Source organism: Arthrobacter sp. B0427-1-12 (assembly GCF_059092905.1).
Genome location: NZ_JBNHIC010000005.1, coordinates 55,890 through 111,003, shown reverse-complemented (window position 1 = coordinate 111,003; position 55,114 = coordinate 55,890). Strand labels below are relative to the sequence as shown.

General features: G+C 65.3%; 64 protein-coding genes (2 of these 64 only partly in view). 6 read left to right on the top strand and 58 right to left on the bottom strand.

What is annotated here, in order from left to right:
- The 7 genes from mgrA to glmS form a co-directional block, all read right to left on the bottom strand.
- A protein-coding gene (gene mgrA, locus AC5RWU_RS05930; protein ID WP_494030162.1) for an L-glyceraldehyde 3-phosphate reductase crosses the window boundary here: on the bottom strand, positions 1-579 show its 5' portion. Its footprint begins 483 nt before the window's first position; only the first 579 of its 1,062 coding nucleotides appear in the window; its start codon is at positions 577-579; its stop codon lies off the left edge, out of view.
- Between the two features lie 13 nt (positions 580-592).
- Positions 593-2,443 (bottom strand): malto-oligosyltrehalose trehalohydrolase, encoded by a 1,851-nt coding sequence (gene treZ / locus AC5RWU_RS05925; RefSeq protein ID WP_494030161.1) that lies wholly within the window; start codon positions 2,441-2,443, stop codon positions 593-595.
- Complete coding sequence (treY, locus tag AC5RWU_RS05920; protein WP_494030160.1) at positions 2,440-4,812, bottom strand: malto-oligosyltrehalose synthase; 2,373 nt, start codon at positions 4,810-4,812, stop codon at positions 2,440-2,442. The genes treZ and treY overlap by 4 nt, the downstream gene beginning before the upstream one ends.
- 65 nt (positions 4,813-4,877) lie before the next feature.
- Complete coding sequence (gene glgX, locus AC5RWU_RS05915) at positions 4,878-7,073, bottom strand: glycogen debranching protein GlgX (RefSeq protein ID WP_494030159.1); 2,196 nt, start codon at positions 7,071-7,073, stop codon at positions 4,878-4,880.
- A 66-nt stretch (positions 7,074-7,139) separates the two neighbouring features.
- Entirely contained in the window at positions 7,140-8,777 is a 1,638-nt protein-coding gene (locus tag AC5RWU_RS05910) for an NAD(P)H-hydrate epimerase (protein ID WP_494030158.1), read from the bottom strand.
- Positions 8,778-8,786: 9 nt separating this feature from the next.
- Positions 8,787-9,137 carry a holo-ACP synthase gene (locus tag AC5RWU_RS05905; protein ID WP_494030157.1) on the bottom strand — a complete coding sequence of 117 codons (351 nt, stop codon included), beginning with the start codon at positions 9,135-9,137 and terminating at the stop codon, positions 8,787-8,789.
- 20 nt (positions 9,138-9,157) lie between these two features.
- Positions 9,158-11,059: a glutamine--fructose-6-phosphate transaminase (isomerizing) gene (gene glmS, locus AC5RWU_RS05900; protein ID WP_494030156.1), complete on the bottom strand. Its 1,902-nt coding sequence runs from the start codon at positions 11,057-11,059 to the stop codon at positions 9,158-9,160.
- A 126-nt stretch (positions 11,060-11,185) separates the two neighbouring features.
- On the opposite strand from glmS, the gene coaA reads away from it, so the two are divergent.
- From coaA to mscL, 3 genes are all read left to right on the top strand, one after another.
- Positions 11,186-12,142: a type I pantothenate kinase gene (gene coaA / locus AC5RWU_RS05895; RefSeq protein ID WP_494030198.1), complete on the top strand. Its 957-nt coding sequence runs from the start codon at positions 11,186-11,188 to the stop codon at positions 12,140-12,142.
- A 91-nt stretch (positions 12,143-12,233) separates the two neighbouring features.
- On the top strand, positions 12,234-13,070 hold the full coding sequence (locus tag AC5RWU_RS05890; RefSeq protein WP_494030155.1) for a M15 family metallopeptidase: 837 nt from the start codon (positions 12,234-12,236) through the stop codon (positions 13,068-13,070).
- A 106-nt stretch (positions 13,071-13,176) separates the two neighbouring features.
- The gene (gene mscL / locus AC5RWU_RS05885; protein ID WP_494036935.1) at positions 13,177-13,524 is read left to right on the top strand and encodes a large conductance mechanosensitive channel protein MscL; all 348 of its coding nucleotides are present in this window, start codon (positions 13,177-13,179) and stop codon (positions 13,522-13,524) included.
- A gap of 82 nt (positions 13,525-13,606) precedes the next feature.
- Here the strand turns inward: mscL and glmM are convergent, their stop codons facing one another.
- The 11 genes from glmM to AC5RWU_RS05830 form a co-directional block, all read right to left on the bottom strand.
- Positions 13,607-14,980 carry a phosphoglucosamine mutase gene (gene glmM, locus AC5RWU_RS05880; protein ID WP_494030153.1) on the bottom strand — a complete coding sequence of 458 codons (1,374 nt, stop codon included), beginning with the start codon at positions 14,978-14,980 and terminating at the stop codon, positions 13,607-13,609.
- Between the two features lie 135 nt (positions 14,981-15,115).
- Positions 15,116-15,613: a 30S ribosomal protein S9 gene (rpsI, locus tag AC5RWU_RS05875; RefSeq protein ID WP_494030152.1), complete on the bottom strand. Its 498-nt coding sequence runs from the start codon at positions 15,611-15,613 to the stop codon at positions 15,116-15,118.
- A 37-nt stretch (positions 15,614-15,650) separates the two neighbouring features.
- On the bottom strand, positions 15,651-16,094 hold the full coding sequence (rplM, locus tag AC5RWU_RS05870) for a 50S ribosomal protein L13 (RefSeq protein ID WP_494030151.1): 444 nt from the start codon (positions 16,092-16,094) through the stop codon (positions 15,651-15,653).
- Between the two features lie 526 nt (positions 16,095-16,620).
- Positions 16,621-17,649, bottom strand: a complete 1,029-nt coding sequence (locus AC5RWU_RS05865; protein ID WP_494030150.1) for a tRNA pseudouridine synthase A — start codon at positions 17,647-17,649, stop codon at positions 16,621-16,623.
- A 75-nt stretch (positions 17,650-17,724) separates the two neighbouring features.
- The gene (gene rplQ / locus AC5RWU_RS05860; protein WP_494030149.1) at positions 17,725-18,336 is read right to left on the bottom strand and encodes a 50S ribosomal protein L17; all 612 of its coding nucleotides are present in this window, start codon (positions 18,334-18,336) and stop codon (positions 17,725-17,727) included.
- Positions 18,337-18,395: 59 nt separating this feature from the next.
- On the bottom strand, positions 18,396-19,406 hold the full coding sequence (locus tag AC5RWU_RS05855) for a DNA-directed RNA polymerase subunit alpha (protein WP_494030148.1): 1,011 nt from the start codon (positions 19,404-19,406) through the stop codon (positions 18,396-18,398).
- Between the two features lie 191 nt (positions 19,407-19,597).
- Entirely contained in the window at positions 19,598-19,999 is a 402-nt protein-coding gene (gene rpsK, locus AC5RWU_RS05850; RefSeq protein WP_021472435.1) for a 30S ribosomal protein S11, read from the bottom strand.
- Between the two features lie 75 nt (positions 20,000-20,074).
- On the bottom strand, positions 20,075-20,452 hold the full coding sequence (gene rpsM, locus AC5RWU_RS05845; RefSeq protein WP_005267759.1) for a 30S ribosomal protein S13: 378 nt from the start codon (positions 20,450-20,452) through the stop codon (positions 20,075-20,077).
- A gap of 176 nt (positions 20,453-20,628) precedes the next feature.
- Entirely contained in the window at positions 20,629-20,742 is a 114-nt protein-coding gene (gene rpmJ, locus AC5RWU_RS05840) for a 50S ribosomal protein L36 (RefSeq protein ID WP_012397712.1), read from the bottom strand.
- 81 nt (positions 20,743-20,823) lie between these two features.
- On the bottom strand, positions 20,824-21,045 hold the full coding sequence (gene infA, locus AC5RWU_RS05835; RefSeq protein ID WP_494030147.1) for a translation initiation factor IF-1: 222 nt from the start codon (positions 21,043-21,045) through the stop codon (positions 20,824-20,826).
- 178 nt (positions 21,046-21,223) lie between these two features.
- Positions 21,224-22,210 (bottom strand): P1 family peptidase, encoded by a 987-nt coding sequence (locus AC5RWU_RS05830; protein WP_494030146.1) that lies wholly within the window; start codon positions 22,208-22,210, stop codon positions 21,224-21,226.
- A 198-nt stretch (positions 22,211-22,408) separates the two neighbouring features.
- Between AC5RWU_RS05830 and AC5RWU_RS05825 the strand changes: the two genes are divergently transcribed.
- The 3 genes from AC5RWU_RS05825 to AC5RWU_RS05815 all read left to right on the top strand — a co-directional run bounded on the left by AC5RWU_RS05825 (position 22,409) and on the right by AC5RWU_RS05815 (position 25,771).
- The gene (locus tag AC5RWU_RS05825) at positions 22,409-23,428 is read left to right on the top strand and encodes a carbohydrate ABC transporter permease (RefSeq protein WP_494030145.1); all 1,020 of its coding nucleotides are present in this window, start codon (positions 22,409-22,411) and stop codon (positions 23,426-23,428) included.
- The gene (locus tag AC5RWU_RS05820; RefSeq protein ID WP_494030144.1) at positions 23,425-24,294 is read left to right on the top strand and encodes a carbohydrate ABC transporter permease; all 870 of its coding nucleotides are present in this window, start codon (positions 23,425-23,427) and stop codon (positions 24,292-24,294) included. Before AC5RWU_RS05825 ends, AC5RWU_RS05820 begins: the two co-directional genes overlap by 4 nt.
- A 64-nt stretch (positions 24,295-24,358) precedes the next feature.
- Positions 24,359-25,771, top strand: coding sequence for an ABC transporter substrate-binding protein (locus tag AC5RWU_RS05815; RefSeq protein ID WP_494030143.1), 1,413 nt, complete (start codon positions 24,359-24,361; stop codon positions 25,769-25,771).
- 89 nt (positions 25,772-25,860) lie between these two features.
- On the opposite strand, the gene map is transcribed toward AC5RWU_RS05815, so the two are convergent.
- From map to AC5RWU_RS05615, 40 genes are all read right to left on the bottom strand, one after another.
- Positions 25,861-26,694 (bottom strand): type I methionyl aminopeptidase, encoded by an 834-nt coding sequence (gene map / locus AC5RWU_RS05810; RefSeq protein ID WP_494030142.1) that lies wholly within the window; start codon positions 26,692-26,694, stop codon positions 25,861-25,863.
- Positions 26,695-26,808: 114 nt separating this feature from the next.
- Positions 26,809-27,387 carry an adenylate kinase gene (locus tag AC5RWU_RS05805; protein WP_494030141.1) on the bottom strand — a complete coding sequence of 193 codons (579 nt, stop codon included), beginning with the start codon at positions 27,385-27,387 and terminating at the stop codon, positions 26,809-26,811.
- On the bottom strand, positions 27,384-28,700 hold the full coding sequence (gene secY, locus AC5RWU_RS05800; RefSeq protein WP_494030140.1) for a preprotein translocase subunit SecY: 1,317 nt from the start codon (positions 28,698-28,700) through the stop codon (positions 27,384-27,386). The genes AC5RWU_RS05805 and secY overlap by 4 nt, the downstream gene beginning before the upstream one ends.
- Before the next feature lie 258 nt (positions 28,701-28,958).
- Positions 28,959-29,420 (bottom strand): 50S ribosomal protein L15, encoded by a 462-nt coding sequence (gene rplO / locus AC5RWU_RS05795; RefSeq protein WP_494030139.1) that lies wholly within the window; start codon positions 29,418-29,420, stop codon positions 28,959-28,961.
- 2 nt (positions 29,421-29,422) lie between these two features.
- A complete protein-coding gene (rpmD, locus tag AC5RWU_RS05790; protein WP_494030138.1) occupies positions 29,423-29,626 on the bottom strand; it encodes a 50S ribosomal protein L30 in 204 nt (67 codons plus the stop codon).
- Positions 29,626-30,303, bottom strand: a complete 678-nt coding sequence (gene rpsE, locus AC5RWU_RS05785; protein ID WP_494030137.1) for a 30S ribosomal protein S5 — start codon at positions 30,301-30,303, stop codon at positions 29,626-29,628. The genes rpmD and rpsE overlap by 1 nt, the downstream gene beginning before the upstream one ends.
- Before the next feature lie 29 nt (positions 30,304-30,332).
- Complete coding sequence (gene rplR / locus AC5RWU_RS05780; RefSeq protein WP_494030136.1) at positions 30,333-30,716, bottom strand: 50S ribosomal protein L18; 384 nt, start codon at positions 30,714-30,716, stop codon at positions 30,333-30,335.
- 2 nt (positions 30,717-30,718) lie between these two features.
- Positions 30,719-31,255 carry a 50S ribosomal protein L6 gene (rplF, locus tag AC5RWU_RS05775; RefSeq protein WP_494030135.1) on the bottom strand — a complete coding sequence of 179 codons (537 nt, stop codon included), beginning with the start codon at positions 31,253-31,255 and terminating at the stop codon, positions 30,719-30,721.
- An 18-nt stretch (positions 31,256-31,273) separates the two neighbouring features.
- On the bottom strand, positions 31,274-31,672 hold the full coding sequence (gene rpsH / locus AC5RWU_RS05770) for a 30S ribosomal protein S8 (RefSeq protein WP_494030134.1): 399 nt from the start codon (positions 31,670-31,672) through the stop codon (positions 31,274-31,276).
- A gap of 82 nt (positions 31,673-31,754) precedes the next feature.
- Positions 31,755-32,324: a 50S ribosomal protein L5 gene (gene rplE, locus AC5RWU_RS05765; RefSeq protein ID WP_494030133.1), complete on the bottom strand. Its 570-nt coding sequence runs from the start codon at positions 32,322-32,324 to the stop codon at positions 31,755-31,757.
- Positions 32,324-32,683, bottom strand: coding sequence for a 50S ribosomal protein L24 (rplX, locus tag AC5RWU_RS05760; RefSeq protein WP_494030132.1), 360 nt, complete (start codon positions 32,681-32,683; stop codon positions 32,324-32,326). Before rplX ends, rplE begins: the two co-directional genes overlap by 1 nt.
- A gap of 3 nt (positions 32,684-32,686) precedes the next feature.
- Positions 32,687-33,055 (bottom strand): 50S ribosomal protein L14, encoded by a 369-nt coding sequence (gene rplN, locus AC5RWU_RS05755; protein WP_494030131.1) that lies wholly within the window; start codon positions 33,053-33,055, stop codon positions 32,687-32,689.
- Positions 33,056-33,441: 386 nt separating this feature from the next.
- Positions 33,442-33,741 (bottom strand): 30S ribosomal protein S17, encoded by a 300-nt coding sequence (gene rpsQ, locus AC5RWU_RS05750; protein ID WP_494030130.1) that lies wholly within the window; start codon positions 33,739-33,741, stop codon positions 33,442-33,444.
- The gene (rpmC, locus tag AC5RWU_RS05745) at positions 33,738-34,070 is read right to left on the bottom strand and encodes a 50S ribosomal protein L29 (RefSeq protein WP_494030129.1); all 333 of its coding nucleotides are present in this window, start codon (positions 34,068-34,070) and stop codon (positions 33,738-33,740) included. The genes rpsQ and rpmC overlap by 4 nt, the downstream gene beginning before the upstream one ends.
- 2 nt (positions 34,071-34,072) lie before the next feature.
- A complete protein-coding gene (gene rplP / locus AC5RWU_RS05740; protein ID WP_494030128.1) occupies positions 34,073-34,489 on the bottom strand; it encodes a 50S ribosomal protein L16 in 417 nt (138 codons plus the stop codon).
- On the bottom strand, positions 34,490-35,329 hold the full coding sequence (rpsC, locus tag AC5RWU_RS05735; protein ID WP_494030127.1) for a 30S ribosomal protein S3: 840 nt from the start codon (positions 35,327-35,329) through the stop codon (positions 34,490-34,492). It abuts the gene before it with no gap.
- Positions 35,330-35,698 (bottom strand): 50S ribosomal protein L22, encoded by a 369-nt coding sequence (rplV, locus tag AC5RWU_RS05730; protein ID WP_494030126.1) that lies wholly within the window; start codon positions 35,696-35,698, stop codon positions 35,330-35,332.
- A gap of 40 nt (positions 35,699-35,738) precedes the next feature.
- A complete protein-coding gene (gene rpsS / locus AC5RWU_RS05725; protein WP_296365801.1) occupies positions 35,739-36,020 on the bottom strand; it encodes a 30S ribosomal protein S19 in 282 nt (93 codons plus the stop codon).
- Between the two features lie 12 nt (positions 36,021-36,032).
- Positions 36,033-36,872, bottom strand: coding sequence for a 50S ribosomal protein L2 (gene rplB, locus AC5RWU_RS05720; RefSeq protein ID WP_494030125.1), 840 nt, complete (start codon positions 36,870-36,872; stop codon positions 36,033-36,035).
- A gap of 31 nt (positions 36,873-36,903) precedes the next feature.
- Positions 36,904-37,209, bottom strand: coding sequence for a 50S ribosomal protein L23 (gene rplW, locus AC5RWU_RS05715; protein ID WP_494030124.1), 306 nt, complete (start codon positions 37,207-37,209; stop codon positions 36,904-36,906).
- Positions 37,206-37,823: a 50S ribosomal protein L4 gene (rplD, locus tag AC5RWU_RS05710; RefSeq protein WP_494030123.1), complete on the bottom strand. Its 618-nt coding sequence runs from the start codon at positions 37,821-37,823 to the stop codon at positions 37,206-37,208. Before rplD ends, rplW begins: the two co-directional genes overlap by 4 nt.
- Positions 37,824-37,827: 4 nt before the next feature.
- A complete protein-coding gene (gene rplC / locus AC5RWU_RS05705; protein ID WP_494030122.1) occupies positions 37,828-38,484 on the bottom strand; it encodes a 50S ribosomal protein L3 in 657 nt (218 codons plus the stop codon).
- A gap of 16 nt (positions 38,485-38,500) precedes the next feature.
- The gene (gene rpsJ / locus AC5RWU_RS05700) at positions 38,501-38,809 is read right to left on the bottom strand and encodes a 30S ribosomal protein S10 (protein ID WP_003803825.1); all 309 of its coding nucleotides are present in this window, start codon (positions 38,807-38,809) and stop codon (positions 38,501-38,503) included.
- Positions 38,810-39,182: 373 nt separating this feature from the next.
- A complete protein-coding gene (locus AC5RWU_RS05695; protein WP_494030121.1) occupies positions 39,183-39,314 on the bottom strand; it encodes a hypothetical protein in 132 nt (43 codons plus the stop codon).
- Positions 39,315-39,392: 78 nt separating this feature from the next.
- Positions 39,393-40,583: an elongation factor Tu gene (gene tuf, locus AC5RWU_RS05690; protein ID WP_494030120.1), complete on the bottom strand. Its 1,191-nt coding sequence runs from the start codon at positions 40,581-40,583 to the stop codon at positions 39,393-39,395.
- Positions 40,584-40,826: 243 nt separating this feature from the next.
- Positions 40,827-42,929 (bottom strand): elongation factor G, encoded by a 2,103-nt coding sequence (gene fusA / locus AC5RWU_RS05685; protein ID WP_494030119.1) that lies wholly within the window; start codon positions 42,927-42,929, stop codon positions 40,827-40,829.
- 80 nt (positions 42,930-43,009) lie between these two features.
- Positions 43,010-43,480: a 30S ribosomal protein S7 gene (gene rpsG, locus AC5RWU_RS05680; RefSeq protein WP_494030118.1), complete on the bottom strand. Its 471-nt coding sequence runs from the start codon at positions 43,478-43,480 to the stop codon at positions 43,010-43,012.
- Positions 43,480-43,854: a 30S ribosomal protein S12 gene (rpsL, locus tag AC5RWU_RS05675; RefSeq protein WP_494030117.1), complete on the bottom strand. Its 375-nt coding sequence runs from the start codon at positions 43,852-43,854 to the stop codon at positions 43,480-43,482. Before rpsL ends, rpsG begins: the two co-directional genes overlap by 1 nt.
- Positions 43,855-44,187: 333 nt before the next feature.
- Complete coding sequence (locus AC5RWU_RS05670; RefSeq protein ID WP_494030116.1) at positions 44,188-45,030, bottom strand: IclR family transcriptional regulator domain-containing protein; 843 nt, start codon at positions 45,028-45,030, stop codon at positions 44,188-44,190.
- Positions 45,031-45,065: 35 nt separating this feature from the next.
- On the bottom strand, positions 45,066-45,713 hold the full coding sequence (locus tag AC5RWU_RS05665) for a 3-oxoacid CoA-transferase subunit B (RefSeq protein ID WP_494030115.1): 648 nt from the start codon (positions 45,711-45,713) through the stop codon (positions 45,066-45,068).
- Positions 45,710-46,408, bottom strand: coding sequence for a 3-oxoacid CoA-transferase subunit A (locus AC5RWU_RS05660; protein WP_494030114.1), 699 nt, complete (start codon positions 46,406-46,408; stop codon positions 45,710-45,712). The genes AC5RWU_RS05665 and AC5RWU_RS05660 overlap by 4 nt, the downstream gene beginning before the upstream one ends.
- 28 nt (positions 46,409-46,436) lie before the next feature.
- Positions 46,437-47,642: a thiolase family protein gene (locus AC5RWU_RS05655; RefSeq protein WP_494030113.1), complete on the bottom strand. Its 1,206-nt coding sequence runs from the start codon at positions 47,640-47,642 to the stop codon at positions 46,437-46,439.
- Positions 47,643-47,755: 113 nt separating this feature from the next.
- A complete protein-coding gene (gene pcaC, locus AC5RWU_RS05650) occupies positions 47,756-48,148 on the bottom strand; it encodes a 4-carboxymuconolactone decarboxylase (RefSeq protein ID WP_494030197.1) in 393 nt (130 codons plus the stop codon).
- Between the two features lie 81 nt (positions 48,149-48,229).
- Positions 48,230-49,093 carry an alpha/beta fold hydrolase gene (locus AC5RWU_RS05645; protein ID WP_494030112.1) on the bottom strand — a complete coding sequence of 288 codons (864 nt, stop codon included), beginning with the start codon at positions 49,091-49,093 and terminating at the stop codon, positions 48,230-48,232.
- Positions 49,090-50,496 carry a lyase family protein gene (locus tag AC5RWU_RS05640; protein ID WP_494030111.1) on the bottom strand — a complete coding sequence of 469 codons (1,407 nt, stop codon included), beginning with the start codon at positions 50,494-50,496 and terminating at the stop codon, positions 49,090-49,092. Before AC5RWU_RS05640 ends, AC5RWU_RS05645 begins: the two co-directional genes overlap by 4 nt.
- An 8-nt stretch (positions 50,497-50,504) precedes the next feature.
- The gene (gene pcaG, locus AC5RWU_RS05635; RefSeq protein WP_494030110.1) at positions 50,505-51,077 is read right to left on the bottom strand and encodes a protocatechuate 3,4-dioxygenase subunit alpha; all 573 of its coding nucleotides are present in this window, start codon (positions 51,075-51,077) and stop codon (positions 50,505-50,507) included.
- Positions 51,077-51,895, bottom strand: a complete 819-nt coding sequence (gene pcaH, locus AC5RWU_RS05630) for a protocatechuate 3,4-dioxygenase subunit beta (RefSeq protein WP_494030109.1) — start codon at positions 51,893-51,895, stop codon at positions 51,077-51,079. Before pcaH ends, pcaG begins: the two co-directional genes overlap by 1 nt.
- 150 nt (positions 51,896-52,045) lie before the next feature.
- Positions 52,046-52,807, bottom strand: a complete 762-nt coding sequence (locus AC5RWU_RS05625) for an IclR family transcriptional regulator (RefSeq protein WP_494030108.1) — start codon at positions 52,805-52,807, stop codon at positions 52,046-52,048.
- Positions 52,808-52,852: 45 nt separating this feature from the next.
- Complete coding sequence (locus tag AC5RWU_RS05620; protein ID WP_494030107.1) at positions 52,853-54,754, bottom strand: bifunctional sugar phosphate isomerase/epimerase/4-hydroxyphenylpyruvate dioxygenase family protein; 1,902 nt, start codon at positions 54,752-54,754, stop codon at positions 52,853-52,855.
- 54 nt (positions 54,755-54,808) lie between these two features.
- Positions 54,809-55,114: the 3' portion of a shikimate dehydrogenase gene (locus AC5RWU_RS05615; protein ID WP_494030106.1), read on the bottom strand. The gene runs 561 nt beyond the window's last position; 306 of the gene's 867 nt are visible here — the last part of the coding sequence; the start codon falls outside the window, past its right edge; it ends in the stop codon at positions 54,809-54,811.

Here is a 55,114-nt window from a genome sequence, read left to right as displayed (position 1 = left end):
CTGGTGGATCAACAGCGGTGTGCCCATCCCGCGCAGGATCTTCGCCGCCTCCGCGGTCTTCTCCGCCGAGTAGGAAGAGATGCCGGCGTACAGGGCACGGCCGGACCGGACGGCGGCGTCGAGGGCGCCCATCGTTTCCTCCAGCGGGGTGTCCGGATCCGGACGGTGGCTGTAGAAGATATCGACGTAGTCCAGGCCCATCCGCCTCAGCGATTGGTCCAGGCTCGCCAGCAGGTACTTGCGGCTGCCGCCGAAGCCGTAGGGTCCGGGCCACATGTCCCAACCGGCTTTGCTGGAAATGACCAGTTCGTCCCGGTACGGGCCGAAGTCCTCACGCAACAGGCGCCCGAAGTTCGTTTCGGCGCTGCCGTACGGCGGCCCGTAGTTATTGGCCAGATCAAAATGCGTGACACCCAGGTCGAAGGCGCGGCGCAGGATGGCCCGCTGCGTCTGAAGCGGTTTGTCGTCACCGAAATTGTGCCAAAGGCCCAGCGAGACCGCCGGCAGCTGCAGTCCGCTGCGTCCCAGCCGCCGGTACGGCATGGTGCCGTAGCGGTCGCCGGCAGCAAAATAGGTCATCGGCTCGGCCTTCCTAGTCCTGAAAGGTGCGGTCCTTCGGCCGCCCGCCGTCCCGGAGCACCGTTGCCGGGCCATCTTCCGGTTGCAGGCGTACCACGGCGGCACTGGCCCCGGGCAGCACCACGGCACCGTCTGTGACGGTGATGCCGCTCTCGGTGGCCAGCAGGATGTCCGCTTCGCCGGGGTCGCCGAGGGCTTCCAGCGGGACCAGGCTGGAACCGTCGTCGAAATTCACGGCCACAGCCACCTGTCCCCGGTACAGCACCAGCCAGCCGTCGTCCTCGCTGTATTCGACCGCGGTGGTGCTGAACCGCGGATCCGTCAGCTCCGGCGTGCTCCGGCGCAGGGCGATCAGATCCTTGTACAGCTGCAGCAGCGGATTGTCGCCCTCGGCCTCGGACCAGTCGAGCTTGGAGTCCAGGAACGTCCCAATCTCCTGCGGATTCGGCACCAGCGCCGGATCCCAGCCCATCCGCTCGAATTCCTTCAGCCGCCCCTCGGCGGTCGCCTTGCCCAACTCCGGTTCCGGGTGGGAGGTGAAAAACTGCCACGGGGTCGTGGCGCCGTATTCCTCACCCATGAACAGCATGGGGGTGAACGGACTGGTCAGGTTCAGCACCGCCGCCAGGGCCAGCTTGCTCTGATCCAGCGTGGCGCTCAGCCGGTCCCCGGCGGCACGGTTGCCGATCTGGTCATGGTTCTGGGTGCAGACCACCAGCCTCCAAGTGGGCGTACGCTCCAGGTCGATAGGGCGGCCGTGCTTCCGGCCGCGGAAGGTGGACAGGGTGCCGTCGTGGAAGAACCCGCCGGAAAGCACCTTGGCCAGGGCACCCACGGAGTCGAAGTCCTCGTAGTAGCCGGCGGTTTCACCGGTGAGGTTCACATGCACCGCATGATGGAAATCGTCGCTCCACTGCGCAGACAGTCCGTAGCCGTTGGCTTCGCGCGGCGTGATGAGTCCGGGATTGTTCAGGTCCGATTCGGCGACCAGGAACAGCGGCTTGCCCAGGCGTGCGCCCAGCGCGTCCACCTCGGCGGACAGTTCCTCAAGCAGGTGCACGGCACGGCTGTCCGCGAGCGCGTGCACAGCATCCAGCCGCAGCCCGTCAACGTGGTAGTCCCGCAGCCACATCAGGGCATTGCCGATGATGTAGTCCCGGACCGTGTCCGAGCCGGCAGCGTCCAGGTTGACGGCGTCGCCCCAGCTGGTCCGGCCAGCTGTCAGGTAGGGCCCGAACCGCTGGAGGTAGTTGCCGCTGGGCCCCAGATGGTTGTAGACGACGTCCTGGATCACGCCGATCCCGTGCGCGTGCGCGGCATCGACGAACCGCTGGTAGGAGGCCGGGCCGCCGTAGTCCTCCTGCACGGTGTACCAGAGCACGCCGTCGTAGCCCCAGTTGTGCGTACCGTTAAAGCCGTTGACCGGCAGCAACTCCACAAAGTCGATGCCCAGCTCCGCCAGGTAGGGCAGCTTTTCGACGGCGGCATCCAGGGTCCCGGCGTCGGTGAAGGTTCCGATGTGGAGTTCGTAGATGACGCCGCCGGCCAGCGGCCGCCCTTTCCAGGCCCGGTCCTGCCACGGGTGCGCGGCGGGGTCGAAGGTGCGCGAGAGCTGGTGCACGCCGTTGGGCTGACGCCGGGACCGCGGGTCCGGGACGGGATGGTCGTCGCCGTCGATCAGGTAGCCGTAGTCCACCTCACCGGCGAGTTGCTCCCTCAGGCCCTCGGGCAGGGCCGCGTTACGGCAGCTCCACCAGCCGCCCGCGGCCTGCTGCATCGGCACCTTGAGGCCGTTGGCCAGCAGGATAGTTTCCTTCGCCTCCGGTGCCCAGACATCAAACCGTTCCAGTGCCTCGCCGGTCATGCCGTATGCCCCTTCCCCGTTGTCGTCGATGCTTCCCTTGCCTGGTCCGGGTCGTCCGCGCCCTCCCGGACCAGGAGCGCCACCGGATAGATCTCCAGAATGTCGGTCACCGGCAGGCCGCCCCTTGCCTGGCCGGCGTCGTTCCCGGCAACCCAGGTCCGCCCGGTCAGTTCGTCGCGATAGCTGCCCGCCGGCAGCAGCACCGCGGTGTCCTCCCAGCCCCCGCGTTGTGCCAGGCCGTAGGGCAGCCGGGTGGCCAGACTGACGGCACCGCCCCGGTCGAACGCGAAGAGATGTTCCGCTGCCGGGCCTTCCGCCTGGACGGGCTCGTACCTGGTGAAGAGCCTGGGCCGGTCCCGCCTCAGCCGCAGGGCCCGCGCGGTAACCAGCAGCTTTGCCTGTCCGTCGGCGCCCGGCTCGGGCTGCTCCCCGCCGTCAATCCGTTCCAGTGCCGCTTCCCGGGCGGCGAAGTCCACGCGCCGGCGGTTGTCCGGGTCTACCAACGAATGGTCCCAAAACTCCGTGCCCTGGTAGACATCCGGAACGCCGGGCATGGTGAGCTGGAGCAGTTTGGCGGAGAGTGAGTTGGACCAGCCGGCGGCCTGGATCAGTGCCGTGAAGTCGTCCAGGACGCGCCGCAGCTGCGGGTGGTCGTAGGCGGCGTCCACGGCCGCGTGCATGGTGCGCTCGAAGTCCTCGTCCGGATTGGTCCAGGTGGTGCTGCTGGCCGCCTCGCGCGCCGCTTTCTCGGCGTAGGCATGGGCCCGTTCCCGTTCCAGTGGCCAGGCCCCTACCAGTGCCTGCCACATCAGGGCGGAGAACGGAACATCGTCCAGCGGTGCCAGTGAACGCAGCTGGCCGAAAGTGCCGGCCCACTCCGAGGCGGCCTCGGAGAGCACATGGATGCGCGCCCTGGTGTCTTCGCTGCGTTTGGTGTCATGGGTGGTCAGCGTGGTCATGGACAGCGGCAGCTGCAGCTGCCGCTCCGCCAGCTTGGCGTGCAGCTGCCCGGGGGTCAGCGAGAAGAAGGAGGGGTCAGCTCCCACCTCATTCAGTGAGGTCAGCCGGGCATAGCGGTAGAACGCGGTGTCTTCCACGCCCTTGGCCATGACCATGCCGGAGGTCTGCTGGAACCTGACGGACAGTTCGGTCCCGGTTGCCCGCAGCAGCGGCTTCAGCACGTCGAGGGCCGGGGCCAGGTCGGGGCGGTTCTCCGCTGCCGCCCGGACCGCTTCCTCCAGGTATTCGGCCCCGTCCGGCAGGTAGCTGCGGTACACCGGGAAGCAGGCCAGCAGTTCAGCCACCGCATCCGCAGCCGCCGCGGTCTCCAGCCCCGCGGATGGCGGCACCAGCCGGACCAGGCGCTGGACCTCCGAGTGCAGCATGCCGTCGGCGATCGCCCGCTTGGTACCGTGGATCATCGCGTAGTAGTCCGGCGCTTCCGCCAGTTCCTCCAGGACCTGCTGCCCGGCGGGGTCGACGAACAGCCGGTCAAGGTCCGCGAGCGCGTCGTAGCCGGTGGTTCCGGCGCAGGCCCACCTTCCCGGCAGCCGCTCCCCCGGTTCCAGGATCTTCTCCACCAGCACGTAGGCACCACCGGTAAGGTCGCGCAGGCGGTCCAGGTAATCCTTGGGATCGGCCAGGCCGTCCGGGTGGTCGACCCGCAGCCCGTCGACCAACCCTTCGTCGAACCAGCGGCGGATTTCCGCGTGCGATTCATCGAAGACCCACGGCACCTCCACCCGGACCCCGGCCAAGGTGTTGACGCCGAAGAAACGCCGGTAGTTCAGCTCGGCATCCGCGCGCCTCCAGTGCACCAGCTCGTAGTGCTGGCGGTCGTGGACCTGGCGCGGGGAGGCAGCGTCGTCGTACGTTCCTGCCGCCAGCGGGAAGCGGTGGTCGTAGTAGCGCAGTTCCCCGTCCTCGATCCGCAGCTGCTCAAGTTCGTCCTGGCCATCGCCAAGGACCGGCAGCCGGAGCCTGCCCCCAGCCGCCGCCCAGTCGACGTCGAATGCCTCCGCGTACCGGGAGCCGGGGCCGTCCTTCAGCAGCGACCACCACCACGGGTTGTCGGCTGGAGTGGCAACTCCCTGATGGTTCGGGACGATGTCCACCAGCACGCCCAGGCCGGCCTCATGGGCGGCGTACGCCAGCGCCTTGAGCCCCTCCGGCCCGCCGCGCGAAGCATCCACGCGGGACGGATCAGTCACGTCGTACCCGTGGTCGGAGCCCTTTTCCGCCTGGAGGATCGGGGACAGGTAGACCCAGTCCGCGCCCAGCCGGCGGAGGTATCCCACGAGTCCCGCGGCGTCTGCCAGCGTCAACGACTCTCTGATCTGCAATCTGTAGGTTGACGCTGGCTTCCTCATCGATTCCCTCTCCGCCGGCGACTGGTTGGGCGCCGGACTATGCTGAACTTCCTGCCGGATGCCGGCTACTTGGTTTCCTGCACAACCTTGTCATGCGGTGTCTTTGCCAGTGCCGCCAGGGACGCCGCCACGGAGTGGTCCGGTTCCTCCTCCGGCTCGCTGTAGGCCCGCAGCACCACCAGGGACTTGGCACTGACCGTGATCCGGCCGTCGGCTTTGAGGATCTCGCTGTCTGCCCGCTCCCCGGCGGTGTCGATCATGTGCTCCCACTGGTCGGCATACTCCTGCGGCGGCAGCACGAATGTGACGTCCTCGTTGTTGGAGTTGAAGTAGAGCAGGAAGTTCACGTCGGTGATCGGCCGGCCGCGGCTGTCCACGCCGCGGATGCCGTCGCCGTTGTAGAACACGCCGATCGCCCGGGCCAGCTCCGCATCCCAGTCCTCGGGCAGCATGACCGACCCGTCCAGGTTCAGCCAGACGATGTCCGGCAGCCGTTCGCCTTCCCCGCGGCGGACCGGGCGGCCGTTGAAGAAGCCGCTGCGCCGGAAGGTCGGGTGCTCGGAGCGGAGCTTGCACACGGCCGCGGTGAACTCCACCAGCGGTTGGTCGGCCTCATCCCAGTGCACCCAGGTCAGCTCCGAGTCCTGGCAGTAGGTGTTGTTGTTGCCCTGCTGGGTGCGCCCCATCTCGTCGCCGTGCAGCAGCATCGGCACGCCCTGGGAGAGCATCAGGGTGGCAATGAAGTTGCGCTGCTGCCGGGCCCGCAGCCCCAGGACCGTCGGGTCTGCCGACGGGCCTTCCTCGCCGCAGTTCCAGGAACGGTTGTGGGATTCACCGTCGTTGTTGTCCTCGCCGTTGGCCTCGTTGTGCTTCTCGTTGTAGGACACCAGATCCCGCAGCGTGAAGCCGTCATGGGCCGTGACAAAGTTGATCGACGCGAACGGACGCCGGCCGGAATGCTCGTACAGATCCGCCGACCCGGTCAGCCGGGAGGCGAACTCACCCAGCGTGGACGGCTCGCCCCGCCAGAAATCCCGGACCGTGTCCCGGTACTTGCCGTTCCATTCTGCCCACAGCGGCGGGAAGTTGCCCACCTGGTAGCCGCCCGGACCGACGTCCCACGGCTCGGCGATCAGCTTGACCTGCGAGACCACCGGATCCTGCTGGATCAGTTCAAAGAAGGTGGACAGCTTGTCCACATCGTAGAACTCCCGGGCCAGGGTGGAGGCCAGGTCGAAGCGGAAGCCGTCCACGTGCATTTCGGTGACCCAGTAGCGCAGCGAATCCATCATCAGCTGCATGGAGTGCGGACTGCGGACGTTGATCGAGTTCCCGGTACCCGTGTAGTCCATGTAGTACTGCTTGTCATCCTCGACCAGGCGGTAATAGGCCTGGTTGTCGATCCCGCGGAAGGACAGGGTCGGGCCCAGATGGTTTCCCTCGGCCGTGTGGTTGTAGACCACATCCAGGATGACTTCGATGCCGGCGGCATGCAGCGTCCTGACCATGGCCTTGAACTCCTGCACCTGCTGCCCCGTGTCGCCGGTGGCGCTGTAGGAGTTCTGGGGTGCGAAGAAGCCGATGCTGTTGTAGCCCCAGTAGTTGGACAGGCCCTTCTCCAGCAGCGTGTTGTCCTGGACGAACTGGTGCACCGGCATCAGTTCGATCGCCGTCACCCCGAGCTTCTGCAGGTGCTCGATGACCCCCGGATGGGCGACGCCGGCATAGGTTCCGCGCTGCTCGTCCGGGACTTCCGGGTGCAGCGCGGTCAGGCCCTTGACGTGGGCCTCGTAGATCACGGTCCGGTACAGCGGAGTACGCGGCAGGTTGTCCCCCTGCCAGTCGAAGAACGGATTGATGACCACGCCCATCATCATGTGCGGGGCGGAATCAGCCTCATTGAAGGAGTCCGGTTCGCCGAGGTTGTAGGAGAACAACGACGGATCCCAGTCGATCTCCCCGCTGACGGCCTTGGCGTACGGATCCAGCAGCAGCTTGTTCCGGTTGCAGCGGTGGCCCTGGGACGGGTCGTAAGGCCCGTCGATCCGGTAGCCGTACTTCTGTCCCGGCAGCACCTGGGGAAGGTAGCAGTGCCAGACATAGCCGTCGACGGCTTTCAGCTGAACCTGGGATTCGTGTCCGTCGTCGTCAAAAAGACAGAGGGTCACCGCTTCGGCTACCTCGCTGAAAATGGCGAAATTCGTGCCATTGCCGTCGTAGGTCGCCCCCAGCGGGTAGGGATTACCGGGCCAAACTTCCATATTCACTTCCTGGACTCGGTGAAACGTAAGATCGTGGACAGGGCGGGTACCGTACAGACTACAAGGTTACTGACTATGGCCCGTTGCCCCCGTCATATTGCAGAGTTGCGCGACGGCGGCGGGCACGTGCCGCAGGAGACTCACCGCGCTGAGCGGGCCGCCTCCGCCTGCCAGGACGCCGGCGCGCCCGTGGACCGCAGCAGCCATGGCCGCCAGAACTGCCCAACGGTCGTCGCGATGAAAAAGGCCTTGATCGGCCGGATCCGCGGAACCGATCCGGTCCGCAGCCGCAGTCAGTGCGCCGAGGATTCCCGCCAGCACATCGCCGCTGCCGGCGGTGGCCATCCAGGGCGTGCCGTCCTGCTGGCTGAAAACGGCCCCGGCCGGAGAAGCCACCAAGGTCACGGGGCCTTTGAGCAGGATGGTCGCCCCCGTTCGGCGGGCCGTCTCCCGCACCCAATACAGCGGCGCGGCCTCGATGTCGGCACGTTCGATCGCCTCGCCCGGTTCGTCCTCCAGATGGTGCCGCCCGCCGTTGGCCAGCCGGGACAATAGGGCGGCCAGTTCCCCGGCGTGCGGGGTGAGGATGTGGTGCGGCGCCAATCGCGGGGCGTCCGGCAGCGCGGCGAAGGCACCGGCATCCGCCACCATCGGCAGGCCGCTGTCCAGGGCGTCCCGCATGCGGTCCAGTTGGCCGTCGTCGCCCACGGCGCCGGGACCGATCAGCCAGGCCTGGACCCTGGAGGCGGCAACGGAGGCCTGGCTGCACACTGCCTCTGGTGTCCGGATCAGGACCAGACGGGCCACCTCTTCGGGTCCCAGGTAGCGGATCATGCCGGTTCCCGCCGCCGCAGCCGCCTCTACCGCCAGCAAGGCGGCGCCGGGATACTTGGCCGACCCGGCGACGATGCCGACGACCCCGCGGCTGTACTTGTGGTCCGCATGCCGCGGAACCGGCCACAGCCGGGCGAGGTCCGGTGCTTCCAGCCGGTGGACCGTCGGCGTTCCGCACTGTCCCAGTCCGATGTCCACGGTCTGGACCCGTCCTGCAGCCGCCGCTCCGGGATCGGCCAGCACTCCTGTTTTGGCCGCGCCGAAGGTCACGGTGAGATCGGCACGCAGTACCGGTCCGGCGGTCCGGCCGGAATCCGCGTCCACGCCACTGGGCAGATCGCAGGCCACCACCAGCGGATGGTCCTGCCGCGCACTGTCCAGTGCCTTGTCCCGCGCACTGTCCAGGGTCCGGACCAGGGTGGCCGCCGGTTCCCGCAAGCCCCCGGATGCACCGGTGCCCAGGATGCCATCAATAACGACGTCGGCCTCCGCACAGAGCAGGGCCAGCCCGCCCGCGTTGGCGGCTGCAAGGAGGTGTTCCCGGCCGCCGGTCCGCCGGAACGCGGCGAGGGCACCCGGGTGGGCCCGCGCGGAGCCGTCCGGCCCCGGAGAGGTGAGGATGGCCGTCGTACGTGCTCCCCGACGGGCCAGCAAGGCGCCCGCGTACAGCGCGTCTCCCCCGTTGTTTCCGCTGCCGGCCAACACCACCACCCGCGAGCCATAGACTTTGCCGCGCCGCTGCCGCAGGCCGGCTGCCACAGCCTGGTACAGGCCGTAAGCTGCCCGCTGCATGAGGGCAGCGCCCATACCGGCTTCCAGCAGCGGCGCTTCAGCCGCTCGTACCTGGGTTCCCGTATAGGCGCTGATCATGGACCGAGTCTAGCGTTCGGCCACCACCATCGCCGTGGCCAGGTCGCCGTCGTGGCTCATGGACAGGTGCCAATAGGCCACTCCCTTGGCCTCGGCTGCGGCCGCGACCGTGCCGGTCAGCTCGGGGTACGGATCCCCGCCGGCGTCGACGCAGATGCAGCAGTCCTGCCAGTTCATGCCGACCGGCGCCCCGAGGGCCTTGGCGATGGCCTCTTTGGCGGCAAAGCGCGCGGCCAGCGACCGCGTGCCCAGCCCGCGCTCGGCCGGGGTGAACAAGCGGTCGCGAAGGCCGGGCGTGCGCTCGAGCTGGCGCCGGAACCGCGGCACATCGACGACGTCCACGCCAATTCCGACGATCATCGCAGTCCTTTCACCGCCGGTTATTCGACGGTGACGGATTTGGCGAGGTTGCGGGGCTGGTCGACGTCGTAGCCCTTGGCGGTGGCCAGTTCGCAGGCGAAGATCTGCAGCGGCACGGTCGCCAGCAGCGGGGCGAGCAGGGTCGGGGTCTGCGGGATGTAGAAGACGTGGCTGGCCCAGGCGGCCACCGCCGTGTCGCCTTCCTCGGCGATCACGATGGTCTGCGCGCCGCGGGCGCGGATCTCCTGGATGTTGGAGACGACCTTCGCGTGCAGGCTGTCGCGGCCGCGCGGGGACGGGACGACGACGAAGACCGGCTGGCCCTCCTCGATCAGCGCGATCGGCCCGTGCTTGAGCTCGCCGGCGGCAAAGCCCTCGGCGTGGATGTAGGCCAGCTCCTTGAGCTTCAGCGCGCCCTCCATCGCGACCGGGAAGCCGACGTGCCGGCCCAGGAACAGCACGGATTTGGCCCCGGCCATCGCCCGGGCCAGTTCCTTGACGTTCTCGGACTTGTCCAGGACCTGCTGGATCTTCGCCGGGGTTTCGGCCAGGTCGGCCAGCACGTCGGCGATCTCGTCGCGGTACTTGTTGCCGCGCAGCTGCGCCAGGTACAGGCCCAAAAGGTACGCGGCGGTGATCTGCGCCAAAAACGCCTTGGTCGAGGCCACCGCGATCTCCGGGCCCGCGTGGGTGTAGAGCACCGCGTCGGACTCGCGCGGAATGGTCGAGCCGTTGGTGTTGCAGATCGCCACGACCTTCGCGCCCTGCTCGCGGGCGTAGCGCACAGCCATCAGGGTGTCCATGGTCTCCCCGGACTGGGAGATCGCCACCACCAGGGTCTTCTCGTTCACGATCGGGTCCCGGTAGCGGAACTCGTGCGAGAGCTCCACCTCGGTGGGGATCCGGCACCAGTGCTCGATCGCGTACTTGGCCACCTGCCCGGCATAGGCGCTGGTGCCGCAGGCGAGCACGATGATCTTGTCGATCGAGCGCAGGATCGACTCGTCGATCCGCAGCTCGTCCAGCACCAGGTTCCCGGCCGCGTCGGTCCGGCCCAGCAGGGTGTTGCCCACCGCCTCGGGCTGGTCGTTGATTTCCTTCTCCATGAAGGACGGGTAGCCGCCCTTCTCCGCCGCCGCCGCGTCCCAGGACACCTCGAACTCCCTGCCCTGGGCGGGTTCGCCGAAGAAGTCGGTGATCTCCACCGCGTCGGGGGTGATGGTCACGATCTGGTCCTGGCCCAGCTCCACCGCCCGGCGGGTGAAATCGATGAACCCGGACACATCCGAACCCAAAAAATTCTCGCCCTCGCCCAGGCCCACCACCAGCGGCGAGTTCCGCCGCGCGGCCACCACCGTCTCCGGATGGTCCGCGTGCACCGCCAAAAGCGTGAACGCGCCCTCCAGCCGCCGGCACGCCAGCTGCATCGCCACGGCCAGATCCTTCGTGTCCCGGTAGATGCTGCCCAGCAGCGCCGCGGCGACCTCGGTGTCCGTCTCCGAACGGAACACCGTGCCGGCCTGAAGCAGCTCGGCCTTCAGCTCGGCGAAGTTTTCAATAATGCCGTTGTGGATCACGGCCAGCCGGTCACCGTCGGCCAGATGCGGATGCGCGTTCTCATCCGTCGGACCCCCGTGCGTGGCCCAGCGGGTATGCCCGATCCCGGTCACCGCCGCCGGCAGCGGATCCGCCTCCAGCGCCGCCACCAGGTTCACCAGCTTCCCGGACTTCTTCCGCGACTGGACACCGGCACCGGTCACCAGCGCGACCCCGGCCGAGTCATACCCGCGGTACTCCAGCCGCCGCAGCCCCTCCAGCACCACATCCAGGGCACCATGCCCGTCCAGCGCAGCAGCGCCGCTGCCGGACACAACACCAGCAGAGCCGTTCCGGCGGCCCACATAACCTACGATTCCACACATAGGCTCAAGGGTACCGGCTGCAGCCGGGAACAACGTCAGTACACGCTACGCACGCGGGCGTCACGTTTGGGATTGTGGTCCCCAGAAGGCAGAATTCCTTAGGTGACTGAACCAAGCTCCAGGACCCTGCTGCCCAACGGTGGTGAGAGCAATTTCACACCGTTCGTCGAGCTGGACCGGCAGACTTGGTCACGGCTTGCGGCCGAAATCGAAAACCCCCTCAATGAAGAGGACCTTCTGCGGCTCCGGGGCCTGGGGGACCCGCTGGACCTGAACGAAGTCCGCGAGGTCTACCTGCCGCTCTCCCGGCTCCTGAATCTGTACGTTGCCGCTGCAGGCGAGCTGCACGCCGCGACCACCACGTTCCTGCGCGAGGAAACCAGACGCACCCCCTTTGTCATCGGCGTGGCCGGCTCCGTGGCCGTCGGCAAATCAACCATTGCCCGCGTGCTGCGCGAAATGCTGCGCCGCTGGCCGGACACGCCCAATGTGGAACTGATAACCACGGATGGTTTCCTCTTCCCCAACGCGGAGCTGGAGCGCCGCGGCCTGCTGCAGCGCAAAGGCTTCCCGGAGTCCTACGACCGGCGCCGCCTCCTCCGCTTTGTCAGCGAAGTCAAGAGCGGGGCCCAGGAGGTCCGGGCGCCGCGCTATTCGCACCTGACCTACGACATCCTCCCGGGCGAGGAGGTAGTGGTCCGCCATCCCGACGTGTTGATCGTCGAGGGCCTGAATGTACTGGCTCCCGCCCGGCCGCGTGCGGATGGGAGGTCGGGGCTGGCGCTGAGCGACTTTTTCGACTTCTCCATTTATGTGGACGCCAAGACCGCCTACATTGAAGAATGGTACGTACAGCGGTTCCAGTCCCTGCGCTACTCCGCGTTCGCGCAGCCGGAATCTTATTTCCACCGGTATGCGGACCTGACGGACGAGGAGGCACGGATGACGGCCCTTGATATCTGGCGCCGGATCAACGAGCCGAACCTCAAAGAGAACGTCCTGCCCACCCGCGGCCGCGCCCAGCTGGTGCTCACCAAGGACGCGGACCACACCATCCGCCGGATGCTGCTGCGGAAGACCTGACATCAAGACATTGGGGGATCTGTTGGGGGACAGAACAAGAACCGGACTTACGACGGCGGCAGCCCGGCTGGGTGCCACAGCTTTCCTTGCGGTGTCCGCTCTGCTAATGGCCGGCTGCTCGGCCCCGTCGGATCAGCCGGTTCCGGCCGGCATTGCTGCGTCCACGTTGTCCGCACCGTCTCAGGCCAGCCCCTCGCCGTCCGCTCCAGCCCTGCCCGTTGCTCCCGCGACTGCTCCGCTCACCGGCATTCCGCCGGCCGGCGTCCCCTCGGCCAGCGTCCCCTCGGCCAATGCGCCTTCGGCCGACGCCCTCGGAGGGGCCACGGACCGACACTCGGACCCGAACGCCATCGACGTCGTCGTGAACAAAACCCGCGCACTGGACCCGATCGACTACGAGCCGGCCGACCTCGTCGTTCCCAACGTGCCGAGCACCGCCCCCGGCAGCAGCGCGCTGCGCGCCCAGGTGGCCGCCGCCGTCGAAAGCATGTTCACCGCGGCCGCCGCGGACGGCGTGCAACTGGTCGTGGCCAGTGCCTTTCGCTCCTACACTTACCAGGCAGGCACCTACGCCCACTGGGTGGAACAGAACGGCGGAAACATGGCGGATGCGGATACCGCGTCGGCCCGGCCCGGTTTCTCCGAACACCAGACGGGCCTTGCCCTGGATCTTGCCCAGGCGGACGGCGCGTGCACCCTGCTGCCCTGCTTCGCGGAGCAGCCTGCCGGGCAGTGGGCCGCAGCCAATGCCCACCGTTTCGGGTTCATCGTCCGGTATCAGCTCGGCTTCCACGGCATCACCGGCTTCTACGCCGAGCCGTGGCACTTGCGGTATGTCGGCGTCGAGGTTGCCACGGACATGCAGAACCGCGGATTTCACACCCTCGAGGAGTATTTCGGTCTGCCGGCGGCACCTGGTTATCGCTGAAAGTCAACGAATACCCGGCGGAAAAATCGCTGCAAATGCATATGTACCGCTGTAGTCTGCTCCCATGCTAAGTGGATTCAAAGAGTTCATCCTCCGAGGCAACGTCATGGATCTGGCCATCGCGGTGGTCATGGGTACTGCGTTCACCGCAGTCGTCACGGCGCTGGTCGATGGCATCATCATGCCGCTGGTCGCCGCCATCTTCGGGCAGCCGGATATCTCCTCCGTCGGCAACTTCACCCTCAACGGGGCGGAGTTCTCCATCGGATCGGTGCTCCAGGCTGTCCTGAACTTCCTCCTGATTGCCCTCGCCGTCTATTTCGCCCTGGTCCTGCCGATGAAGCACCTGATGGAGCGCTTCAAGAGGCCAGAGGAAGAAGCAGCCGAAGAGGCCAACGAACAGACCGTCCTGCTGACCGAGATCCGCGACGCTCTGCGCGCGCGGCAGCAATGACCCCACGCCCTACCGAAAAAGCGGCCCGCCCCCGGTCATTCCGGGACGGGCCGCTCTTCTGGGTATGCCTCGGGCAGTCCGCTCAGGCGGATTCCTGCTCCAGCTCCGGTACCAGGGCCAGCTGGACCCGCACCGTTTCCGCCAGTTGTTCGGCGATGGCGCGGGCAATGGACATGTCTGTTGCCTCCACCATCACCCGGACCAGCGGCTCGGTGCCGGAAGGCCGCAGCAGCACGCGTCCGTTTTCCCCGAGCGTGGCTTTGGCCTGTTCAACGGCGTCCTGCACTGCCGCATTGATCCCGGCGCTGGCCTTGTCCACGTCCCTGACGTTGATGAGGACCTGCGGAAGCTTGGTCATGACGGCAGCCAGTTCAGCCAGCGGGCGGCCCGCCTTCGCTACCTGCGCAGCCAGCTGCAGGCCGGTCAGCACTCCGTCGCCGGTCGTGGCGTAGTCGGAGAAAATCACGTGGCCGGATTGCTCGCCGCCCAGGCTGTAGTCCGCCGCGCGCATGGCTTCCAGGACGTAGCGGTCCCCCACACCGGTTTCGAGGATGCTGATGCCCGCGTCCTTCAGCGCCAGTTTGAGCCCAAGATTGCTCATGACCGTAGCCACCAGCACGTTGTCCTTCAGCTTGCCGGCGGAGGCCATGGCCAAGGCCATGATCGCCATGATCTGGTCCCCATCGACGATATTTCCCTCATGGTCGACCGCCAGGCAGCGGTCGGCGTCGCCGTCGTGCGCAATGCCCAGGTCCGCGCCGTGCTCGACGACGGCCGTCTGCAGCTGATCCAGGTGCGTTGAACCGACGCCGTCGTTGATGTTGAGGCCGTCCGGATTGGCTCCCATGACGATCACCTCCGCGCCAGCGTCCGCGAACACCTGGGGCGAGCAGCCGCTGGCTGCGCCGTGCGCACAGTCGAGGACGATCCGGAGACCGTCAAGGCGGTGGGGCAGGGTCTGCAGCAAATGCACGATGTAACGGTCCTCGGCGTCCGCGAAACGCTGGATCCGTCCCACATCGCCGCCGGTGGGCCGTGGGCTCGGCTCCGCCATCTCCGCCTCGATCGCGTCTTCCAGCGCGTCGTCCAGCTTCTGCCCGCCGCGCGCCAGGAACTTGATGCCGTTGTCCGGTGCAGGATTGTGGGACGCGGAGATCATTACGCCGAAATCCGCATCGAGGTCCCCCACCAGGTAGGCGGCCGCAGGTGTCGGCAGCACGCCGGCGTCGTACACATCGACACCGCAGCTGGCGAGCCCGGCGCTGACAGCGGCGCCGATGAATTCACCGCTGATGCGCGGATCCCGGGCGATCACCGCTCTGGGGCGCACGCCCTCGGCCACCTGCCGGTGGCCCAGGACCACGGCGGCCGCCTGGGCGAGCTGGAGCGACAGCTCCGCCGTGATCAATCCATTTGCAAGTCCTCGGACGCCATCGGTCCCAAACAATCTAGTCATCGGCATACATCCTAAGTGACGAAAACAGCTGCCCCGACCGCGGGCCGGAGCAGCAGGTTAAACAAAGGACCCGTCCGGCCCACCGAAATGGTGTTCCAGACGGGTCCCAAGGCAACGGTGATTCGAGGAATCGAATCAGCGCTTGGAGTACTGAGGCGCCTTGCGTGCCTTCTTCAGACCGGCCTTCTTACGCTCGATGACGCGGGCGTCACGGGTCAGGAAGCCGGCCTTCTTCAGGGCGGGACGGTTGTTGTCCCGGTCGATCTCGTTCAGCGCGCGGGCGACGCCCAGGCGAAGGGCGCCGGCCTGGCCGGACGGGCCCCCGCCGACGATGCGGGCGATCACGTCGTAGGCACCTTCAAGTTCAAGAATCTTGAAGGGCTCGTTGACTTCCTGCTGGTGCAGCTTGTTCGGGAAGTAGTTGGCCAGTTCGCGGCCGTTGATCGTCCAGTTGCCGGTGCCGGGGACAACGCGCACGCGGGCGATCGCCTGCTTGCGGCGGCCAACGGCGGAGCCGGGCACCGTCAGGGCGGGCCGTTCCTTGACGACGGTCGGAGCGGACTCCGGGGTCTCCGAGGTGTAGCTGGTCAGCCCCTCGGTGTTGTCATTCAGCTCTTCAGTGTTCTGAGCCACGATTCTCCTTGAATACGTTTTCTGTTGGTGGCCAGGACTACTGGGCGACCTGGGTGATTTCGAAGGTCTTCGGCTGCTGGGCAGCGTGCGGGTGCTCTGCGCCCGCGTAGACCTTCAGCTTGGACAGCTGCTGGGCAGCCAGGGAGTTCTTCGGGAGCATGCCCTTGATGGCCTTCTCGACCGCGCGGACCGGGTTCTTCTCCAGCAGCTCTGCGTAGCTGGCGGACTTGAGGCCGCCTGGGTAACCGGAGTGGCGGTAGGCGCGCTTCTGCTCAAGCTTAGCGCCGGTCAGGGCCACCTTGTCGGCGTTGATGATGATGACGAAATCGCCCATGTCCATGTGGGGAGCAAAGGTCGGCTTGTGCTTTCCGCGCAGCAGTGTTGCGGTCTGGCTGGCAAGACGACCCAGGACTACGTCTGTGGCGTCAATGACGTGCCACTGGCGGTTAATGTCGCCGGGCTTCGGGGTGTACGTACGCACGGTTTTTGCCTTTTCTTGTTCTTTGTTGGCGCTACAGGTCACGCCGGTTATCAGTGCGCTACCGGAACTCCAGGTGAGGGCTGAAATGTAACCAGTGGTCCAGAAGTCTCGGCCGTTTCCCCGGACCAGGCGGCTCTGCAACTGAACCATCACGGGGACACAGACGTATCGAGGTAGGACACGCACAACGACTACCTAGACTAGCGCGGATAAGGCTGGCAGGTCAAAACCAGTCGTTGATGCCGATAGTTAACAATGCCGCTTCGCTACTTGTTTCAAGGGGTGGCCAAAACGGGTAGCGCGATGGCTTGAGGCAGCGTGTGGCCGGTGCCACAGTTGTCTTAGTGAAGTTCAGCGGCCTGGCCGGTTCGACCGGCACCGTCGGTTGGGGGGAACCGGAGGGACCGCCGAACTTGACCAGCGGCTCCACAGCTTGAGGCCACCATCCCGGCTGCTCTTGGGGGAGAACAGCCAGTAGTTCGATCGTCGCGGTCCAGTCCACGGGCCCGGCGATCAACTATTTAAGTCACTCCTCGTCCTCGTCCCCGCTGCCGGACCCGGCGTCCGCTTCAGGCAGGGCCTCCCGTCGTGCCCGGGTCTGCTCCGCGCGCAGCAGCAGGCCGGCGTCGTCCGGGTAACGGACTTCCTCCAGGACCAGCGGATGCGCCGGCGCCAGCTTGGACTTCGAGTCCCGCGTCCGGGCCAGCATCCGCTCGCGCAGCCAATCCGGTCCGTGCATACCGCCGCCCACGAGCAGCGAGGCACCAATCAGGGCCCGCACCATATTGTGGCAGAAGGCATCCGCCTGGACCGTGGCTTCGATGATGCCGTCAGCACGCCGGACAAACTCGAACCGCTGCAGCTCGCGCACGGTAGTGGCACCGGCACGCGGCTTGCAGAATGCAAGGAAGTCCTGCATGCCCAGCAGTGCCGGGGCGGCCGCATTCATGCGCTCCACGTCCAAGGGCTCCTTGTGCCACAGCGTGATGTTTCGCAGCAGCGGATCCCACTGGGCGGGTGCGTCCGCGATCCGGTAGCTGTAGCGCCGCCAGAGCGCCGAGAATCGCGCGTCGAATCCCGCCGGCGCCACCGCGGCGCGGTGGACTTCGACGGCGCCGACGACCGCCGGGTCGGAGGTGGCGCCCTGCCGGGCGGGTTGCAGGCTCCGGCTGAGGACATTGCGCAGCACCCCGCGCAGCCGCCGCTGCAGCGCTTCCAACGGCGGCAGGTCCCGTCCACGGCTCAGCGCTTCCCACTCCCCCGCCGCCAGGTCGAAGTGGACCACCTGTCCGCGTGCATGGACGCCGGCATCCGTACGGCCGGCCACCGTCAGGCGTACCTGCCTGCGGATCAGCGTGGCGAGGGCTTCTTCGAGGACCCCTTGGACGGTGGGCAGGCCGGGCTGGACCGCCCAGCCGGCGAAGCGGGCACCGTCATAGGAAAGATCCAGCCGGATCCGCACGGGTTCGGTCCCTGTCGCCGGAGAGGGTGCCGTCTCCGGAGACGGCGGAAGCCCGCCTCCCTGTGCGGGGATGGCGGGCTTCCGTGAGTGCATAGCGATTATGCTACCGGGGTTTCGACAGGCTCAACCACCGGAAGGCTCGGCTCAACCACCGGGCCGAACGGCAGGCTAGGCCAGTCCGTCCTTGTGGGTCTCCTTGGCCTGGTCAGCAGCCTCGGTCGCAGCCTCGGCAGCCTGCTCGTCGGCAGCCTGGGCAGCCTCAGTGTCGGCAGCGGCCGCTTCCTGCACCGGAGCTTCCTCGGCGGACTCGGCAGCCGGAGCCTGCGCAGCCTCGGCTTCGGCCTCGGCAGCCGGAGCAGCCTTCGCAGCGTCCTGCTGGGCAGCGGCGGTAGCCTCGGCCACAACGGCCTGCTTCGGGGAAACCGGTTCCAGGACCAGTTCGATCACGGCCATCGGCGCGTTGTCGCCCTTGCGGGGGCCGATCTTGGTGATGCGGGTGTAGCCGCCGGCGCGGTTCTCCATCGCGGAGGCGATGTCGGTGAACAGCTCATGGACAATGCCCTTGTTGCTGATGACACCGAGCACCCGGCGGCGCGAGGCCAGATCCCCGCGCTTGGCGAAGGTGATCAGGCGCTCGGCGTACGGGCGCAGGCGCTTGGCCTTGGTTTCGGTGGTGGTGATGCGCTTGTGCTCGAAGAGCGAAGCGGCCAGGTTGGCGAGCATCAGGCGCTCGTGGGCCGGACCGCCTCCGAGGCGCGGACCCTTAGTGGGCGTAGGCATGGTTGTTTCTCCTCAAGTGGACCGCTCCGTGCGTCATGGCAGGAGCGGAAGGTGACGTTTTAGAGCTCGTCGTCGCTGTAAGCGGCTTCGTCCTCTTCGATGGCTGCGGCGCGTGCTGCAAGGTCGAATCCTGGAGGGGAATCCTTCAGGGACAGACCAAGTTCGACCAGCTTCGCCTTGACCTCATCGATGGACTTCGCACCGAAGTTGCGGATGTCCATCAGGTCAGCCTCGGAGCGGGCAACGAGTTCACCCACGGAGTGGATGCCCTCACGCTTGAGGCAGTTGTAGGACCGCACGGTCAGTTCGAGATCCTCGATCGGCAGTGCCATGTCGGCAGCCAGTGCGGCGTCCGTCGGGGACGGGCCGATCTCGATGCCTTCCGCGGCGGTGTTCAGTTCGCGGGCCAGACCGAACAGTTCAACCAGGGTGGTACCGGCAGAGGCGACGGCATCGCGCGGTGCGATGGAATCCTTGGTTTCGACGTCGACGATCAGCTTGTCGAAGTCGGTGCGCTGCTCGACGCGGGTAGCCTCCACGCGGAAGGTTACCTTCAGCACCGGCGAGTAGATGGAGTCGACCGGGATACGGCCGATCTCCTGGTCGCCGGACTTGTTCTGGGCCGCGGAAACATAGCCGCGGCCGCGCTCGATGGTCAGCTCGAGTTCGAACTTGCCCTTCGAGTTGAGCGTGGCGATGTGCAGGTCCGGGTTGTGGAATTCCACACCGGCCGGCGGAGCGATGTCCGCGGCGGTAACGTCGCCGGGTCCCTGCTTGCGCAGGTAGGCGACGACCGGCTCGTCGTGCTCGGACGAGACAGCCAGGTTCTTGATGTTCAGGATGATCTCGGTGACATCTTCCTTCACGCCCGGAACCGTGGTGAACTCGTGCAGCACGCCGTCGATCCGGATGCTGGTGACCGCGGCACCGGGAATGGAGGACAGCAGGGTCCGGCGAAGCGAGTTGCCCAGGGTGTAGCCGAAGCCCGGCTCCAGCGGCTCGATGACGAACCGGGAGCGGTTATCGCTAACTACCTCTTCGGTAAGGGTGGGGCGCTGTGCAATAAGCACTGATATTTCCTTTCAGCGAGCATCCGCTATATGACGCAACACGATTGGTGGAAACGGTGTCCACCGTTGTCGGGTCTGACCCGGTGGCGGTGGACAGCTAACGGCTTATTGGCCAACCATATGAACGGTCCGGCTGCCTTGGCCTCTCCCCGATCGGAGGGTCCAAGGCAGCCGGAGGTTCGAGCAGCCAATTAGACGCGACGGCGCTTCGGGGGACGGCAACCGTTGTGGGCGCTGGGGGTGACATCCTGGATGGAGCCAACCTCGAGGCCGGCGGCCTGCAGCGAACGGATCGCCGTCTCACGTCCGGAACCCGGACCCTTGACGAAAACGTCTACCTTGCGCAGTCCGTGCTCCTGGGCGCGCTTGGCAGCGGCCTCGGCAGCCATCTGGGCTGCGAACGGAGTGGACTTGCGGGAGCCCTTGAAGCCAACCTCACCGGCGGATGCCCAGGAGATGACTGCACCAGTCGGGTCCGTGATGGACACGATGGTGTTGTTGAAGGTGCTCTTGATGTGCGCCTGTCCAAGCGCGATATTCTTCTTATCCTTGCGACGCGGCTTACGGACCGCTCCACGAGTCTTCGGGGGCATGTATTTCTCCTACAAAGTTGATTGGTAACTGCCGGGCTTAGACCCAACGGGACCAGGGGAACCCGGTCCCAGGGACTAGCGGCCGGCCTTCTTCTTACCGGCGACGGTGCGCTTCGGGCCCTTGCGGGTACGCGCGTTGGTCTTGGTGCGCTGGCCGCGAACGGGCAGGCCACGGCGGTGGCGGAGGCCTTCGTAGCTGCCGATTTCGACCTTGCGGCGGATGTCGGCTGCCACCTCACGGCGGAGGTCACCTTCAACCTTGTAGTTGCCCTCAATGTAGTCACGCAGCTGCACGAGCTCAGCGTCGGTGAGGTCCTTCACGCGAGTGTCCGGGTTGATACCGGTCTCGGCGATAGTCTGCTCTGCACGGGTCTTACCCACGCCGTAGATGTAAGTAAGGGCGATGATTACCCGCTTTTCGCGGGGAATGTCTACGCCGGCGAGACGAGCCATATTGGCGGTTCTCCTCTTTGGTAATACCGGAGGTCTGAAGCAGTGCGTCCCCGGCGGCCGCTTAGGCTTCCGGGTCCCCGGCCTCCGTACCGGGGGTGTGCAGCCTGCCCTTGCGGACCGGCTGCTGCACTGCCTTTATTGATTTACTACAACGTGGGTAGTTCCCCGAGGGGAGACTAGCCCTGGCGCTGCTTGTGGCGCGGGTTTTCGCAGATCACCATGACCCGCCCATTACGGCGGATCACCTTGCACTTATCGCAGATCTGCTTGACGCTCGGCTGGACCTTCATGGTTTTCCTTTGCGGTTTGCAGTGTTAGCTGTGTAACTACCTGGGCCTGCCGCGGCATGGCGCCGCGGCCGGAGCAAGTCTTTACTTGTAGCGGTAGACGATACGGCCCCTGGTGAGGTCGTAAGGGCTCAGTTCGACCACCACCCGGTCCTCAGGAAGGATCCGAATGTAGTGCTGACGCATCTTTCCTGAGATGTGGGCAAGCACCATGTGACCGTTGGTCAACTCAACGCGGAACATCGCGTTGGGCAGAGCCTCGGTTACAGTGCCTTCGATCTCGATGACCCCGTCTTTCTTGGCCATATCCTCCGCTAACTTTTTTGTCCTCCGCGGGACGGAGTACAGATTCGTGGGTTACGCTTGCCTGTGCCGGTTCAGAACGCTGAACGGACGTGTCTGCTGACAAATTTGTTGGCACACAGGTCCGCAGAGCACAGACAACCAACAATCAACTTTACGTTAACGCGTGGCTTAAGTGAAATTAGCCGAGCGGGTATGCAGGCAGCGTTACCGCCGGGGTGGCAACTGCCGCCGCGGACCTGACCCCATCGAGAATGGCCAGGCGGACCGCCTCCGCCGCCAGGGTCTGCAGCCGGGCCAAGGCACCGGTGCGTCCGCCCGGACCGCCCTGCGGCAGCGCGAGTTCACCGGTGGCCAGTGCGAAGACGACGTCACCGTCCACCAGGGTGTGGCTTGGCACCAAGGCACGGGCCAGGCCCGCATGCGCGGCCGACGCCGTCCGCTTGGCTTCCCCGGCATCCAGGACTGCATTGGTGGCGACGACGGCGAGGGTCGTGTTGGGTGTCCCGCCGCCGGTTCCGCCCTGATCCCCGGGCGGCGCGGCGGCACCGGCCGGCCCGCCCGCGGCATTGACCACGGCGAGGGCGCCCACCATAATCCGGCAGCCGCCGTCCTCATCCAGTGCGAGCGAGGCCGTACCGACACCGCCCTTGTACCGCCCCTGGAGCACCGCCGCTCCCGTCCCTGCGCCGACATTCCCGCGCAGCCCCGACGTACCGACGTCGTTCCCGGCACCGCTGCCCGCGGCCGCGGCTGCGGCGGCATAGCCCATTGCCGCATCCGGGCGGGCCTGGAAGTCCCCTCCCCTGCCCAGGTCGAAGATCGCGGCCGCCGGCACGATCGGTACGACGCCGGCCGGCTCGCCCTGCGTCGAGCCGGAACCGACGGGGAATCCCCGGCCGTGTTCCTCGCACCAGCGCTGGGCGCCGTGCGCGGCCGCCAGCCCGTAGGCGCTGCCGCCGGTGAGGACAACGGCGTCGACCGTGGACACCAGGGTACCGGGCTGCAGCGCGTCCGTTTCATGGGTCGCCGGAGCACCGCCGCCGACCGTGACGGAGCCGATGGTGCCCGGCGGCGGCAGGACCACGGTAACGCCGGTGAGCCAGCCTTCCCCTGTCCGCTGCGCATGGCCAACCCGAATGCCGGGGACGTCTGTGATAGCTGTCATGGGTTTCATCCTGCCAAAGCGACGTTCCTGAGGCGATCGATGAATGACCGGTGAAGCCTTCGGGAACTCTGTGCGGAAAATACCGATTCCGTCCGGGCGGGGGTTGCCGCTGTGGTGAAGTAAGGACGGAATTTGCCGCCACCCCGCCCGCGCTTCGAAGGTCCGGGGACACCCTTCCTTTGTCAGAGGTATCCCGTTATGAACCGGCTCGATCTCAATGAGCCCCGCGCCACCAGTACACAGGGCACCGCAGTTGCCCCCGCCCCGGCTGCGACAGCGCCGCCGGCGGGTGCGGCTGCCGCGCCGCCCGCCGCACGCCGTCCTGGACGGCGCCGCCGTTTCAGCGGCCGCACGCGCCGGGACTTCTTCGTCTTCCTGGCCTTGGCACTGCCCAACCTGGTCCTGATCGCAGCCTTTACCTACCGCCCCCTGCTGGCGAACATCCAGTACTCCACCCTGAACTGGACCCTGGGCTCCAGCACGGCCACCGTAGTCGGTCTGGACAACTACATCCGGTTCTTCACCTCGCCCGATGCCGCAACCGTCCTGGGCACCACCGCGGTCTTCACGCTCGCCACCGTGGGCGGCGCGATGGTGCTGGGCCTGCTGATCGCACTGGCCCTGAATCAGAAAGTCAGGGGGCGGACCTTCGCACGGGCGGCGGTCTTCTCCCCCTACGTCCTCTCGGGTGTGGGCGTGGGCCTGGTCTGGCTGTTCATCTTCGATCCGGTCTATGGCGCCCTGTCCTGGATCCTGCGCGGGCTGGGGCAGTCAAGCCCGGCGTGGTTCCATGAGCCCGGGCTGGCACTGTCCATGGTCATCATCGTCTATGTCTGGAAGCACTTGGGCTACTGCGCCGTGGTCTATCTGGCCGGCCTGCAGTCCCTGCCCAGGGACGTCATGGAAGCGGCCTCGCTTGATGGAGCAAACGGTCTGCGCAGGTTCCGGCACGTCACCCTGCCGCTGCTGTCCCCCACTACCTTCTTCCTGCTGATCACCTCGATCCTCAGCTCGCTGCAGGCTTTCGACCTGATCCGGGTTATGACACCGCTGGGCACCGGCACTCGGACGCTGGTGTATGAGGCCTACCTGCAGGCCTTCGGAGCCTATAACCGGGCGGGGTACTCGGCCGCCATTTCCGTGATCCTGTTTGTCCTGCTGCTGGCCATGACCGTCATCCAGCTGCGCTTCGTCGAGCGGAAGGTCCATTACTCGTGACTGTCGCCGCGCAGACCTCCCGACGCCCGTTGTCCCGGCACACCCTCGTTCAGGCCGTCCTCACCGGCTATCTTCCACTGCTGGCCGCGACGCTGGTGGTGTTCCTGCCGCTGCTTTGGATGGTCCTGTCCTCCTTCAAGGCCCCGTCGGAGATCGTAACCACGGACCTGACGCTGCTTCCCCAGCGGCCGACACTGGACAACTACGCGGAAGCAATGACCACCGTTCCTTTCGGCAGGTTCTTCCTCAACAGCCTGCTGGTGACAGCGATTGGCTCCACGCTCAAAGTGCTGCTGGCCCTGATGACCGCCTACGCCCTGGTATTCGTCCGCTTTCCCTTCAAACGGCTGATCTTCGTGCTGATCCTGGTCGCGCTGATGGTTCCGCCGCAGGTGGCCATCCTGCCGAACTATGTGCTGGTCTCGAGCCTGGGCGGACTCAACACGTACTGGGGAATCATCGTTCCCGGACTGGGGACCGCCTTCGGCACCTTTCTTCTCCGCCAGCACTTCATGTCGCTGCCCCCTTCCATCCTCGAAGCGGCCGAAATCGACGGCGCCGGGCACTGGCGACGGCTGTGGCGGATCGTCGTGCCGGTCTCCGGTCCGAGCATTGCCACGGTTGCGCTGGTGACGATCGTCAGCGAATGGAACGACTACATCTGGCCGCTGATCGTAGTGGACAATCCTGACTTCATGACCCTGCCCGTCGGCTTGACGCTGCTCCAGAACTCCGAGGGCAATGCCGGCAGCTGGGGCGTGCTCATGGCCGGAGCTGTGCTGGTGATCGTTCCGGTCCTGGTCATCTTCGCCGCCCTGCAGCGGCACATCGTCGCCGGCCTCACCCAAGGCTCCGTCACCGGCTGACGAACGGCCGCCGGAAAGACTTCCTTCCCGCTCACATCCATCACTCCCGCCAGAAAGGCAAACCATGACACCCACGTTCAATCGCCGGTACACCCGCGGGGACTCAGGGCTGCTGACCCCCGCTCCACTGCTCCGCTCGTCCGTCGACCGGCGCCGGTTCCTCTCCCTTGCAGGCCTTGGCGCCGGAGCGCTGGCCCTGGCCGCGTGCGGCGGTCCGTCCACCAGCGACGCCGGCACCGCGGCGGCAGCGGACGTCAACCTCGACTTCACCGGCGTGACGCCCGCCAGCGAGATCACCTTCTGGTCAAACCACCCTGGCAAGTCCCAGGACGTGGAGAAGGAACTCATCGCGAAATTCCACGCCGCGCAGTCCGACATCAAGGTCAACCTGGTGACGGCGGGCGCCAACTATGAAGAGGTCGCCCAGAAGTTCCAGACCGCGCAGACGGGCGGGGAGCTGCCCAACATCGTGATCTTCTCCGACGTCTGGTGGTTCCGCTACTTCCTCAACGGTTCGATCATTCCCCTCGGCCCGCTCATGGAACACCTTGAATTCGAGGCCGGCGACTACCGCGATCAGCTCCTTGCTGATTATCAGTACGACGGCGAACAGTGGGCCATTCCCTATGCCCGCTCGACTCCGCTGTTCTACTACAACAAGGAGCATTTCCGCGCCGCGGGCCTGCCCGACCGTGCCCCGGAAACGTGGGCTGAGATGTCCGAATGGGCCCCTCGGATCAAGGCCGCCAATTCCGGGATCCAGAATGTGTACCAGAATCCGGACCTGGCCGGCTACGCTGGCTGGACCTTGCAGAATCTCCTGTGGGGCAACGGCGGAGCATGGTCCGACGAATGGAACATCACCACCGACCGGGCGGAGAATGTGGAGGCCATGCAGTGGCTCCAGGACACCATCTACAAGGACCAGTGGGCCGGCGTGTCCGCCAAGAGCGCCACCGATGACATGGTCTCCGGGGCTGTCAGCGCCACACTGGAATCCACCGGCTCACTGGTGGGCGTCCTGGAATCCGCGCCGTTCGAGGTCGGAGTGGGCTTCCTGCCCGGCGGTGCTGCCCCCGGCAGTGAGGTCTGCCCCACGGGCGGTGCCGGCCTGGGCATTCCGAAGAACACCACGAAGGAACAGCAGCTGGCCGCTGCGACCTTCCTGAAGTTCATGACGGAGCCGGAGAACACCGCTGCCTTCTCCCGCGCCACCGGTTACATGCCGGTGCGCAAGTCCTCGGATATGGCCCAGGTGCTGGCAGAGACTCCGCAGATCCAGGTGGCCCTGGACCAGCTGGACGTCACCCGCACCCAGGACTATGCCCGTGCCTTCCTGCCGGGCGCCGACCAGGAGATGGCCAAGACGGCGGCTGCCATCATGACGCAGCAGGCTGACGTCAAGCAGTCCCTGACGGACCTGAAGACGGTCCTAGAAGGCATCTACACCAGCGACGTGGAACCCAAGCTGGCCTAGGTCCCGTCCAAAATGGGATGGCCCCCGGTACCTTTGGGTTTCCGGGGGCCATTCCATGAGGGCTGCGGGGTCCCGCACCGGGCCGACGCCTATTTGCTGTCCAGCGGTACGGGCGTCACGCCCAGCGGCGCCAGCCGTGCGGCACCCCCGTCTTCAGCCGTGAGGACCCAGATACCGCCGTCGTGCACGGCCACGGTGTGTTCCCACTGGCAGGAGCGCGCACCGTCCACGGTTACCACGGTCCAGTCATCATCCAGTACCGCTGTTTCGATGCCGCCGCGCACCAGCATAGGTTCGATGGCCAGGCACATGCCGGGCCGGATCTTCGGGCCGCGGTGCTTGGTGCGGTAGTTGAGCACATCCGGGGCCTGATGCATCGCCGAGCCGATGCCGTGGCCCACATAGTCTTCCAGGATGCCGAAGCGCCCGTCCCCGGCCTGGGTGACGTAATCATCGATCGCGTTGCCGATATCCCCGACATGCTTGCCGCGAGCCAATCCGGCAATGCCGGCCCACATGGCGTTCTCTGTGACATCGGACAGTTCCCGGTCCGCGGGGTCCTCGGTGCCCACGATCACGGTCCGTGCGGAGTCGCCGTGCCAGCCGTCGACGATGGCACCGCCGTCGATGGAAATGATGTCGCCTTCCTGCAGCACATAGTCACCGGGAATCCCATGGACCACCTGTTCATTGACCGAGGTGCAGACGGTGGCCGGGTAGCCGTGGTAGCCAAGGAAGTTGGAGGTCGCCCCAGCATCTTTCAAGACTGCGGCGAACGCAGCGTCCAGGTCCCGGGTGGTGGCACCGACGACGGCGGCAGCCACCGCCGCATCCAGGGCGCGGCTGGTGACCAGCCCGGCCTGGCGCATTTTAAGGATCTGGGCAGGTGTCTTGTATTCGATGCGCGGCTGGCCGAACGCCATTCTTACCAACTTCCTTCGGAATCAACCCGACAATTCTAGCGGTTCAGCGCCGAAGGCCCCCGGCGGCGGTTCAACCGCAGCCAGGGGCCTTCGCTTCAAGCCTATGGACCCGGATCAGGAACCGGTGACGGCCTTGATGGCGTCCATGACCCGGTCGGTGACCTCGTCGATGGCACCGATGCCGTCAACTTTAGTGAGGATGCCGCGCTCGGCGTACCGGGCCACGACGGTCTCCGTCTGCTCGTGGTAGAGGTCCAGCCGGTGGCGGATGACGGTCTCGTTGTCATCCGTGCGGCCGTCCAGCTCGGCACGGGCCAGCAGGCGCCGGACCAGTTCCTCGTCATCGGCGGTCAGCTGCAGGACTACGTCCAGCTGCTGCTCGTTCTCGGACAGGATGCTGTCCAGCTCATCCACCTGCACGGTGGTGCGGGGGTAGCCGTCCAGCAGGAAGCCCTCTGCTGCATCGGCTTCCTGGAGGCGGTCGCGGACCATGTTGTTGGTGACGCTGTCCGGAACGAAGTCGCCGGCGTCAATGTACTTCTTGGCTTCAATGCCAAGCGGCGTCTGTGCCTTTACATTTGCGCGGAAGATATCGCCGGTGGAAATCGCAACGACGCCAAGCCGCTCTGATATCCGTGCCGCCTGTGTTCCCTTACCTGATCCTGGCGGACCGATAATGAGCATTCTCGTCATCGCAGTAACCCTTCGTAGTGGCGTTGTTGGAGTTGGGCATCGATCTGCTTGACCGTCTCAAGACCCACACCCACCATGATGAGGATCGAGGTACCGCCAAACGGGAAATTCTGGTTGGCGTTGATGAGCACCAGGGCAATCAAGGGAATCAGGGCCACGATGCCCAGGTACAGGGCGCCTGGCAGCGTGATCCGGGACAGGACGTACTGCAGGTACTCCGCCGTGGGCCGGCCAGCCCGGATACCAGGGATGAAGCCGCCGTACTTCTTCATGTTGTCCGAGACCTCGTCTGGATTGAAGGTGATCGCTACGTAGAAATACGTGAAGAACACAATCATCAGGAAGTACAGGGCCATGTACAGCGGGTGGTCGCCGGTGACCAGGTAGGTCTGAATCCAGGCCACCCACTCGGGCAAAGGCGTGTTCGGATCCGTCGGCGTGTTGAACTGCGCGACCAGGGCCGGCAGGTACAGCATCGACGAGGCGAAGATGACCGGAATGACGCCGGCCATGTTCACCTTGATCGGGATATACGTGCTGGTACCGCCCAGTGTCCGGCGGCCCACCATGCGCTTGGCGTACTGGACCGGGATACGGCGCTGCGACTGCTCGACGAAAATCACCAGGGCCACCACGACGACGCCGATGGCCAGCACGGTCAGGAAGACACTCCAGCCCTGGCTGTTCAGGATTGCGCCCAGGGCGCCCGGGAAGCTGGCGGCGATGGACGTGAAGATGAGCAGGGACATGCCGTTGCCCACGCCCCTCTCGGTGATCAGCTCGCCCATCCACATGATCAGTCCGGTGCCGGCCGTCAGCGTGAGGATCATCAGCAGGACGGTGATGATGTTGTCATTCGGGATGACTGGCACGTTGCAGGTGAAGTTGAACAGGGCGCCGGACCGGGCCAGGGACACCAATGTAGTGGCGTTCAGCAGGCCCAGTGCGATGGTCAGGTACCGGGTGTACTGGGTCAGCTTGGACTGGCCGGACTGACCTTCCTGGTGCAGCTCCTGGAAGCGCGGAATGACCACGCGCAGCAGCTGGACGATGATACTCGCCGTGATGTAGGGCATGATGCCCAGGGCGAAAATGGAGACCTGGAGCAGGGCGCCGCCGCTGAACAGGTTTACGAACTGGTACAGGCCGCCGGTGGTGGTTCCCAAGGCCAAACACTGCTGCACATTGCCGTAGTCAACACCGGGCGCCGGGATAAACGCGCCCAGGCGGAAGATCGCGATGATTCCCAGCGTGAACAACAGCTTGCGTCGCAAGTCCGGCGTCCGGAATGCCCGGCCAATAGCGCTAAGCAAGCGTCCTCCTGAAAGTTCTTGGTGCCGTTTGACGACAAGTCACAACTACCGAGTCTAGCGGCTCAATCGCCATACAAATAAATACCGTGCTGCCCCGTTCGGATCCGGCGTCATACTGGTGCCCGCTCCGCGGGGGCTCCCGCCCGTCAGGCTGCCTTAAAATGCCCTGGCGGGCCGGATTACTCCGACCCGCCAGGGTTTGCTCAGCTGCAGCGGGATCCCCCGCTCCGGCTACTTGCGACTGCTTGGGCGCAGTCGCTAGAGCGCAGTGGTGCTTCCGCCCGCTGCGGCGATCTTTTCCGCCGCGCTGGTGGAGAAGGCGTGGGCCTTCACATCGACCTTGACGGTGATGTCGCCGGTGCCCAGGATCTTGACGGGCTGGTTCTTGCGAACAGCACCCTTCTCGACCAGGCTCTCCACGGTTACTTCGCCGCCCTCAGGGAACAGCTCCGAGAGCTTCTCCAGATTCACGACCTGGAACTCCACCCGGAACGGGTTCTTGAAGCCGCGCAGCTTCGGCAGGCGCATGTGCAGCGGCAGCTGCCCACCTGCGAAGCCCGGCTTCACCTGGTAGCGGGCCTTCGTACCCTTGGTACCGCGGCCTGCGGTCTTGCCCTTGGAGCCTTCACCACGGCCCACACGGGTCTTCTCGGTCTTGGCACCCGGCGCAGGACGCAGGTGGTGGACCTTCAGAGCGTGCTCTTTGTTCTGTTCTGCCATGGTTACTTCGCCTCCTCAACCTTCACGAGGTGAGAAACAGTGTTGACCATCCCGACCGTCACGTCGTCCGCGCTGCGGACCACACTGTGGCCGATACGCTTCAGACCCAACGAGCGCAGGGTGTCGCGCTGGTTCTGCTTGCCGCCAATGACGGACTTGATCTGGGTGATTTCGATCTGGCTGTTCTTGTCGAACGACGCAGTCATTACGCACCTGCCTTCTGGTTCTGGATGGTGCGCAGCAGAGTCGCGGGCACAACCTCGTCCATCGGCAGTCCGCGGCGGGCCGCAACAGCGGCCGGCTCTTCGAGCCGCTTCAGCGCGTCAACGGTTGCGTGAACAATGTTGATCGCGTTGGAGGAGCCGAGGGACTTGGACAGAACGTCGTGGATGCCAACGCACTCGAGCACGGCGCGGACCGGACCACCGGCGATAACACCGGTACCCGGGGCGGCCGGACGCAGCAGGACAACGCCTGCGGCAGCCTCGCCCTGGACCATGTGCGGGACAGTGGTGCCGGCCTTGGGCACGCGGAAGAAGGATTTCTTGGCCTCTTCAACGCCCTTGGCGATGGCGGCCGGAACTTCCTTGGCCTTGCCGTAGCCCACGCCCACCATACCGTTGCCGTCGCCGACGACGACCAGGGCGGTGAAGCTGAAGCGACGACCACCCTTGACGACCTTGGCAACGCGGTTGATGGTGACAACGCGCTCTACGAACTTGTCCTTTTCGGCATCGCGGCCACCGTCGCGGCCACCACGGCCGCCGCGCTCGCCACGGCCACCACGCTCGCCGCGCTCACCCCGGCGTCCGCCGCGGCGGTCACCTTCGGTGCCGGCGGCTGCGGTGGTCTCAGTTGCCTCAGCAGCTGCTGCTTCAGTCACCTGGATTTCCTTTTCGTTGTTTGCCTCGCTCACAGTGCCAGCCCACCTTCACGTGCGCCGTCTGCGATAGCCGCAATGCGGCCGTGGTACTTGTTACCACCGCGGTCGAAGACAACAGCCTCCACGCCTGCGGCCTTGGCCCGCTCTGCAACGAGCTCGCCGACGCGCTTGGCCTTGGCAGTCTTGTCGCCGTCGAATGCGCGCAGATCGGCTTCGAGGGTCGAGGCGGAAGCAACGGTGATGCCCTTGCTGTCGTCAACGACCTGCACGAAGACGTGGCGGGCCGAACGGTTGACCACCAGGCGCGGGCGGACCGCGGTACCGGTGATGCGCTTGCGGACGCGCAGGTGGCGGCGGCCGCGGGAGGCCTGCTTGCTCTTGGAGCTGCGCTTCTTGTTAATGCTGATCGCCATGATTACTTACCAGCCTTTCCGACCTTGCGGCGGATAACTTCGCCAGCGTAGCGAATGCCCTTGCCCTTATAGGGATCAGGCCTGCGCAGCTTGCGGATGTTGGCAGCAACCTCGCCCACCTGCTGCTTGTCAATGCCCGAGACGGAGAGTTTGGTGGGGCCCTCAACAGTCAGGGTGATGCCTTCCGGAGCCTTCACGGCGACCGGGTGGCTGTACCCCAGGGCGAACTCGAGGTCCGCGCCCTTGGCCTGCACGCGGTAACCGGTGCCGACGATCTCGAGGTTCTTCTTGTAGCCTTCGGTCACACCGGTGATCATGTTGGCGATCAGGGTCCGGGTCAGGCCGTGCAGCGAACGGGACTCGCGCTCGTCATTCGGGCGGGTAACCGCAAGGGTGTTGTCCTCAAGTGCAACCTGGATCGGGCTGGCCACAGTGTGGCTCAGTTCGCCCTTGGCACCCTTAACGGACACAACGTTGCCGTCGACCTTGACCTCGACGCCGGCCGGTACCGGAATGGGGAGACGTCCAATACGTGACATTATTCTCTTCCTTTCCCGTTACCAGACGTACGCGAGGACTTCGCCGCCCACGCCCTTCTTGCCGGCCTGACGATCAGTCATCAGCCCGGAAGAGGTGGACAGGATTGCGATGCCCAGGCCACCCAGCACATGCGGCAGGTTGGTGGACTTTGCGTAAACGCGCAGACCGGGCTTGGAGATGCGGCGGACGCCGGCGATGGATCGCTCGCGGTTCGGACCGAACTTCAGCTCGAGGGTCAGCTTCTTGCCGACCTCGGCCTCTTCTTCCTTCCAGCCGGCAATGTAGCCTTCGGCCTTCAGGATGTCGGCAACACGGGCCTTGAGCTTGCTGTAAGGCATGGACACGGTGTCGTGGTATGCCGAGTTTGCGTTGCGCAGACGGGTCAGCATGTCTGCGACAGGATCAGTCATTGTCATTTGGGCTTCTGCCCTTCCTCGTAACGGTTTCCTCGCTCCCCCGGGCTGGGCCGGCGGGAGTTGGACCTTTTACGTAGTTGAATTAATCTTCGGTCTTGAACGGGAAGCCGAGCGCCTTGAGCAGCGCGCGTCCCTCGTCGTCGGTCTTGGCGGTGGTCACCACGGTGATGTCCATGCCCCGCACGCGGTCGATCTTGTCCTGATCGATCTCATGGAACATGGACTGCTCGGTCAGGCCGAACGTGTAGTTGCCATTGCCGTCGAACTGCTTGCCGTTGAGGCCGCGGAAGTCGCGGATACGGGGCAGGGCCAGGGTGACCAGGCGGTCGACGAACTCCCACATGCGGTCGCCGCGCAGTGTAGCGTGCGCACCGATCGGCATGCCTTCACGCAGCTTGAACTGCGCGATGGACTTGCGTGCCTTGGTGACCTGGGGCTTCTGACCGGTGATCTGGGTCAGGTCGCGGATGGCGCCCTCGATGAGCTTCGAGTCCTTGGCGGCGTCTCCGACACCCATGTTCACCACGACCTTCACCAGGCGCGGAACCTGGTTCACGTTCGGGTACTGGAACTGGTCCTGGAGGGACTTGGAGATTTCCGCAGCGTAGCGGGCCTTCAGGCGGGGAACGATCTTGGTGACGGTCTCAGTCATTACAGATCCTTTCCGGAAGCCTTGGCAACACGAACGCGAACGGTACGCTCGCGGCCGTCACGCTCAACGGTCTCGGTACGGTAGCCCACGCGGGTCGGCTTCTTGGTCTCGGGGTCAACGATGGCAACGTTGCTGACATGGATCGGCGCCTCGAAAGTCTCGATGCCGCCGGTCTTGGTGCCGCGCTGGGACTGGCCAACCTTGGTGTGCTTGGTGACCCGGTTGATGCCCTCAACGAGGACGCGGTTGGACTCGGGGAACACCTTCAGGACCTTGCCCTGCTTGCCGCGGTCGCCGCCGCGGTCCTGCTTGGCGCCGGTGATGACCTGGACGAGGTCGCCCTTCTTGATCTTGGCCATGGACTACAGCACCTCCGGGGCGAGCGAGATGATCTTCATGAACTTCTTGTCGCGAAGTTCGCGTCCGACCGGGCCGAAGATACGGGTACCGCGGGGGTCCCCGTCGTTCTTCAGGATCACAGCTGCGTTCTCGTCGAACTTGATGTAGGAACCGTCCGGACGGCGGCGTTCCTTCTTGGTGCGGACGATGACGGCCTTGACCACATCGCCCTTCTTGACGTTACCGCCGGGAATTGCATCCTTGACGGTGGCGACGATGACGTCGCCGATGCCTGCGTAGCGACGGCCGGAACCACCGAGAACGCGGATGGCAAGGATTTCCTTGGCACCCGTGTTGTCGGCGACCTTAAGCCGCGACTCCTGCTGAATCAATTTTTACTCCTTGCGTCGCGCTGGTTCTCAGACCGAAAAACTGCCTACGGCATGAGCCTTGCGGAACGGTTGTTCGGGGTGTCTCTGGACCTGCCTGGATTTTGCCAGAACAGGACTAAACGCTCATGCCAGGAACATCTGGCACCCACGGTCCCCGGCGAATGCATGCGCAGCGTGCTGGGCAGCACGACGGGCGGCATTGGGGGCAGTATGCAGTGGCACGATTGTTTACGAGGATCGTCTGGCGCACATGGGGCGCCATACAAACTCAATATCTTAGCACACGCGGATCTGGCCCATGAACGCGGGAAGAGCCCAAACCCCGCTGGGTTTGGGCCCTTCCCGGTCAGGTACTGACCACCTGCCGGACAGCTGTCCGGACTGGTTTACTTGGCCTTTTCGAGGATCTCGACCAGGCGCCACCGCTTGGTGGCGGACAGCGGACGGGTCTCGCTGAGCAGCACCAGGTCGCCGATGCCGGCGCTGTTCTGCTCGTCGTGAGCCTTGACCTTGGAGGTGCGGCGGATGACCTTGCCGTAAAGCGAGTGCTTCACACGGTCCTCGACCTCGACCACAATGGTCTTTTCCATCTTGTCGGAAACCACGTAACCGCGGACGGTCTTGCGGTAACCGCGAGTCTGGGCGGAAGACTCAGTCACAGTTTCCTCATTCTTGTTTTCACTCACTTGGCATCATCCTCAGTTGCCGGGGTTTCTGCCGTCTGAGCTGCCTCTGCCTTGGAAGCCTTCTTGGACTTCTTCTCGGCCGTCGCTTCCTCGGCGGGAGCGGCGACCTCCGGGCGAATGCCCAGCTCGCGTTCGCGCAGCACCGTGTAGATGCGGGCGATGTCGCGCTTGACAGCACGCAGGCGGCCATGGTTTTCCAGCTGCCCGGTGGCGGACTGGAAGCGGAGGTTGAACAGCTCCTCCTTGGCCTTGCGCAGTTCTTCAACGAGACGCTCATTGTCGAAGCTGTCCAGCTGATCGGATGCCAGTTCCTTCGAACCAACTGCCATTTCTATTCACCACCTTCGCGTCGCACGATGCGCGCCTTCAACGGGAGCTTGTGGATTGCCAGGCGCATAGCCTCGCGGGCGACGTCTTCGGAAACACCGGAGATCTCGAAGAGAACCCGGCCCGGCTTGACGTTGGCCACCCACCACTCCGGCGAACCCTTACCGGAACCCATACGGGTTTCGGCCGGCTTCTTGGTCAGCGGACGGTCCGGGTAGATGTTGATCCAGACCTTGCCGCCACGCTTAATGTGGCGGGTCATGGCGATACGCGCGGCCTCAATCTGGCGGTTGGTCACGTAGGCCGGGGACAGCGCCTGGATACCGAACTCACCGAAGCTGACCTTGGTGCCGCCGGTGGCAGCGCCCGAACGGCCCGGGTGGTGCTGCTTACGGAACTTTACTCGACGTGGGATAAGCATTTAAGCCTGTCCTCCTTCTGCAGCCGGAGCAGCAGCCGGGGCCGCAGCTTCGGTTGCCTGAGGCGCTTCGGCCTGGGCCGGGGCTGCCTGGCGGTCGTTACGACGACGGCGGTCACCACGGTCGCCGGCCGGGCCGCGGCCCGGACGGTCGCCGCCGCGTCCGCGGGACGGAGCTGCAGCTGCCTGGGCAGCCAGTTCCTTGGAGGTGACATCGCCCTTGTAGATCCAGACCTTCACGCCGATGCGGCCGAAGGTGGTCTTCGCCTCGAAGAAGCCGTAGTCGATGTTCGCACGCAGGGTATGCAGGGGCACACGGCCTTCGCGGTAGAACTCGGAACGGCTCATTTCAGCACCGCCCAGACGGCCGGAGCACTGGACACGGATGCCCTTGGCGCCGGCGCGCTGCGCGGACTGCATGGCCTTCTTCATAGCGCGGCGGAATGCCACGCGGGAAGAGAGCTGCTCGGCGATACCCTGGGCCACCAGCTGGGCTTCGATCTCCGGGTTCTTGACCTCGAGGATGTTCAGCTGCACCTGCTTGCCGGTCAGCTTCTCCAGCTCGCCGCGAATGCGGTCGGCTTCGGCGCCGCGGCGGCCGATCACGATGCCCGGACGTGCGGTGTGGATATCCACGCGGACACGGTCCCGGGTGCGCTCGATCTCAACCTTGGCGATGCCGGCGCGCTCCATACCGGTGGACATAAGCTGGCGGATCTTGACGTCCTCGCGGACGAAATCCTTGTAGCGCTGTCCGGGCTTGTTGCTGTCAGCAAACCAGTGCGAAACGTGGTCAGTAGTGATGCCGAGACGGAATCCGTGCGGATTTACTTTCTGTCCCACTTACTGATCCCCACCTTTCTCTTCCGGGGTTGCGACAACCACGGTGACGTGGCTGGTTCGCTTGTTGATGCGGTAGGCGCGGCCCTGGGCACGCGGCTGGAACCGCTTCATGGTCGGGCCCTCGTCAACGAATGCTTCGCTGATGAACAGGTCGCTCTCGTCGAAGGGAACACCATCGCGGTCTGCGAGAACGCGGGCGTTCGCCATTGCGGACTGAACTACCTTGAATACCGGCTCCGAAGCCGCCTGCGGGGCGAACTTCAGAATTGCCAGAGCCTCATTCGCTTGCTTGCCACGAACAAGGTTGACGACGCGCCGGGCCTTCATAGGCGTTACGCGCAGGTGACGCGCGATTGCCTTGGCTTCCATTGCTTTCCTTCTCTCGTCTAAGACGTAGGAGCTAAGCGCCTCAGCGGCGCTTGCCCTTACGGTCGTCCTTCACATGGCCGCGGAAAGTCCGCGTGGGAGCGAATTCGCCGAGCTTGTGCCCGACCATCGACTCGGTGACAAACACCGGGATGTGCTTGCGTCCGTCGTGAACGGCGATCGTGTGCCCGAGCATGTCGGGGATGATCATCGACCGGCGGGACCAGGTCTTGATGACGTTCTTGGTTCCCTTTTCGTTCTCGTTGGCGACCTTGACAAAAAGGTGCTGGTCAACGAAGGGACCCTTCTTCAGGCTGCGTGGCATGTGTCCAGGCTCCTATCGCTTGTTCTTGCCAGTACGACGGCGACGCACAATAAGCTTGTCGCTCTCTTTGTTCGGGCGGCGGGTACGGCCCTCGGGCTTGCCGTTCGGGTTGACCGGGTGGCGTCCACCGGAGGTCTTACCTTCACCACCACCATGCGGGTGGTCGATCGGGTTCATGGCCACACCGCGGACGGTCGGGCGGACGCCCTTCCAGCGCAGGCGGCCGGCCTTGCCCCAGTTGATGTTGGACTGCTCGGCGTTGCCGACCTCGCCGACCGTGGCGCGGCAGCGCACATCGACGTTGCGGACTTCACCGGAAGGCAGGCGCAGCTGGGCGTAGCGGCCCTCCTTGGCGACGAGCTGGACGGACGCGCCGGCGGACCGGGCCATCTTGGCGCCGCCGCCCGGGCGCAGTTCAACAGCGTGCACAACCGTACCCAGGGGGATGTTGCGCAGCGGCAGGTTGTTGCCGGGCTTGATGTCGGCACCGGCGCCGGCCTCCACGAAGTCGCCCTGCTTCAGCTTGGCCGGAGCAAGGATGTAACGCTTGGTGCCATCAACGTAGTGCAGCAGTGCGATGCGGGCCGTGCGGTTCGGATCGTACTCGATCTCGGCAACCTTGGCGGCAACACCGTCCTTGTCATGACGACGGAAGTCGATCAGACGGTACTGGCGCTTGTGGCCACCACCCTTGTGGCGGGTGGTGATCTTGCCGGAGTTGTTGCGGCCGCCGTTCTTAGGCAGTGGACGGACCAGAGACTTTTCCGGTGTCGACCGCGTGATTTCAGCGAAGTCGGCAACGCTGGAGCCGCGGCGGCCCGGCGTTGTCGGCTTGTAATTACGGATTCCCATAGTTCAATTCCTCGTTAAAGTGGTCTCCGCCCTAGCTGAGCGGACCGCCGAAGATGTCGATTGCGCCTTCCTTCAGGGTGACAATGGCACGCTTGGTGCCCTTGCGCTGTCCCCATCCGAACTTGGTGCGCTTGCGCTTACCGGCACGGTTGATGGTGTTGACCGAGTCCACCTTGACGGAGAAGATCTTCTCCACAGCGAACTTGATCTCGGACTTGTTCGAGCGCGGGTCGACCAGGAAGGTGTACTTACCTTCGTCGATCAGGCCGTAGCTCTTTTCCGAAACGACGGGTGCAATGACGACGTCGCGTGGGTCCTTTGCGGTGGTCGCGCTCACTTGGCGTCCTCCTTAGCAGTTGTCTTAGCTGCAATGAAAGCCTCGTAAGCAGCCTTGGTGAAGACCACATCGTCGGCGACAAGCACGTCGTAAGTGTTCAGCTGGTCTGCGTAGAGAACGTGAACTTCCTCGAGGTTGCGCACGGACAGTGCGGCAACATCGTTGGCGCGCTCGATGACGACGAGCAGGTTCCCGCGCTCGGAAACGGCGCGCAGGCTGGCCAGCGCTTCCTTGGTGGACGGCGTTCCGCCGGCAACCAGGGACTCGATGACGTGGATGCGGCCGTGGCGGGCACGGTCGGACAGGGCGCCGCGCAGTGCAGCAGCCTTCATCTTCTTAGGGGTGCGCTGGCTGTAGTCGCGCGGGGTCGGTCCGTGGACCACGCCGCCGCCGGTCATGTGCGGAGCGCGGATCGAACCCTGGCGGGCACGGCCGGTACCCTTCTGCTTGAACGGCTTGCGGCCTGCTCCGGAAACTTCGGAACGGGTCTTGGTCTTGTGGGTACCCTGGCGCGCGGCAGCGAGCTGTGCGACGACGACCTGGTGCAGCAGCGGCACGTTGGTCTGCACGTCGAAGATCTCTGCAGGCAGGTCTACCTGGACAGTGTTAGCCATTGGACTAGGCTCCCTTCACTGCGGTGCGGACGAGGACGACCGATCCGCGGGCACCGGGAACGGCGCCCTTGAGCAGGAGCAGCGACTTCTCGGTGTCGACAGCGTGAACGGTCAGGTTCAGCGTGGTGTGGCGGACGGCGCCCATACGGCCGGCCATGCGCAGGCCCTTGAAGACGCGCCCCGGGGTGGAGGCACCGCCGATGGATCCGGGCTTGCGGTGGTTCTTGTGCTGACCGTGGGAAGCACCGACGCCGGCAAAGCCGTGGCGCTTCATGACACCGGCGAAGCCCTTACCCTTGGAGGTTCCGACGACGTCGACCTTCTGGCCGGCTTCGAAGATCTCCACGGAGAGCTCCTGGCCCAGCTCGTAGCTGTCGGCGTCAGCGGTACGCAGTTCCACGACGTGGCGGCGCGGCGTCACGCCGGCCTTCTCGAAGTGGCCTGCCAGCGGCTTGGTGACCTTGCGGGGATCGATCTGGCCGTAGCCGATCTGCACAGCGGTGTAGCCGTCGGCGTCAGCATTACGCAGCTGAGTGATGACGTTGGAGTCAGCCTGGACGACGGTCACCGGCACAAGGCGGTTGTTCTCGTCCCAGACCTGGGTCATGCCGAGCTTGGTGCCCAGCAGGCCCTTTACCTGGCGTGTAGTTGTAGAAGACATAAGTATCCGCTCTCCCCTACAGCTTGATTTCGATGTTCACGTCGGCCGGCAGGTCAAGGCGCATCAGCGAGTCGACTGCCTTCGGCGTGGGGTCAATAATGTCGATCAGACGCTTGTGCGTGCGCATCTCGAAGTGCTCGCGGCTGTCCTTGTACTTGTGCGGCGAACGAATAACGCAGTACACGTTCTTCTCGGTGGGCAGCGGCACGGGGCCTACTACCGTTGCGCCTGCACGCGTGACCGTCTCAACGATCTTCCGTGCTGAAACATCAATGACCTCGTGGTCATATGACTTCAGACGGATGCGGATTTTCTGTCCCGCCATGGCGTCTCCGCTCCTCTTTCTCAGTGCTGCTCTGTTTACTTACCGGTTGCGCCGCTCTATAGGCGCCCCTCCAGCAGGCTGAATCCGGATGGTTCCGGGTTCCTCACCCTGCCGAGGCTCCGACCCCCGCGGTCGGGCGTGTCGCAGACGCGAAACGTCCCTGGCCAAAAGAATGGGGTGGGTTATATTTGGGCTTTCATTCCGTGGGACCTGACCCTGCGCCAGGCATTATCCTGGCCGGGACACAGTCGCAGCACACCGTCACTGCAAACCTTCACAGCAAGACATACGAAAGCGCTTGAACAACTCATCCAGTGTGCCAGATATGACCGGCGAATGCCAATCGACCGGTTCGCTGCGATCGTTCCGGGCGTCAGCGCCGGCCGTGCCGGTTGGCCCGGCGGATCCGCTTCGCGCGGTCAAGTTCATGCCGGAAATACCTGCGGCCCCAGAGGACGGCTGCGCCTGCGGCAGCGATCACCGCTGGGACAATGATCCATTCCATGGGCACCATCCTATCCGTTAAAGAGATTGGCCCCGCTGCCAGGCAGCGGGGCCAATCAAAGAATCAGGCAATCAGTGATTACTTGATGATCTTGGTGACACGGCCGGATCCAACGGTGCGGCCGCCTTCGCGGATAGCGAAGCCGAGTCCCTCTTCCATAGCGATCGGCTGGATGAGCTCAACGCTCATCTCAGTGTTGTCGCCCGGCATGACCATCTCGGTGCCTTCCGGCAGGGTGATGACACCGGTGACGTCCGTGGTGCGGAAGTAGAACTGCGGACGGTAGTTCGAGTAGAACGGGTTGTGGCGGCCGCCTTCATCCTTGGACAGGATGTAGACGTTGGCCTCGAAGTCGGTGTGCGGGGTGATGGAACCCGGCTTCACGACAACCTGGCCACGCTCCACGTCTTCACGCTTGATACCGCGCAGCAGCAGACCACAGTTCTCGCCTGCCCAGGCTTCGTCGAGCTGCTTGTGGAACATCTCGATACCGGTAACGGTGGTCTTCTGGATCGGGCGGATACCGACGATCTCAACTTCGGAGTTGATGGCGAGGGTGCCACGCTCGGCACGGCCGGTGACAACGGTACCGCGGCCGGTGATGGTGAAGACGTCCTCGATCGGCATCAGGAACGGCTTGTCCTTGTCGCGGACCGGGTCCGGGATGTTGTTGTCGACAGCATCCATCAGGTCCTCGACGGACTTGACCCACTGCGGATCGCCTTCCAGGGCCTTCAGGCCGGAGACGCGGACCACGGGGGCGTTGTCGCCGTCGAACTCCTGGGAGCTCAGCAGCTCACGGACTTCCATTTCGACGAGGTCGAGGAGTTCCTCGTCCTCAACCATGTCCGCCTTGTTCAGGGCCACCAGCAGGTAGGGAACACCAACCTGGCGGGCCAGCAGAACGTGCTCGCGGGTCTGGGCCATCGGACCGTCGGTGGCGGCAACTACGAGGATCGCGCCGTCCATCTGTGCTGCACCAGTGATCATGTTCTTGATGTAGTCAGCGTGGCCGGGAGCGTCAACGTGTGCGTAGTGGCGCTTCTCGGTCTGGTACTCGATGTGCGAGATGTTGATGGTGATACCGCGCTGGCGCTCTTCCGGGGCAGAGTCGATAGCTGCGAAGTCACGCTGCTCGTTGAGATCGGGGTACTTGTCAGCAAGCACCTTGGAAATGGCAGCGGTCAACGTGGTCTTACCGTGGTCAACGTGACCGATGGTACCGATGTTGACGTGCGGCTTAGTCCGCTCGAACTTTGCCTTCGCCACGGGTTCCTCCTAGAACGTTTTATTTCAGAAGACGTACACCTCAATAGCGCTTTTCGCTATTGAAACTCTTGCAAGTCTACTGCTGGCTTCGGATTTGATGAAATTGCAGGATTGTGCTGGCACCTGCGTTAAGTGCCATCGGCGCTGGTATGCAGCCGGCCGGTTGACGGGCATGGCCCGCCGGCCGGCTGCACACGGTTTTCTCCCCCGGAGCCCCTGCGAACTCCCGGAGATCAACCAAATTTACTCGCCGCGGACCTTCTGGATGATCTCGTCGGCGACTGCCTTCGGGACCTCCGCGTAGCTGTCGAACTGCATGGAGTAGACCGCGCGGCCCTGGGTCTTGGAACGCAGGTCGCCGATGTAGCCGAACATTTCGGACAGCGGGACGCTGGCGCGCACAACCTTCACGCCGCTGGCATCCTCCATCGACTGGATCATGCCGCGCCGCGAATTCAGGTCGCCGATCACGTCACCCATGTATTCCTCCGGGGTACGTACTTCGACGGCCATCACAGGCTCGAGCAGGACCGGGTTGGCGCGCTTGGCGCCTTCCTTGAAGACCTGGGATCCAGCGATCTTGAACGCCATCTCCGAAGAGTCGACGTCGTGGTAGGCGCCATCAAGCAGGGTTGCCTTGACACCGACCAACGGATATCCGGCAAGGACACCGATCTGCATTGCATCCTGGATGCCGTGATCCACCGACGGGATGTACTCACGGGGGATGCGGCCACCGGTGACCTTGTTCTCAAACTCGTAGAAGGTACCTTCGGAGGTGTCCAGCGGTTCGAAGGAGACCTGCACCTTTGCGAACTGGCCGGAACCACCGGTCTGCTTCTTGTGGGTGTAGTCGACCTTCTCCACGGCGCGCTTGATGGTTTCGCGGTATGCAACCTGGGGCTTGCCCACGTTGGCTTCGACCTTGAATTCGCGGCGCATGCGGTCCACCAGGATGTCCAGGTGGAGCTCGCCCATACCGGCTATGACCGTCTGGCCGGTCTCTTCGTTGAGGGAGACCTGGAAGGTCGGATCCTCTTCGGAGAGCTTCTGGATCGCGGTGGAAAGTTTCTCCTGGTCACCCTTGGTCTTGGGCTCGATGGCAACCGAGATCACGGGCTCCGGGAAGCTCATGGACTCGAGCACGATCGGGTTGTTCGGATCGCACAGGGTGTCACCGGTGGTGGTGTCCTTGAGGCCGATCGCCGCGTAGATGTGGCCGGTGGTGATTTCATCCACCGGATTCTCCTTGTTGGCGTGCATCTGGAAGAGCTTTCCGATGCGCTCCTTCTTGCCCTTGGTCGAGTTGATGACCTGGGTACCGGAGGCGGCCTTGCCGGAGTAGACGCGCAGGTAGGTCAGCTTGCCGAAGAACGGGTGCGTCACCACCTTGAACGCCAGCGCCGAGAACGGTGCCTCGGCATTGGTTTCGCGCTCGAGGATGACCTCTTCGTCACGGACGTCGTGGCCCTTGATGTTCGGAACGTCGTACGGCGACGGCAGGTACGAGATCACGGCATCCAGCATCGGCTGCACACCCTTATTCTTGAAGGCTGAACCGCAGAACACCGGGTAGATTTCGGAATTGATGGTCATCTTGCGGATGCCCGCCTGAAGCTCCTCGATGGTGAGCTCTTCGCCCTCGAGGTACTTCTCCATCAGCGCTTCGTCTGCTTCAGCAACGGTCTCGACCAGCTTCGCGCGGTACTCCTCGGCCTTGGCCTGGAGGTCCGCCGGGATCTCTTCGGTCTCGAAATGGGCGCCCATCTCGGTCTCGCCGCGCCAGGTCATGGCCTTCATCGTCAGCAGGTCGACGACGCCATCGAAATCGCTCTCGGCGCCGATCGGCAGCTGCATGACCAGCGGCCGCGCACCCAGGCGCTTGATGATGGTGTCCACGGTGAAATAGAAGTCCGCACCCAGCTTGTCCATCTTGTTGATGAAGCAGATGCGCGGAACGTTGTACTTATCAGCCTGGCGCCACACCGTCTCCGACTGCGGCTCCACACCTTCCTTGCCATCGAACACGGCAACGGCGCCGTCGAGGACGCGCAGGGAGCGCTCAACCTCAACCGTGAAGTCCACGTGACCGGGCGTGTCGATGATGTTGATCTGGTTGTTCTTCCAGTAACAGGTGGTGGCTGCGGAGGTGATGGTGATACCACGCTCCTGCTCCTGTGCCATCCAGTCCATGGTCGACGCACCGTCGTGGGTCTCGCCAAGCTTGTGGTTGATGCCGGTGTAGAACAGGATTCGCTCGGTAGTAGTGGTCTTGCCGGCATCGATGTGCGCCATGATGCCGATGTTGCGGACCTTCTTGAGGTCGGTAAGCACGTCCAGTGCCACGATGTCTCCCTTTTTGCGGGTGTGGAGGTTGGCTGCACCGCAAGCCGCCGGCCCGGGGGCCAACGGCTTGCGATCGTTTTCTACCAGCGGTAGTGAGCGAAGGCCTTGTTGGACTCGGCCATCTTGTGCGTGTCTTCGCGGCGCTTCACGGAAGCTCCGAGACCGTTGGATGCATCCAGGATCTCATTGCGCAGACGCTCGGTCATCGTCTTCTCGCGGCGGGCCTTGGAGTAGCCGACCAGCCAGCGCAGGGCCAGGGCGGTCGCACGGCCCGGCTTGACCTCGACGGGGACCTGGTAGGTGGCGCCACCGACGCGGCGGGACTTGACCTCAAGGCTGGGCTTGATGTTGTCCATGGCCTTCTTCAGGGCCGCGACCGGATCGCCGCCCGTCTTTTCCCGGGCGCCTTCCAGGGCACCGTAGACGATGCGCTCAGCGGTGGACTTCTTGCCGTCGACCAGGACCTTGTTGATCAACTGGGTAACCAACGGGGATCCGTAGACGGGATCTACTACGAGCGGCCGCTTGGGGGCCGGACCCTTGCGGGGCATTACTTCTTCTCCTTCTTCGCGCCGTAGCGGCTGCGGGCCTGCTGACGGTTCTTGACACCCTGGGTGTCAAGGGCGCCGCGGACGATCTTGTAGCGGACACCCGGCAGGTCCTTAACACGGCCGCCGCGCACCAGCACGATGGAGTGTTCCTGCAGGTTGTGGCCAACGCCGGGGATGTAGGCGGTGACTTCGATGCCGCCAGCCAGGCGCACACGGGCGACCTTGCGCAGAGCGGAGTTCGGCTTCTTCGGCGTGGTGGTGTAGACGCGGGTGCAGACACCCCGGCGCATCGGGTTGCTCTTGAGCGCAGGCGCCTTGGTCTTGGAGACCTTGGGTGAGCGGCCCTTGCGGACCAGCTGCTGAATCGTAGGCACTTTCGTGTTCTCCGTTTTTCCTCGGGATAAATCTCTTGCCGCCCTGCCATAGCCGGCTGCGTTCCATCCGCAGCTCCGGCCGGGACCAAGCATTGAGAGCATTGTCAGTCGTTTCGCAGGTCCTACGGAAGATCAGTTGAAACGACTGTAGGCGTGCAAAAGTGTGGCATTCGTTGCACAAGAACCCTGCAACCCGGAAACGGGCCTCCAGACGATCCCCGGAAGGGATCCGAAAGTGACCTTCATCCACTGCCACACAAACAATTGAGTATTAGTTTATCAGACTTTCGCCGCTCCCCCGATGCGAACTGCTGCGGTAAGACAGCGCTGCTGCTAGGTGCCGGTTGCCAGCATGGCTGCGGTGAGCTTCAGCGAAGCCTCCTGCAGTTTCGGCAGCAGCCCGGCGACAGCGTCCTCGATCCCCTGGCTCTCCCCCAGCAGCGATGTCTGCATCGAAACGTTCAGTGCAGCCACAACCTCCCCGGCTGAATTGCGGACCGGAACGGCAAGGGACCGCAGGCCCAGCTCCAGCTCCTGGTCCAGCAGGCACCAGCCCCGCTCCCGCACCCGGTCCAGTTCGGTCGCCAGTTCGGCACGCGTTGTCTTGGTGTTCGGCGTCAGCGGACGCAGCTGCACGCGCGCAAGGTAGTCCTCCAGCTGTTCGCGCGGAAGCCCCGCGAGCAGCACCCGTCCCATGGAGGTGGCATAGGCCGGGAAGCGCGTCCCGACAAAGATTCCGATCGTCATGATCCGCCGGGTGGCAACCCGGGCCACATAGGCGATGTCGTCCCCCTCCAGGATGGAGACGGACGTCGACTCCTGCAGCTCGCGGGACAGGTCCTCGAGCAGCGGCTGGGCCAGCTGTGCTAGCGACTGTCCGGACAGATAGGCGTACCCAAGCTGGAGCACCAGGGCCGTCAGCTCGAAGGTCCGCCCGTCCGTCCGGACATAGCCCAATTCCACCAGCGTATAGAGGAACCGCCGTGCTGTGGCCCGGGTCAGGCCGGTCCGGCGCGACACCTCGCTCAGGGTCATGACGGGGTTGTCCGCATCGAAGGCCCGGATGACGCTCAGCCCGCGGGCCAGCGACTGCACGAACTGGTCGCCTGCGGGCTGGGTGCCGGCCGGGCTGCCGCCGGGGCCGTCATTGCCGGGCTGGTCGGCGGAAAGGGTCATGGCCACTTGTCTGGTTCCGTCGTCAGTGACTGCGGTCAGGAGTCCGACGCCGGCAGCAGCTTGACGTCCATCCTCGCCTGCAGCTCGTCAATCGTCGTGCCGAAGGTCTCCCGGACGCGCACGCCGTCCTGGCCGATCAGGAAGATCGCCTCGTTCGTGTAGACGCGCGTCACGCAGCCGACGCCGGTGAGCGGGTAGGTGCACTCCGGCACCAGCTTGCTCTTACCGTCCTTGGTGAACAGGCTCATCATCACGTAGACGTCCTTGGCGCCGGTGGCCAGGTCCATCGCACCGCCGACGGCCGGGATCGCGTCCGGAGCGCCGGTGTGCCAGTTGGCCAGGTCACCGGTCGCGGAGACCTGGAAGGCGCCCAGCACGCACACGTCCAGGTGGCCGCCGCGCATCATGGCGAACGAGTCTGCGTGGTGGAAATAGGATGCGCCGGGCAGTTCCGTCACGGGGATCTTGCCCGCGTTGATCAGGTCCTCGTCGATCTGGTCGCCCTTCGCCTCGGGCCCCATGCCCAGCATGCCGTTCTCCGTATGCAGGGTGACGTCCTGCTCGGCGGTCAGGTAGTTCGAGACAAGGGTCGGCTGGCCGATGCCCAGGTTGACGAACGATCCGGGGGCAATGTCCTTGGCAACAAGCTGGGCCAGCTCGTCCTTGGTCAGTTTCTCGCTCACTGGTTTACCTCATGTTCCGTAACAACCGGCGCGTGCGGTTCGATCTTGACGACGGTGTCCACATAGATGCCCGGGGTGATGATGACTTCCGGGTCCAGCCCGCCGGTTTCCACGATCTCGGAGACCTGGACGATGGAGCGCTTGGCCGCCGTGGCCATGATGGGGCCGAAGTTGCGGGCGGTTTTGCGGTACACCAGGTTACCGGTCTTGTCCGACTTCAGCGCCTTGATCAGGGCGAAGTCGGCGTGGATCGGTGTCTCGTAGACGTATCCCTTGCCATCGATCACGCGGGTTTCCTTGCCCTCGGCCAGCATGGTGCCGTAACCGGTGGGTGTGAAGAAGCCGCCGATGCCTGCTCCGGCGGCGCGGATGCGCTCGGCCAGGTTGCCCTGGGGCACCAGCTCTAGCTCGATTTCGCCGGCGCGGTAGGCGGCGTCGAAGTGCCAGGAGTCGGACTGGCGGGGGAACGAGCAGATAATCTTCTTCACGCGGCGCTCCTTGATGAGAAGCGCCAGCCCGGCGTCGGCCTGTCCGGCATTGTTGTTGACCACGGTCAGGTCCTTGGCCCCGCAGGCGAGCAGTGCGTCGATCAGTTCCATCGGCTGTCCGGCGTTGCCGAAGCCGCCGATCAGCACCGTGGCCCCGTCATGGATCCCGGCTACTGCCTCTTGGGCTGAATTGGCAATGTTGAGCATGCGCCCAGTGCCTCCTTCTGATTCCGGCTTACTTGTTGGTGACGTTTTCGAGCACAACGGCCAGGCCTTGACCGACGCCGATGCAGATGGCCGCGACGCCGTAGCGTTCGCCGGAGACCTGCAGGCGGCGGGCCAACGTGCCCAGGATGCGCACGCCGGAAGCACCCAGCGGGTGGCCGATGGCCACTGCGCCGCCCCAGGCATTGACGATGTCCGGATCGATATCCCAGGCATCGATGCAGGCCAGCGACTGCGCGGCGAAGGCTTCATTAAGTTCGACGGCGGCGACGTCGCCCCAGGTGATGCCGGCGCGCTTGAGCGCGCCGTTGGCGGCTTCGACGGGGGCGAAACCGAAGTACTGCGGCTCCAGCGCTGCTGCGCCGCGGCCGGCGATGCGGGCCAGCGGAGCTACGCCGAGGCTGTCGGCGGCCGCTTCGCTGCCGAGCAGGGCGGCGGAGGCGCCGTCGTTCAGCGGCGAGGCGTTGCCGGCGGTGATGGTTCCACCGCTGGGCTCATCGGAAACGGGACGGAAGACCGTCTTGAGTCCGGCGAGCACCTCCGCCGTGCTGCCCGGGCGGATGGATTCGTCGCGGGCCAGCTCGACGCCGTCGACCGCGATGACCTGGTTGTCGTAGTGTCCGGCGTCCCAGGCCTCGGTGGCGAGCTTGTGGGAACGGGCCGCAAACTCGTCCTGGCGCTCACGGCTGATGCCGTGGCGTTCGCGCAGCATCTCGGTGCCTTCGCCCAGGGAGACGGTCCATTCCTTGGGCATGTTCTTGTTCACCAGGCGCCAGCCCAGCGTCGTGGAGGCCAGCTTCAGGTCGCCGGCCGGGTACGGCTTCTCGGTCTTTGGCAGGACCCAGGGTGCACGGCTCATGGATTCCACGCCGCCCACGAGCACGACGTCGGCCTCGCCGGTGGCGATCTGGCGGGAGGCGATCATCGTGGCATCGAGGCTGGAGCCGCACAGGCGGTTGACCGTGGTGCCGGGAATGGAGGTCGGCAGGCCGGCCAGCAGGGTGGCCATGCGGGCCACGTTGCGGTTTTCCTCACCGGCGCCGTTGGCATTACCCAGGATGACTTCGTCGATGCGGGCCGGGTCAAGGTCCGGCACCCGGGAGACGATGCCGCGCACAACCTGGGCTGCAAGGTCGTCGGGGCGTACACCCGCCAGCGAACCGCCGAATTTTCCAAAGGGGGTTCGAATCGCGTCGTAAACAAAGGCCTGGTTCATGGCTGGCTTCCTCTGGGCTTCCCTGATCACTGGTTCAGATTGCGTACAGTGTCCGCCAACTCGTCCGCTTAGGCGTTCGCATCACGAACACTTGTACGCAATCTGAACTATAGCTAGCCCGCGGGAGAAGCGTCAATGTCGGCGAAGACACCCTGCGCGATCTTGAAGGCGGAGTTTGCCGAGGGAACGCTGCAGTAAATGGCGCTCTGCAGCATGATTTCCTTGATTTCGTCCCGGGTCAGACCGTTGCGGAGCGCCGCCCGAACATGCATAGCCAGTTCCTCGTGGTGCCCGTGCGCGATCAGCGCAGTGAGGGTGATGGCCGAGCGCATACGGCGGTCCAGTCCCGGGCGGGTCCAGATAGTCCCCCACGCATAGCGGGTGATCATATTCTGAAAGTCCTCGCTGAACTCGTCCTTGTTCGCATTCGCGCGGTCGACGTGCGCGTCGCCCAGGACCTCGCGGCGGACCGCCATGCCGGCGTCGTATACCTCATGCTGCTGCATTCCGGGAGTTGAGGCACCGTAGCCGGGCACATCGATGCCCTTCGGCGCAGTGGTGCCCGGAGTTGCGTTGGAGTCAGTCATTTATTTGGCTTCGCTTTCAATCTTTTCTTCGGCTTCTGCAGCTTCCTCGGCGACGGCGGCCAGGAAGAATTCCTTCAGTTCCCGGGCCACGACGGCGGGAGTCTCCGCGGGCGCCAAGTGGCCAGCCTCCGCGATTTCCAGCGCCCTGCCGTGCGCCACACCGTCCGCGACCTCCTGGGCGAATGGCAGCGGGGTCACCACGTCGTGGGCGCCGGCGATCGCGATCACCGGGGCCTGGATTCCACCCAGCCGGTCCCGCACGTCGAAGGTGGCCAGCGCTTCGCAGCAGAAGGCGTAGCTTTCCTTATCCGCGTGCTGCAGGGAATTCAGGAGCCGGCCGGAAACCTCCGGCGCCTTTTCGATGAAGCCCGGAGCGAACCAGCGTTCGGCGGACTGCGCGATCAGCACCGGGGTTCCCTGCCTGCGGACCGTCTCGGCGCGGTCGTGCCAAGCCTGTTCCTCGCCGATCTTGGCTCCGGAGCACAGGATGCCGAATCCGTTAAACCGTTCCGGATGGTCCACGGCCAACTGCAGGCCTACCGCGCCGCCCAGCGAGTCACCGGCGAAATACACCGGGGGCAGGCATTCACCTTCGTTCTCCGCCTGCAGCGCGTCCACGACCGCCAGCACGCCCTGGGCGAGTTCGGCCATGGTGAAACCCTCGGTCGCGGCCGGGCTCGCACCGTGGCCGGGCAGGTCCCAGGCGAGGACAGTGAAATCTTCCGCGAGGATGGCCGCCGCCGCTTCCCAGACAATCGAGCTGTCGGTGCCGATGGACGGTCCCACCAGCAGGACCGGCTTGGCCGGAACAGTCTTTTCGGGGGCCCTGCCCAGCAGGGTGGCCTTGACTTCGGGAATACTCACCGTGAACTCCATTCCTGGTACTGCGCAATGATGCGCTCGATCAGCTGGGGAGACTGCCCAACATAACGGGCCGGGTCCAACATTGCGGACAGCGCCTGGTCGCTCAGCGCGTCCGGCGGCACGGCCTTGCGCAGCAGCGCTGCGAAATCCGCCCCGCCGGAGAGCGATTCGGCCACGAGGGACTGTACCTTGGCCTTGCCGGAGCCGGGCTCGCCCCCGTCCAGCAGCGGCGCCATCTGGGCCATGACCTTTTCGCTGACCACCAGCGGACCGGTCAGTTCAAGATTTGTCCGCATCCGGTCCGGATGCACCTGGAGCCCTTCGGCCAGTTCGGCCAGCTTGGCCGCCGCTCCCCCAGCCAGCCGCAGCAACTGCCGCAGCGCCTGCCACTCCACGTGCCAGCCGCCGTCGGGCCTTTCATCGACCGCCGAGGCCGCGGCGAGCTGGAGCTGGGCCCCGTAGCCGGAGGCGCTGAGCGCGGCGCTGCGGATCAGTACGGACAGCACAGGGTTCTGCTTCTGCGGCATTGCCGAGGAGCCGCCGCGGCCTTCGGCCCGGGGTTCCGACAGTTCGCCGATCTCCAGGCGGCTGAGCAGCAGCACGTCATTGGCCATCTTCCCGGCCGCGGCCAGCAAGTCCTGCAGTGCCGCGGACAGGCCGGTGACGGCCAGCCGGTTGGTCTGCCAGGGTGCGGCGGGGGCTGCCAGGCCCAGGCGCTCGGCCAGCCGGGCGGTCAACTCCAGCGGTCCGGTGTCCCGGCCCTCGGTCATTATGGTCAGCGCCGCCACCGTGCCGGCCGCTCCGCCCCACTGGACCGGCAGCTCCGCCGCCACGCGCTTGAGGCCGGTCGCCGCCTGGGCTATCCCGGCCAGCCACTGCGCGGCCTTGAGCCCGAAGGTGGCCGGCAGGGAATGCTGGGTCAGCGTGCGCGCCACACAAAGCGTGGCGCTGTGCTCGCGGGCTACGGCGGCCAGCGCCGCCGCAGCCCGGTGGGTATCCGCGAGGACCACCCCGAGGGCACGGTGTGCCATCAGCATCATGGCGGTGTCCAGGATGTCCTGGCTGGTGGCTCCCCTGTGGATCGCGGCCGCGGCTTCGGCCGATTCCGCCTTGGCGAGCTTACGCATATCGCCGAGCATCGGAATCACCGGATTGCCGCCACCCTGGGCCCGTTCGGCAATCGACGCCACGACGTATCTGGATGCCTGTGCCGCCGCGGCGACGCCGTCGGCAGCGCCCGCGGGCACCAGGCCTTCCTCCGCCAGCACCTGGACCCACGCCAGCTCAACATCAAGCATGGCCTGCAGGAACTGCCGGTCGGAGGTCAGCGCGGCCGCTTCGGTTCCCGCCCACGCCGGGGACAGCAGTCCGACGTCGGCCGCACTGTAATCAGGGGAGCTCACCAATCTAGCTACTCCTTCGAGAAGTCGAGGAACACGGTTTCGCCCTCGCCCTGCAGACGGATATCGAAGCGCAGCGAACCGTCTGCCTCACGCTCGGCGATCAGCGTCCTGCGGCGCTCGGGATCCAGCGAGGACAGCAGCTTGTCCTTGGCCAGGGCTTCGGTGTCCTCCGGCAGGTAGATACGGGTGAACAACCGGTTCAGCAGGCCGCGGGCAAAGACGACCATGGAGATGAACGGCGCGGAGCCTTCCTCCGTGGGGCCGGGGTTGACCGTGGTGAAGGTGTAGTGCCCCACATTGTCCACGGCCACGCGGCCCCAGCCGGTGAAGGTATAATCGTCGCGGACCAGCGAGCCGTCGGCCCGGGGAACGCTGCCGTCCTCGTCCGCCTGCCAGATTTCCAGCATGCTGTCCGGGATGGGATCGCCGTTGCCGTCGTAGACAACACCGTGCAGGCGGACCGCGCCTTCACGGGCCTGGTTGACCAGTTCGCCGCCCTTTTCATACGGCAGCGCGTAGCCGTAGAACGGGCCGATGGTCTGGCCGGGAGTGGGAACCAGCTTCGTGGTTTCAGTAGTCATTATTCTGCGTCCTCCGGTTCCATCCAGGTGCGGTTGCTGCCAGTGAGCACGATGTCCCAGGTGTAGCCCGTGGACCATTCATGCGTGGTGACATTGTGGTCGTACGTGGCCACCAGGCGGTCACGCGCCTTCTGGTCCGTGATGGACTGGTAGATCGGATCGAGCGGGAACAGCGGATCGCCCGGGAAATACATCTGGGTGATCATGCGCTGGGTGAAGTCCGTGCCGAACAGCGAGAAGTGGATGTGGGCCGGACGCCAGGCATTGAGGTGGTTCTTCCAGGGGTACGGTCCCGGCTTGATCGTGGTGAATTCGTAGGAGCCGTCGTCGCCGGTGATGGCACGTCCGACGCCGGTGAAGTTCGGGTCGATCGGGGCGGGATGCTGGTCCCGCTTGTGGATGTAACGGCCTGCGGCGTTGGCCTGCCAGATCTCGATCAGCTGTCCGCGCACCGGACGGCCGTCGCCGTCGAGGACGCGTCCGCGGACCTTCATGCGCTCACCCAGCGGCTCACCGTTGTGCTGGATGGTCAGGTCGCTCTCCAGGACGTGGACATCCCGGTGCCCGAAGGCCGGGGACCACAGCTCAATGGTCTCCGGATCGGCGTGGTGCAGATCCTTGGTGGGGTGGCGCAGGATGCTGCTGCGGTACGGCCGGAAGTCGATCCTGGGCTGGGTCTCTTCCCTGCCGTCGGTCTGCAGGCTGTCCTGGTACTGGCCGTGGATCTTGCCGATCTCAGCAGTAATCTCATCCTGCGTGTTAGCCGCAGCATCGGATGACACCACGACGTGGCTATCCTCGAATGCCTCTTCCTCCATCGGGAGGCTCCTTTCCTGGCACGTGCCGTCCAAGGGGCGGACAGCACAAGGCGCCGCGGTCCCGGGGCGGGGCCCCTGGTGGACCGGGCGCACGGTCTGATGCTGGCAAGTCTGCCAAGGGCTGGGGAGGGCAGCCACCTGCTTTCTCATTCAGTGAGAAGAAACCTGCTTCATGGCGCGCGTAATGCCGCGTGCTGCGGCCTGCAGCGCCGGGATGACCGCGGGAATGTTCTCGTAGCCTGCCGGCACTACGACCGACAGTGCGGCAACCACCTGCCCGCCGGCGTCGAACACGGGAACCGCCACGCCGGTGGATACTTGCTCGATGCTGCCCGGAGCCACCACATAACCCCGCCGCCGCGCTTCCGCCAGTTGGCGGCGCAGCAGGGCCGGGTCTGTCACGGTGTGTTCGGTCCGCCGCTGCAGTTCGCCGCGCAGGTACTCGTCCTGGTACGGCGCCGGGGAATAGGCCAGGAGCACGATTCCCGACGACGATCCGTGCAGCGGCAGCCGTCCGGCGATATGCGTCGCATTGCTGCCGGACCCGCGGCTGGAGAGCTGTTCCAGGAAGAGCACCTCGTCGCGGTCCAGCACGCCCAGCTGGGTGTACTCCCGCACCACCGCCTGGATGTCCTCCATGAACGGCATTGCCGCCTGGCGCAGGCCCAGCACCTTGGAACCGCGCGACGCCAGTTCCCAGATCTGCAGCCCGATCCGGACCTGCCCGTCCTCGACGCGCTCCAGCAGGCCCTGCTGGACCATCTCGGTGACCAGGCGGTGCGTGGTCGCCACATGGAGCCCGGCGCGGCGGGCCAGGCTGGAGACGGTCATGGACGGAAGCTGCCCGTCGAAGGCGCGCAGGATCCGGGCGACGCGGCTGATGACGGATTCCCCGGCAGGTGAATTGGCCATACTAGAGAATCCCATATCCCCCGCCCGGGGACCGGCGCCGGACCCTCAGTCGTCCCGGCTGCGGAGGTACTGCGCGGCCAGCCGGACCGGCGCATTCGGCGCGCCGTAGCCTTCGTAGCCGCCCCGGCGTTCGACGACCTCGAAGAAGACGCTGCCCACGGTCGCCGTGTAGAAGTGCAGGAACTCCCCGTGATCGTCCCGGTCGTAGAGCAGGTTGAGCTGGCGCAGGGTCGCCAGGAATCCGGGCTCGAGCTCGAAGCGGGCGTGCAGGTCCTCATAGTAGTTGTCCGGCACCGGCAGGAACTCCAGTCCCCGGGACACCGCCTGGCGGGCCAAGGCAACCAGGTCCGTGCAGGCGAACGCGATGTGCTGCGGATAACCTGCGACTGCGGCGGGGCCGGACTGCTCGTAGGCCAGCGGAGCGATGTTCAGCGCCAGCCGGACGCTGCCGTCCGCGGTGCGCATCACCTGGCTGCGGACCAGCCCGCCGGGCCCGGGCACCTCGGTGGATGGCTGGGCGATCAGCGACAGAGTGCTCTCATAGAAGAGCACGGCTTCGTCGAAGTGCTGCCACGGCTGCGCCAGGTTCACATGGTCGATACGCGTGATCAGCCGGGAGCCGGCAGTGCCTGTGGCTGCGGCACCTGCGGACGCGGCAGGCCCGGCGGCGGACGTGCCGTACTCGATGCTGAACTCGTCGGCCCACGCCGCCGTGCCGTCCTCGGTCGCTTCGCAGAGGAAAACCTCCGTCGAATCCGGCGCGTAGACCGCCTGCAGCACCTGCTCGTTGGCCTGGCTCTGGCGCGGCACTGCCTGCGCCTTCAGCTGCTGGGCGCGCGAGGCCGCCGCCGGCGGGTCCTGCACATTGAAGCCAAGCGCGGCGATAGTCGGTTCCAGCTGCCCGGCCTGCTGCTCGTTGACGACGATCCGGGCCTGTCCCTGGGTCCACAGCTGCACCGGCTTGGTCCGGTGCCGGCCCTTGAAGATGAAGCCCAGCTGGTCCAGCAGGGTCTCCACCTGGCGGGTATCCTCCGCCTTCACCTCGGCGAAGTCGAGCCCGGCCGGTTCGGCGACGGTGGGCAGGGTAGCCAGCTGCATCGGATAGCGCGGGAGCGTGCCGTTGTCGGCTGTCAGCAGCTTCGCCGTCCGCTCCTCCAGCCAGATGAGCGAGCGCATGGCATCGACGGCGGTCCGCTTTTCGTCCGCCTGCCGGAACACGTCGTTGAAGATCTCCAGGGAGACCGGACCGGAGTAGCCGGCGCGGACCAGATGTGCCAGGAAGGGCGGCAGGTCGAAGTTGCCCTCGCCGGGGAACACCCGGTGGTGGCGGCTCCAGGACAGGACGTCCATGTTCAGCTGGGGAGCATCCGCCAGCTGGACGAAGAAGATCTTTTCGGCCGGAATATTCTTGATCGGGGCGGGGTCCCAGTTGCGGGAGAGGATATGGAAGCTGTCCAGGCAGGTTCCCACGGCGGGGTGGTCCGCCAGCTCCACGATCCGGTGGGCATGCTCAAAGTCGTTGACATACTTGCCCCAGGCGAGGGCCTCGTAGGCGACCCGGACCCCGTGTTCGGCGGCCACTCCGCCAAGGGTCCGCAGCTGGTGCGCCATCAGCTCATCGTCGCCGATGGTCGCGGTGGCGACGTTGCTGCAGACCAGCATGGTGTCCACGCCCAGGCGGTTCATCAGCTTGAATTTCGCTGCCGCGCGGCGCAGGTTCGCCTCGAACAGATCCTCGGTGACGCCGTCGAAATCGCGGAACGGCTGGTAGAGATCCAGGCTCAGCCCCAGGTCGTCGGCCATCTGGCGGATGTCCTCAGGACTGGACGGGGAGACGACCAGATCCTGTTCGAACACCTCGATGCCATCGAAGCCGGCATCGGCGCAGGCTCGCATCTTCTCTTCCAGCGTGCCGCTGATGCACACTGTGGCAATGGACGTTTTCATACTGCTTCCGCCTTTGCGTTCGGGGGCACTGACCGGATCCGGCGTACCGGGAAATCAGTTGGAGGTCAGCTCGAGGAAATGCCGGCGCATCCGCGCCGCGTCCGGGGCCAGACCGGTGATCAGCCGGAAGGCGTCATAGGCCTGCCCGACCGCCATGTAGCCGCCGTCGAGCGTGGCGCAGCCCTTGGCGCGCGCGTCCTTGATCAGTTCGGTCTCCAGCGGCAGGTAAATCACGTCGGCAACCCAGTGCCGCGGTTCCACCAGCGCCGGGTCCAGTGGAGTACCAGGGTGGTGATGCATGCCGACCGGTGTCGCGTTGACCAGGCCGTCCGCGGCGGCCAACAGCCCAGGCAGCTCCTC

Excerpts from the sequence above, each read along its gene's own strand:
- glmS (WP_494030156.1), bottom strand. The coding sequence starts at position 11,059 with ATGTGTGGAATCGTAGGTTATGTGGGCCGCCGGAACGGCTCTGCTGGT.
- AC5RWU_RS05655 (WP_494030113.1), bottom strand. The coding sequence starts at position 47,642 with ATGAACCAGGCCTTTGTTTACGACGCGATTCGAACCCCCTTTGGAAAA.
- AC5RWU_RS05660 (WP_494030114.1), bottom strand. The coding sequence starts at position 46,408 with ATGCTCAACATTGCCAATTCAGCCCAAGAGGCAGTAGCCGGGATCCAT.
- AC5RWU_RS05815 (WP_494030143.1), top strand. The coding sequence starts at position 24,359 with ATGACACCCACGTTCAATCGCCGGTACACCCGCGGGGACTCAGGGCTG.
- rpmD (WP_494030138.1), bottom strand. The coding sequence starts at position 29,626 with ATGACTGCGTCGTTCGACAAGAACAGCCAGATCGAAATCACCCAGATC.
- rplE (WP_494030133.1), bottom strand. The coding sequence starts at position 32,324 with ATGACTGAGACCGTCACCAAGATCGTTCCCCGCCTGAAGGCCCGCTAC.
- rpsS (WP_296365801.1), bottom strand. The coding sequence starts at position 36,020 with ATGCCACGCAGCCTGAAGAAGGGTCCCTTCGTTGACCAGCACCTTTTT.
- AC5RWU_RS05805 (WP_494030141.1), bottom strand. The coding sequence starts at position 27,387 with ATGACGAGAATGCTCATTATCGGTCCGCCAGGATCAGGTAAGGGAACA.
- rplO (WP_494030139.1), bottom strand. The coding sequence starts at position 29,420 with ATGGCAGAACAGAACAAAGAGCACGCTCTGAAGGTCCACCACCTGCGT.
- glgX (WP_494030159.1), bottom strand. The coding sequence starts at position 7,073 with ATGGAAGTTTGGCCCGGTAATCCCTACCCGCTGGGGGCGACCTACGAC.
- rplQ (WP_494030149.1), bottom strand. The coding sequence starts at position 18,336 with ATGCCTACGCCCACTAAGGGTCCGCGCCTCGGAGGCGGTCCGGCCCAC.
- rplV (WP_494030126.1), bottom strand. The coding sequence starts at position 35,698 with ATGGAAGCCAAGGCAATCGCGCGTCACCTGCGCGTAACGCCTATGAAG.
- AC5RWU_RS05905 (WP_494030157.1), bottom strand. The coding sequence starts at position 9,137 with ATGATCGTCGGAATTGGCGTGGACGTCGTCGATGTGCCGCGGTTCCGG.
- map (WP_494030142.1), bottom strand. The coding sequence starts at position 26,694 with ATGGCGTTCGGCCAGCCGCGCATCGAATACAAGACACCTGCCCAGATC.
- rpmC (WP_494030129.1), bottom strand. The coding sequence starts at position 34,070 with ATGGCAGTTGGTTCGAAGGAACTGGCATCCGATCAGCTGGACAGCTTC.
- rpsG (WP_494030118.1), bottom strand. The coding sequence starts at position 43,480 with ATGCCCCGCAAGGGTCCGGCCCCCAAGCGGCCGCTCGTAGTAGATCCC.
- rplR (WP_494030136.1), bottom strand. The coding sequence starts at position 30,716 with ATGGCGATCAGCATTAACAAGAAGCGCAGCTCCAAGAGCAAGCAGGCC.
- mscL (WP_494036935.1), top strand. The coding sequence starts at position 13,177 with ATGGATCTGGCCATCGCGGTGGTCATGGGTACTGCGTTCACCGCAGTC.
- treZ (WP_494030161.1), bottom strand. The coding sequence starts at position 2,443 with ATGACCGGCGAGGCACTGGAACGGTTTGATGTCTGGGCACCGGAGGCG.
- rpsM (WP_005267759.1), bottom strand. The coding sequence starts at position 20,452 with ATGGCTCGTCTCGCCGGCGTAGACATTCCCCGCGAAAAGCGGGTAATC.
- infA (WP_494030147.1), bottom strand. The coding sequence starts at position 21,045 with ATGGCCAAGAAAGACGGGGTCATCGAGATCGAAGGCACTGTAACCGAG.
- rplF (WP_494030135.1), bottom strand. The coding sequence starts at position 31,255 with ATGTCACGTATTGGACGTCTCCCCATTCCGGTACCGGCCGGCGTCGAG.
- AC5RWU_RS05620 (WP_494030107.1), bottom strand. The coding sequence starts at position 54,754 with ATGAAAACGTCCATTGCCACAGTGTGCATCAGCGGCACGCTGGAAGAG.
- AC5RWU_RS05865 (WP_494030150.1), bottom strand. The coding sequence starts at position 17,649 with ATGCACTCACGGAAGCCCGCCATCCCCGCACAGGGAGGCGGGCTTCCG.
- AC5RWU_RS05825 (WP_494030145.1), top strand. The coding sequence starts at position 22,409 with ATGAACCGGCTCGATCTCAATGAGCCCCGCGCCACCAGTACACAGGGC.
- AC5RWU_RS05910 (WP_494030158.1), bottom strand. The coding sequence starts at position 8,777 with ATGATCAGCGCCTATACGGGAACCCAGGTACGAGCGGCTGAAGCGCCG.
- rplX (WP_494030132.1), bottom strand. The coding sequence starts at position 32,683 with ATGGCCAAGATCAAGAAGGGCGACCTCGTCCAGGTCATCACCGGCGCC.
- glmM (WP_494030153.1), bottom strand. The coding sequence starts at position 14,980 with ATGACTAGATTGTTTGGGACCGATGGCGTCCGAGGACTTGCAAATGGA.
- pcaH (WP_494030109.1), bottom strand. The coding sequence starts at position 51,895 with ATGGAGGAAGAGGCATTCGAGGATAGCCACGTCGTGGTGTCATCCGAT.
- rplD (WP_494030123.1), bottom strand. The coding sequence starts at position 37,823 with ATGGCTAACACTGTCCAGGTAGACCTGCCTGCAGAGATCTTCGACGTG.
- treY (WP_494030160.1), bottom strand. The coding sequence starts at position 4,812 with ATGAGGAAGCCAGCGTCAACCTACAGATTGCAGATCAGAGAGTCGTTG.
- rpsH (WP_494030134.1), bottom strand. The coding sequence starts at position 31,672 with ATGACAATGACTGATCCTGTCGCAGACATGCTGACCCGTCTGCGCAAC.
- rpsK (WP_021472435.1), bottom strand. The coding sequence starts at position 19,999 with ATGCCCCCGAAGACTCGTGGAGCGGTCCGTAAGCCGCGTCGCAAGGAT.
- rpsJ (WP_003803825.1), bottom strand. The coding sequence starts at position 38,809 with ATGGCGGGACAGAAAATCCGCATCCGTCTGAAGTCATATGACCACGAG.
- rplC (WP_494030122.1), bottom strand. The coding sequence starts at position 38,484 with ATGTCTTCTACAACTACACGCCAGGTAAAGGGCCTGCTGGGCACCAAG.
- pcaG (WP_494030110.1), bottom strand. The coding sequence starts at position 51,077 with ATGACTACTGAAACCACGAAGCTGGTTCCCACTCCCGGCCAGACCATC.
- pcaC (WP_494030197.1), bottom strand. The coding sequence starts at position 48,148 with ATGCAGCAGCATGAGGTATACGACGCCGGCATGGCGGTCCGCCGCGAG.
- rplP (WP_494030128.1), bottom strand. The coding sequence starts at position 34,489 with ATGCTTATCCCACGTCGAGTAAAGTTCCGTAAGCAGCACCACCCGGGC.
- AC5RWU_RS05830 (WP_494030146.1), bottom strand. The coding sequence starts at position 22,210 with ATGACAGCTATCACAGACGTCCCCGGCATTCGGGTTGGCCATGCGCAG.
- rplB (WP_494030125.1), bottom strand. The coding sequence starts at position 36,872 with ATGGGAATCCGTAATTACAAGCCGACAACGCCGGGCCGCCGCGGCTCC.
- AC5RWU_RS05670 (WP_494030116.1), bottom strand. The coding sequence starts at position 45,030 with ATGACCCTTTCCGCCGACCAGCCCGGCAATGACGGCCCCGGCGGCAGC.
- AC5RWU_RS05625 (WP_494030108.1), bottom strand. The coding sequence starts at position 52,807 with ATGGCCAATTCACCTGCCGGGGAATCCGTCATCAGCCGCGTCGCCCGG.
- AC5RWU_RS05695 (WP_494030121.1), bottom strand. The coding sequence starts at position 39,314 with ATGGAATGGATCATTGTCCCAGCGGTGATCGCTGCCGCAGGCGCAGCC.
- rpmJ (WP_012397712.1), bottom strand. The coding sequence starts at position 20,742 with ATGAAGGTCCAGCCGAGCGTCAAGCAGATCTGCGATAAGTGCAAGGTG.